A 56289-nucleotide genomic window follows, 5' to 3' on the forward strand; every position below is an offset into this window, starting at 1 on the left:
ACGACCCGCACCGAGACCGGCACCGGCAACGTGTACGTGGCCTTCCTCGCCGACAACAAGAACCTCGGCACCGACAGCCTGACCGGCCTCGATGTCGACGCCACCGGCCGGGTGCGCCTGCCCTTCGCGTCACTTACCTCGCGCTTTGCGCTCACCTACATGATCCGCGAGCAGCGCCAGCTCACGCCCACCGGCCGCAAGTATTCGGCCATCGGCGGCGGCGACGAGGCGCTCGGCGTCGTCACCTTCCGCTGGCTGGGCAGCTGGGCCAACACCTTCCAGCACGGTAACTGGGCTCACACCTTCACCACCAACTTCCGCTCGGGCTATCTCGATGCCACGAGCACGGTGGAAGAACTCGACGCCTCGGGCAACCCGACCGGCAACTACGAAGACATCCGCCTGCCGGTGAAGCGCCACTTCACGCTCGACTGGCAGACGCAGTGGAACCCACGCAAGGATTTCCTGGTCACCGTGGGCCTGTTGAACGTGTTCGACACCAAGCCGCCGCTGTCGATCTCGTCGGGTGGTGGCAACCGCGGCCAGCAGTTCGGTTATGACGACCGCTATTACTCGTCGGTCGGCCGCACCGCCTATGTGAACGCGTCGTACAAGTTCTGATGAAGGATTTTTCGAAGGGCCCTGCGGCCCGGCAGCGCCGGCTCGTCGGCATCGCGTTCGTGGCCGCGCTGCACGTGGTGCTGATCTTCGGCCTGATGACGGGGCTGTCGCGCAAGGAGATCGAGGTCGTGCGCGCGCCCATCGAGACCAAGGTGATCGAAGAGATCACCAAGCCGCCTCCGCCGCCCGAGGTGGTGCCGCCACCCCCGCCCAAGCTCGAGGCGCCACCGCCGCCGTTCATCCCGCCGCCGGAGATCCAGGTGACGGTGCCGCCGCCTCCAGCCCCCACCATCACCGCGACACCCACGCCGCCACCGCCTGCGCCGGTGGCGATTGCGCCGGTGGCACCCGCCCCCGTGGCCCCCGCGCCGCCTGCGCCGGTGGCGCCCTCGGTCGGCGTGAGCTGCCCGGGGTACAAGCAGATCCTGCTCGACGGCGGCTTTGCGCGCGAAGCGCGGCGTGCGCAGATCGACGCGGGCGAGGTCACGGTGTCGTTCACCATCGCCGCCAACGGGGAGGTGAAGAACCCGACCGTCGTCAAATCGACGCACCGCGCCTTCAACCGCCACAGCGTGGAGATGGTGTCGCAGTTCAAGTGCATCGGGCAGGGCCAGGAAGTGCCCGGCGTGCTGGTGACGCTCACCTTCAACTCACAGTGATTTTTCTTTCGCCGCAGATCGGAACCACGATGTCCATTCTTCAGAAACTCCACTCGCTCGCGGCCGGTTTGCTGCTCGCCGCAACCCTTGCCGCCGCGCCTGCGCACGCCCAGGCGCCGGCTTCTGCGCCCGTGGCGGCCTCGGTGGCGGCGCCCGCCGTCAGCAAGGAAAGCGTCGAGAACCCCTACGACCTCAAGCACATGCTGATGCAGGGCGACAAGGTCACGCTGCTGACCTTCGGCCTCCTGGTGCTGATGAGCCTGGCGAGCTGGTACATCCTCGTGACCAAGCTGATCGAGGGCGCGAAGCTCGCCTCCGAAGCGAAGCACGCCCGCGCGAACTTCTTCAAGTCGGCCACGCTCGCCGATGGCTTGAAGACGCTGAAGCCCGACGGCGTGTTCCAGTTCATCGCCGCGAGCGGCATCGAGGCGGGCCGCGACCATTCCGGCGAACTCACCGCCAACATCGACCGCAACACCTGGATCGGCATGAGCGTGCAGCGCGCCGTCGACACGGTGCACAGCCGCCTGCAAGATGGCTTGGCCGTGCTCGCCACAGTGGGCTCGACCGCGCCCTTCATCGGCCTCTTCGGCACGGTATGGGGCATCCTCAACGCGCTCACCGCCATCGGCATCGCCGGCCAGGCGTCCATTGACAAAGTGGCCGGCCCCGTGGGCGAGGCGCTCATCATGACGGCCATCGGCCTCGCGGTCGCCGTGCCGGCGGTGCTGGGCTACAACTGGCTGGTGCGCCGCAACAAGGTGGCGATGGAGTCGGTGCGCGGCTTCGGCGCCGACCTGCACGGCGTGCTGCTCGGCAGCCGCGCCGCGGCACGCTGATCGACGTCAGGAGGCCATGCGATGGCGATGAATGTCGGTGCCGGCGACGGCGACGAAGACGAGGTGCTGTCGAGCATCAACACCACGCCGCTCGTCGACGTGATGCTGGTGCTGCTCATCATCTTCCTCATCACCGTGCCGGTGGTGACGCAGAACGCCGCTGTCTCGCTGCCGAAGGAAACCAACCTCGCGCGCCAGACCAAGCCTGAGAACATCGAGATCTCGGTCACGAAGGACGGCGACGTGTACTGGAACGCCGTGCCGGTGGCCGACAACGAGGCGCTCGTGGCGCGGCTGAAGAAGGTGGCCGTGATGGTGCCGCAGCCCGAGGTGCACATCCGTGGCGACGAGAAGTCGCGCTACGAGTCGGTGGGGCGCGTGGTGTTTGCCTGCCAGCGGGCGGGCATCCAGAAGGTGAGCTTCGTCACCGAGCCGCCGCCCCGTGGCTGAAGGAGGAACGACATGGCGATGAACCTCGGCCCGGGCAGCGCCCGCGACAACGAGCCCGACGTGATGGTCGAGATGAACACCACGCCGCTGATCGACGTGATGCTGGTGCTGCTCATCATGCTGATCATCACCATCCCGATCCAGCTGCATTCGGTCAACCTCAACATGCCCACCGGCACGCCGCCGCCGAGCGCACCGCCGCAGGTCGTCACCATCGACGTCGACTTCGACGGCACGGTGTTCTGGAACGGCGAGGCGCTGCCCGACCGGACCGCGCTCGACGCGCGGCTGTCGGCCACCGCCGCGCTGCCCGACCAGCCCGAGGTGCACCTGCGGCCCAACAAGCTCGTCGAATACAAGGACGTGGCGGCGGTGCTGGCGAGCGCGCAGCGCCTGGGCGTCACCAAGCTTGGCATCGTGGGCAACGAGCAGTTCGTGAAGTGACACGCATGCAGACGATTCGACTCGCACTGGCTTCCCTCGCATTGCTGGCCAGCCTCGCCCACGCGCAGGAGGCGCTTCGCCCCGAGGTGGGCAAGCCGCTGCAGGCCGCGCAAGAGCTCATCAAGGCGCAGAAGTACAAGGAAGCGCTGGCCAAGGTGCGCGATGCCGAGGCGGTGCCCAACAAGACGGCCGGCGAGAGCTACATGGTCGAGCGCATGCGCATCGCGGCGGCCTCGGGCGCAGGCGGCGCGGAGCTGGCGGCCCGCTCGTTCGAGGCGCTGAAGGCGAGCGGCAAGCTGCCCGCGGCCGAGCAGCTGCGCATGCTCGAGTCACTGGCCGGCAGCTTCTACCGCGCGAAGGACTACGCCAAGACCATCGCCTGGGGCAAGCGCTACCTGGCCGAGGGCGGCAGCAACACGCAGATCCGCACGCTGGTGATCCAGTCACAGTACCTGGCGGGCGACTACGCCGGTGCGGCGAAGGAGCTGGTGGTCGAGGTGCAGGCCGACGACAAGGCCGGCCGCGCCACGCCGGAAGACCGCCTCACGCTGCTGCTGAACGCGGCGCAGCGCGCCAACGATGCCTCGGCGCAGATGCTGGCGATGGAGCACCTCGTCATGCACCACCCGAAGAAGCCGTACTGGAGCGACATGCTCGCGCGCCTGCAGCGCAAGCCCGGCTTCAGCGACCGGCTGGTGCTCGACACCTACCGCCTGATGCTCGCCACCGGGAGCATGCGCAACGCCAACGACTACATGGAAATGGCGCAGCTCGCGGTGCAGGCGGGCTTGCCGGGCGAAGGGCAGCAGGTGGTCGACAAGGGTTTTGCGGCGGGCGTGCTCGGCACCGGCACGCCGGCCGAGGCCGACCGGCACCGCCGCCTGAAGGAACTTGTGGCCAAGCGTGCCGCCGAAGAGAAGCAGGGCCTGGCAGCACGCGAGGCCCAGGCCGCGTCAGCACGGGGAGGCGACGAGCTCGTCAACCTCGGCTTCTCAGAGACCTTTCTCGGCGAGCCGAAGAAGGGCCTTGCGCTGATGGAGCAGGGCATCGCCAAGGGTGGCCTCAAGCGGGTCCACGACGCGAAGCTGCACCTCGGCATTGCCTACCTTGCGGCGGGCGACCCCGCCAAGGCGCAGGCGGTGCTCAAGACGGTGGCCGGTCAGGACGGCACCGCCGACCTGGCGCGGCTCTGGGGCATCGTCGCGCGCCAGAAGTAGCGCTCAGCGCGGCGCTAGGCGGATCGCGCCGTCGAGGCGGATCACCTCGCCGTTGAGCATGTCGTTGGTGATGATCTGGTGCACGAGCTTGGCGTAGTCGGCCGGGGTGCCCAGGCGGCTCGGGAAGGGCACGCCGGCAGCCAGAGAGTCCTGCACCTCCTGCGGCATCGAGAACAGCATCGGCGTGCCGAAGATGCCGGGGGCGATGGTCATGTTGCGGATGCCGTTGCGGGCGAGGTCGCGCGCGATGGGCAGCGTCATGCCGACCACGCCGCCCTTGGAGGCGGAGTACGCGGCCTGGCCGATCTGGCCGTCGTAGGCGGCGACGCTGGCGGTGGAGATCAGCACGCCCCGCTCGCCGGTCGCTTCAGGCTCGTTCTTGCACATCGCCTCGGCCGCGAGGCGGATCATGTTGAAGCTGCCGATCAGGTTGACCGTGACCACCTTGCTGAAAAGCGCGAGCGGGTGGGCGCCTTCCTTGCCCACCGTCTTCACGGCGGGGGCAATGCCGGCGCAGTTGACGAGGCCCATCAACTTGCCCATGGAGACGGCCGCGGCCACGGCGGCTTGGCCGTCGGCCTCCTGGCTCACGTCGCAGCGCACGAAGCGGCCGCCCAATTCCTTGGCGATGGCTTCTCCACGCTCTGCTTGCAGGTCGGCGATGAGCACTTGGCCGCCGTTGGCCGCGAGCATGCGCGCCGTGCCTTCGCCCAGGCCCGATGCGCCGCCAGTGACGATGAAGACTTTGCCTGCGATGTCCATGAATTGCTCCTTGTGAGTGCTGGATGAAAAAAGCCGCTCGGTGGAGCGGCTTTCGGTTGGTGGCGTGCGGTTCAGCTCAGGGCCTGCAGGGCCCGTGCGGTGATTTCGTCGACCGTGCCGGTGCCTGAAATCTTGCGGTACTTCGGGGCGCTGGCGTCGCCGTTGGCGGCCCACTTGGCGTAGTAGTCGACCAGGGGGCGGGTCTGGCTCTGGTAGACCTCGAGGCGCTTCTTGACGGTCTCTTCCTTGTCGTCTTCGCGCTGCACGAGGTCTTCACCGGTCACGTCGTCCTTGCCGGCGACCTTGGGCGGGTTGAACTTCACGTGGTAGGTGCGGCCCGAAGGCTGGTGCGTGCGGCGACCGCTCATGCGCTCGATGATGTCCGAGTCGGGCACGTCGATTTCGAGCACGAAGTCGAGCTTGACGCCAGCGGCCTTCATTGCGTCAGCCTGCGGAATGGTGCGGGGGAAACCGTCGAAGAGGAAGCCGTTCGCACAGTCGGGCTGCGTGATGCGTTCCTTCACGAGGCCGATGATGATGTCGTCGCTCACGAGGGCGCCCGAGTCCATCACCTTCTTGGCGGCCAGGCCCAGCGGCGTGCCGGCCTTGACGGCAGCACGCAGCATGTCGCCGGTAGAGATCTGCGGAATGCCGAACTTCTTGCAGATGAATGTGGCCTGCGTGCCTTTCCCGGCGCCGGGTGCGCCCAGAAGGATGAGTCTCATGGGTTGTCCTCTATCTCTATGTATGGAATCTTGTCAGTGCCTGCGGAGCGGTCAGGCCTCAGCTGCCAACGAGAATAGCATGGGGGTCATACGAGAAGCTGACGCACACGCGCCAGGTCTTCGGGGGTGTCGATGCCCGGGCCGGGGCGGGTGTCGCTCACGTGCACCGCGATGCGCTCGCCGTGCCACAGCACCCGCAATTGTTCGAGCGACTCGATGGCTTCGAGCGGCGAAGGCGGCAGCTGCGGGAAGCGGCGCAGGAAGCTCGCGCGGTAGCCGTAGATGCCGATGTGGCGCAGCGGCGCGGGCTGCGGGAGCTGGGTCACGCCTTGCGCGTGGCCATCGCGCCACCAGGGAATCGGGGCGCGTGAGAAGTAGAGCGCGCGCGCCGAGCCGTCGAGCACGACTTTCACGACGTTGGGGTTGAGCAGCTCGTCGACGTGGTCGATCGCGTGGGCGGCGGTGCTCATCACGCATTCTGGCCGTGAGGCCAGCAGCGCGGCGCAGGCGTCGATCAGCGCCGGGTCGATCATCGGCTCGTCGCCTTGCACGTTGACGACCGCGTCGTTGCCGTCGAGCCCGAGCAGGGCGCAGGCCTGGGCCAGGCGATCGCTGCCGGTGGGGTGGTCGGGGTCGGTCAGCACGCAGTCGACCGCGTGGGCGCGGCAGGCCTGCACGATCTCGTCGTCGTCGGCCGCGACGACCACACGCGCGGCGCCGGAGAGGGCGGCCCGTTGCGCCACACGCACCACCATCGGCAGGCCTGCGAGGTCGGCCAGCACCTTGCGGGGCAGGCGGGTGGACTTGAGCCGCGCCGGCACCAGCACGGTGAACTTCACGCGGCGGCCTCCGGCGCGGGCGCGGGGCTGTCGGTGGAGCGGGCCTCGGATTCGAGCATCACCGGGATGCCGTCACGCACCGGGAAGGCCAGCCGGTCGGCGCGGCAGACGAGTTCGTGCTGCGCGTGGGTCGGCGGGCGCTGGTGTTCGAGGGGGCCCTTGCAGAGCGGGCATACCAGGAGCTCGAGCAGTCGAGTGTCCATGTCGGGTCCTTCAGGTGGAGGGCGTGAGCCAGGGCAACAGTTGCGAAGCGATCGCCGCGTCGATCTCAAAGTCTAGCGTTGCGACCCACACGCGCGTGGTGCCCATGCGCTCGGGGCGCAGCTTCACCGCGTCTTTCTCGGTGACGATCACATCGGTGGCGTTGGCAGGCCAGGGCAGGGTGGTGAACGGGTGATGGTCGGGCAGGGGCAGCTCGTCGATCTGCAGGCCCTCGGCTCGCAGCATCTCGAAGAAGCGCTGGGGGCGTGCCATGCCGGCCGCTGCGACCACGCTGCGGCCCTGCAGGTCAGCGAAGGCCTTGCGGGTCGCCACGCTGCCGGCCCACCAATCGGCCAGGGTTGCGAGGCCGCGCAGGTGGCGTTGGGCCAGGTGGCCGGGCAGGGGGGTGCTGGCGCGAGGCGCGTTGTAGACCACCAGGCTGCGCGGTGGCACCTCGGCCGGCACCGGCTCGCGCAAGGGGCCGGCCGGCAGCAGCCAGCCGTTGCCGCCGCCGCGTTCGTCGAACACGATGACCTGCGCGTCGCGAGCGAGGCGCCGGTGCTGGAGGCCGTCGTCGCTGACCAGCACGGTCAGCTCGGGGTGGGTGCCCAGCAGCAACTGGCCGGCGGCCACGCGGTCTGCACCCACGGCGACGGGCGCGCTGGTGCGCAGGTGCATCAGCAGCGGCTCGTCACCCGCCGCGTCGGCCGGTGTGTCGCGGGTGACGAGCTGGGGCTCGTCGCTCGAGCGGCCGTAGCCGCGCGAGACGATCCCTGGGCGGTGCCCGTTCGCGCGGAGCATGTGGATGAGCGCCATCGTGGTGGGCGTCTTGCCCGCACCGCCGACGATCAGATTGCCCACCACGAGCACCGGCACTGGCAGGCGATGCGACCGCAACAACCCAAGCTGGTAGCCCGCCGTGCGCAGCGCCGCCACGCCGCGGTAGAGCCACGACAGCGGCCACAGCAACCATGCGATGGCCCCGCGCGTGAGCCATGCCTCTTGCAGTGGGGATGCGGCCGGCACGGTCATGTCGTGGTGCAGAGAAGGGGGCAGCGCCGCGAGGCCGCTGCCAAGCCCTCAGCGGCCCTGGTTGCCCTGGGTGGCGAAGGTGATCTTGGGCAGCCCGGCGCGGCGGGCCGCGTCCATCACCGTGATGACCGACTGGTGCGCCGCCGTGGCGTCGGCCGAGATGATGATCACGGTGTCCTTGGAGCCTTCGGAGGCCGCGGCCAGCTCACCGGTGAGCAGGTCGACGCTGCGTCCTTCGATCAGCTTGCGGTTGATCGCGTAGCGGCCGTCACCCGACACCGAGACGATGATCTCGCGAGGGTTGTCCTTGGGCCGGTCGGCGTCGGCCGTGGGCAGGGTGACGTTGAGTTCGGTGAACTTGGAGTACGTGGTCGAAAGCATCAGGAAGATGATCACGACCAGCAGCACGTCGATGAACGGGATCAGGTTGATCTCGGGGTCATCGCGCAGGTGCTTGCGGAAGTTCATCGGCATGGCCTCAGGGCGCCTTCTTCACGGGCGGCACGGAGAAGCGCATCAGGTGCGGCACCAGGCGCTCGGCGGCCTGCTCCATCTCGAGGGTGTATTCCTCGATGCGGCCGCGGAAGTAGCGGTAGGCGATGAGCGACGGGATCGCGATCATCAGCCCGAAGGCGGTGTTGTAGAGCGCGATCGAGATGCCGTGCGCCAGCATCGCCGGGTTGCTGCCGCCGGTCGGGGCCTGCGAGCCGAAGATCTCGATCATGCCGATCACGGTGCCCATCAGACCCAGCAGCGGCGCGGCCGAGGCGATGGTGCCGATGGTGTTCATGTAGCGCTCCATGCGGTGCACGGCCACGCGGCCCGCCGATTCGAACGAGGCACGCAGCACTGGCTCGGTGAGTCGGGGGTCGGCGATCACCGTGCGCAGCCCGCTCGCGAGCACGGCACCGAGGATGGAGTTGTCGGCGAGCTTGTTGACGACGTCGGCGCCGGGCAGGTGGGCGCGGGTGACGGAGACGACTTCATCGAGCAGCTTGGGTGGCGCGACCCGCGCGGTGCGCAGGCTGGAAAGCCTTTCGATGATCAGCGCCAGCGCCACGACGGAACACAGAAGCAAGGGCCAAATGGGCCAGCCAGCGGCTTGTATGATCGAAAACAATCCTGTCCTCTCCGAGTCAGCCCCCAAGCGGGAGGCGCGATTATGGCCTTCTGGCTGCACTTGTCACCCCGTCCGATCGTTGCCTGTTGTGACTGCGCCGCTGCCTTGAAATCACTTCGCGCGGTCGTCCACTGCAAGTGTGGATAACTTTGTGGGCAACCCAGGGTCGCACGCGTGCAGGCCGCGAAAAATCAGGCGCTCCGACAGTTTGCTCAAAACTTAGGCAAAGAAAATCCTTTGAAAATCAATAGCTTGCACGATTGTGAAAGCCTCGTGACAGCCGAAACGGCGCGCCATGCCTTGATTGGCGCGCTTGTGGAGTTCTCGACCCGCATCAATGCTGGGTTTGCCCGTGGTTGAGCCCATGTTCGCGCGCCCCGAGCGCATGGTGTGGAGCGTGGCCGGGCTCGTGCACGCGGTCTCGGATGCACTTGCTGCGCGCTTCGCATCGTGCACCGTGCGGGGCGAGGTGTCGGGCTTTTCGCGCGCGGGCAGCGGGCATTGCTACCTCAGCCTGAAAGACGCCGACGGCGGCGCCGGCCTGCTGCGCTGCGCGATGTTCCGGCGTGCCGCGAGCCTGCTCGACTTCGCGCCGGCCGATGGCCAACTGGTCGAGGTGCGGGGGCGGCTGGCCGTCTACGAGCCGCGCGGCGAGTTGCAGTTCGTCATCGAGGCGATGCAGCGGGCTGGTGCCGGGGCCTTGTTCGAGCAGTTCCAGAAACTGCGCGCGCGGCTGGAAGGTGAAGGGCTGTTCGACGCCGAGCGCAAACGCGAGCCGCCCCGCTTTCCGCGCCGCATCGGCGTGGTCACCTCCTTGGGCGCGGCCGCGTTGCACGATGTGCTGACGTGCTTCGCGCGGCGCGCGCCGCATGTGGAGGTGGTGGTCTATCCGAGCCTCGTGCAGGGCAACGAAGCGCCGAAGGCGTTGGTTGACGCGCTGCAGACGGCCGACCGCCGCCGCGAGGTCGATCTGCTCATCCTGTGCCGAGGCGGCGGCTCGCTGGAGGACCTGTGGGCCTTCAATGATGAGCGTGTCGTGCGTGCCATCGTGGCGTGCGGCCTGCCTGTGTTGTGCGGCGTGGGGCATGAGACCGACGTGACGCTGGCCGACCTGGCGGCGGACGTTCGCGCGCCCACGCCCACGGCCGCCGCCGAGATGGCCTCGCCCACGCAGGAAGAAGGGCTCGCCTTGCTGGCCGCGGTGGCCCGCGTGATGCAGCGTCGTGTGCACCAGGTGCTCGACACCGAGGCCCAGCGTCTGGACCGGGCCACCCTGCGCCTGCGCCGCCCGGCTGATGTGGTACGTCGGCAGGCCGAGCGCGTGGCCTTGCTGCGCCAGCGCCTTCAGGCGCGCGCCGCGCGGCATGTGCCGCAGCAACGCCAGGCCTGCAGTGAGTCGCAGCGGCGTTTGTCGCGCTCGGTGACGGTTGCGCTGGCCTCGCACCGCCAGCGTCTCGCCTCCCTGCAGGCGCGACTGGCCGCGCTCGACCCGCGGCAGGTGCTGGCCCGTGGCTATGCCTGGCTGAGCGACGAGCAGGGCCACGCCCTCACAAGCGTCGACAACCTGACCGCCGGGAAGACCGTGACGGCAGAACTCGCCGACGGCCAGGTGCGCGCTGCAGTCCTCAGCGTGCAGCGGCGCATTGTCGAATAACCCGTCTGCCTGAGGGTGCGCGCGGCTTCGCGTGGGCGTGCCTACAATGCCCGCGACTTTCTCTCGTCTGCCTCGAAAGGACTCGCTCATGGAACACACACTGCCGCCGCTGCCCTACGCTCACGATGCCCTGGTGCCGCACCTCAGCAAGGAAACGCTCGAGTACCACCACGACAAGCACCACAACGCCTACGTCGTGAACCTCAACAACCTGCAAAAGGGCACCGAGTTCGAATCGAAGAGCCTCGAAGAGATCATCAAGACCTCGTCGGGCGGCATCTACAACAACGCCGCGCAGATCTGGAACCACACCTTCTTCTGGAACTGCATGAAGCCGCAAGGCGGCGGCGAGCCCACCGGCGCACTGGCCGAGGCCATCAACAAGAAGTTCGGCAGCTACGCCGCCTTCAAGGAGGCGTTCACCAAGAGCGCCGTCGGCAACTTCGGCTCGGCCTGGACCTGGCTCGTGAAGAAGCCGGACGGCAGCGTCGACATCGTCAACATGGGCGCCGCCGGCACCCCGCTGACCACCGCCGACAAGCCGCTGCTGACGATCGACGTGTGGGAGCACGCGTACTACATCGACTACCGCAACCTGCGTCCGAAGTTCGTCGAGGTGTTCCTGAACTCGCTCGTGAACTGGGACTTCGCGGCGAAGAACTTCGCCTGATCGCGCTTCTCGCGCGGTGATAAAAAAGGCCGGTCTGTGACCGGCCTTTTTGTTGGCTGTTTCAGGAGCCGAAGGGCGCGCCCGTGAGTCTGGTGCCAGGCTTGATGCCTCGTTTGCCGAACCAGCCAGCGTTCATCTCGAGCACGTAGCGCACCGGCTCGATGGAGCAGTGCGAGTCCAGCGTCTGCGGCTTCATCTCTTCGATGTTGAGCACGGTGCCGTTGTCGGCGATGAAGGCGATCGACAGGGGCAGCAGGGTGTTCTTCATCCAGAAGCACTGCTTGGCCGGCTGCTCGAAGACGAAGAGCATGCCTTCGTTGGTGGGCATTGAGGTGCGGAACATCAGGCCGGTGGCGCGCTGCTCGGGGTTCTGGGCGACCTGGGCCACGATGTTGTGGATGCCGGCGCCGAGTTTGATGGTCGGCAGGCTTTGAGGAGCGTTCTGTGCGAGTGCAGGGGCTGCGGCGATCAGGAGCCAGCAGCTCAGCAGGAGGCGTTTCAACATGGCGAAGCTCGGCTGAGAGAGGATGCGGCGATTATCGTGAAGCCGCCATGAAAAACGCCCGGGCGGAACCGGGCGTTTTCGCAGGGACTGCCGTTGCCGGCAGTCGGCCATCGGTATTCAGCGAAACGCTGATTACTTCTTGGCTTCTTCCTTCTTGGCTTCCTTCTTTTCGGCCTTGGCTTCGGCCTTCTTCTCAGCCTTGGCTTCGGCCTTGGCGGCGGAAGCGGCGGGCTTGGCGGCGTCAGCAGCGTAGGCGCCAACGGCGAAGAGGGAAGCGATCAGAGCGGCCAGAAGCTTGTTCATTTGATTTACCTTTCGAAAGTTTTGGATCCACCGCGCGCTCATCGCGCGGCACGCTCACAACGTGGGCCCTTGTCAGTCGGTTGACAGAGTCCGTGGCATAGAATCTTTCGTTACCTATCGCAGTCCGGAGCCGACAGCATGTACAAGCACATCAAAGTCCCTCAAGGCGGGCAGAAGATCAGCGTTAACCCCGACTTCTCGCTCAACGTTCCCGACCAGCCCATCATTCCCTACATCGAGGGTGACGGCACCGGATTCGACATCACGCCTGTGATGATCAAGGTGGTCGATGCAGCCGTGGCCAAGGCCTACGCTGGCAAGAAGAAGATCCACTGGATGGAGATCTACGCCGGCGAGAAGTCGACCAAGATCTACGGCCCCGACGTGTGGCTGCCCGAAGAGACGCTCGAAGTGCTGCGGGACTATGTCGTCTCGATCAAGGGCCCGCTGACCACACCCGTGGGCGGTGGCATCCGCTCGCTGAACGTCGCACTCCGCCAGGAGCTCGACCTCTACGTCTGCCTGCGCCCGATCCAGTATTTCAAGGGTGTTCCTTCGCCGGTCAAGGAACCCGAGAAGACCAACATGGTGATCTTCCGCGAGAACTCGGAAGACATCTACGCCGGCATCGAGTACGAAGCCGAGACCGACAAGGCCAAGAAGCTGATCAAGTTCCTGCAAGACGAACTTGGCGTCAAGAAGATCCGCTTCCCGAACACCTCGGGCATCGGCATCAAGCCGGTCTCGCGCGAAGGCACCGAGCGTCTGGTGCGCAAGGCGATCCAGTACGCGATCGACAACGACAAGCCCAATGTGACGCTGGTGCACAAGGGCAACATCATGAAGTTCACCGAAGGTGGATTCCGTGATTGGGGCTACGCCCTGGCCCAGAAGGAATTCGGCGCCCAGCTGATCGACGGTGGCCCGTGGTGCAAGTTCAAGAACCCGAAGACGGGCAAGGAAATCACTGTCAAGGATTCGATCGCCGACGCTTTCCTGCAGCAGATCCTGCTGCGCCCCGCTGAGTACTCGGTGATCGCCACGCTCAACCTCAACGGCGACTACGTGTCCGACGCCTTGGCGGCGCAGGTCGGCGGCATCGGCATCGCCCCGGGCGCCAACCTGAGCGACTCGGTGGCCATGTTCGAGGCGACCCACGGCACCGCCCCGAAGTACGCCGGCAAGGACTACGTCAACCCGGGTTCCGAGATCCTCTCGGCCGAGATGATGCTGCGCCACATGGGCTGGACGGAAGCGGCCGACCTCATCATCAGCTCGATGGAGAAGTCGATCCTGTCGAAGAAGGTCACCTATGACTTCGCCCGCCTGATGGACGGTGCGACGCAGGTCTCGTGCTCCGGCTTCGGCCAGGTCATGATCGAGAACATGTGATCTCGATCGGCTCAGCAAAAAGCCCACCGCTCGGTGGGCTTTTTTGTGGCCAAAGGGGTGAGGCGTCGGCCGCGGGACGCAGCCGCCAGTCGCTACAAACTAGAGACTTGCGCTGACCCCCACGCCGGGTGCCATGGCGGCCGGCACGGGCGGCGCGTCGAGCGCCTCGTGCGGGCAGATGTTTTGGGCCAGCTGACCTTTGGGGCCTTGTACGGCGTCGTAGCTGACGCGGCCGCCCTGCTTCAAGGTGCGAAAGCCATCCATCTTGATGGCCGAAAAATGGGCAAAGACGTCTTCGCCCCCACCCTCGGGTTCAATGAAGCCAAAACCCTTTGCATCGTTGAACCACTTGACAGTTCCAAAAGCCATGGGCTCCTCCCTAGAACCGCGGCATTCTTAGTCTGGGTTTTGGGGCTGTCAAGGTGCCTTACCCCGAGCTGGCATCCATCTTGAATGGGTCGCGAGGAGGCGCCGAATGGCTTCAAAAGAGGGGCTGCTGTGATGCATTTGTACCCTTGTGCTGGGCTGGTTCGGCGCAATATCCCAGACACTGAAGCGCGAAGCATCAACTCATTAGAATGAATCCATGCCTGACGACACCCCTCCACCGCCCAAGCCTCCCAAGGCTGTGCCGCCGCCCGAGCGCGGCCAGGGCGCGGTTGTCGCCGAGCGCAAGACGGCCAAGACAGAGCCGCCCCGGATGTTCCAGGTGGTGCTCCTCAACGACGACTACACGCCGATGGAGTTTGTCGTGATGGTGCTTCAGGAATATTTCAAACGCGACCTCGAGACCGCGACGCAGATCATGCTCAAGGTGCACAAGGAAGGCCGTGGTGTCTGCGGTGTCTACACCAAGGACGTGGCGGCCACGAAAGTCGAACTGGTGTTGACCGCTGCCCGTCGTGGCGGCCACCCACTGCAATGCATTATGGAGGCCGCATGATTGCGCAAGAGCTTGAGGTCAGCCTGCACATGGCGTTCGTCGAGGCGCGCCAGCAGCGCCACGAATTCATCACCGTCGAGCATCTGCTGATGGCGCTGCTCGACAACCCGTCGGCCGCTGAAGTGCTGCGGGCCTGCTCGGCCAACATCGATGAGTTGCGCAAGAGCCTGGCGCAGTTCATCAAGGAAAACACGCCCACCGTGGGCGGCACCGAAGAGGTCGACACCCAGCCGACGCTCGGCTTCCAGCGCGTGATCCAGCGCGCGATCATGCATGTGCAGTCCACCGGCAGCGGCAAGAAGGAAGTGACCGGCGCCAACGTGCTGGTTGCGATCTTCGGCGAGAAGGATTCGCACGCGGTCTACTACCTGCACCAGCAAGGCGTGACGCGTCTCGACGTGGTGAACTTCATCGCCCACGGCATCAAGAAGACCGACCCGCCCGAGCAGCCGAAGTCCAACGAAGGTTCCAGCGGCGAAGGCGAGAAGGAAGAGGGCGAATCCAAGGGCTCGCCGCTCGACCAGTTCACGCAAAACCTCAACCAGATGGCCCGCGACGGCAAGATCGATCCGCTGATCGGCCGCGAGCACGAGGTCGAGCGCGTCATCCAGATCCTGTGCCGCCGCCGCAAGAACAACCCGCTGCTGGTGGGTGAGGCCGGCGTGGGCAAGACCGCCATCGCCGAAGGTCTCGCCTGGCGCATCACGCAGAGCGAAGTGCCCGAGATCCTGGCCGACGCGCAGGTCTATGCGCTCGACATGGGCGCCTTGCTCGCCGGCACCAAGTACCGCGGTGATTTCGAGCAACGCCTGAAGAGCGTGCTCAAGCACCTGAAGGACCAGCCGAACGCGGTGCTCTTCATCGACGAGATCCACACGCTGATCGGCGCGGGCGCCGCCTCGGGCGGCACGCTCGACGCGAGCAACCTGCTCAAGCCGGCGCTCAGCTCGGGCCAGATGAAGTGCATTGGCGCGACCACCTTCACCGAGTACCGCGGCATCTTCGAGAAGGATGCGGCGCTGTCGCGTCGCTTCCAGAAGGTCGACGTGGTCGAGCCTTCGGTCGAGCAGACGGTCGAGATCCTGAAGGGCCTGAAGTCGCGCTTCGAAGAGCACCACAGCGTGAAGTACGCGCTGGGCGCCCTGCAGGCCGCAGCTGAGTTGTCGGCCAAGTTCATCAACGACCGTCACCTGCCCGACAAGGCGATCGACGTGATCGACGAGGCCGGTGCCGCGCAACGCATCCTGCCCAAGAGCAAGCAGAAGAAGACCATCACCCGCAACGAGGTCGAAGAGATCGTCGCAAAGATCGCGCGCATCCCGCCGACCAGCGTGTCGAACGACGACCGCTCCAAGCTCAAGACGCTCGAGCGCGACCTCAACAGCGTTGTGTTCGGCCAGGAGCCGGCCATCGAAGCGTTGGCGGCTGCCATCAAGATGGCACGCTCCGGCTTGGGCAAGCCCGACAAGCCGATCGGCTCGTTCCTCTTCAGCGGCCCCACCGGCGTCGGCAAGACCGAAGTCGCGAAGCAGCTGGCGTTCATCCTCGGCATCGAGCTGATCCGCTTCGACATGAGCGAGTACATGGAGCGCCATGCGGTCAGCCGCCTGATTGGCGCGCCTCCGGGCTACGTCGGTTTCGACCAGGGCGGCCTGCTGACCGAAGCCGTCACGAAGAAGCCGCACGCCGTGCTGCTGCTTGACGAAATCGAGAAGGCGCACCCGGATGTCTTCAACGTGCTGCTGCAGGTCATGGACCACGGCTCGCTCACCGACAACAACGGGCGCAAGGCCGACTTCCGCAACGTCATCATCATCATGACGACCAACGCGGGCGCCGAGACCATGAACAAGGCGACCATCGGCTTCACCACCTCGCGCGAGCAGGGTGACGAGATGGCCGACATCAAGCGCCTGTTCACGCCGGAGTTCCGCAACCGCCTGGACGCGACCGTCAGCTTCCGTGCGCTCGATGAGGAAATCATCATGCGCGTGGTCGACAAGTTCCTGCTGCAGCTGGAAGCGCAACTGGCCGAGAAGAAGGTGGAAGTGACCTTCAGCGACGCCCTGCGCAAGCATCTGGCGAAGAAGGGCTTCGACCCGCTGATGGGCGCGCGCCCGATGCAGCGCCTGATCCAGGACACGATCCGCCGTGCTCTGGCCGACGAGCTGCTGTTCGGCCGCCTGGTCGATGGGGGCCGCCTGGCGGTCGACCTCGATGCCGAAGGCAAGGTCGTCCTCGACATCCAGCCGCCGAAGAAGAGCGACAAGCCCAAGGCCGAGCCGGCCACGGCCTGAGCCTTTGCGGCAGATTGAACGGGGCCTTCGGGCCCCGTTTTTCATGGGGCGCGGCGCTCGGCCGGGTCTTGCCGGAAAAAGCCCTTCAGCAGCTCGTAGAGGTAAGGGTCGTCGTCGCGCAACGCCGCACCGGCCACGAAAAAACCCTCACAGGCGACGGCGAAGAACTCACTGACCGACTCGGCGCCATATGGGTCAAGCACGGTGTCGGCGCCGGCATCGAGGCGGCGCACGAGACGCAAGTGGCTCGCCTCGATGACGCGCCGCCAGTGTTCTCTCGATGCGGCGTCTGGCAGTGGCGGGATTCCGGTGGCATCGCCACTGCGCAGCTCGATCACGTGGGCGAACTCGTGGATCACGACGTTGTAGACCGGCCCGTCGGTGTGGGCGGCATCGGTGACGCCACGCCAGCTGAGCATCATCGGGCCGTCGCCCAGGGCTTCGCCGACCAACGCTTCCTCGTAGTGGTGCACCACGCCGAATTCGTCGGTCACCTCGCGGGCTGCGACCACTTCGTCGGGGTGCAGCACGATGGTCACGAAGCTGTCGTACCAGTGCAGGCCCAGCTCGAGCACCGGCAGGCAGGCCTGCGCGGCGATGGTCACGGCCATGTCGTCCGTGACGTCGAGCCCACCCGCGCCGGTGAACTCTTTGTCTGCAAGGAATAGGGTGGCCATGTCGCGCAGACGCTGTGCTTCGGCGGGGGTCAGCGCCGCGAGGAAGGCGTAACGCGCCAGGGTCGATTGCCACATCGCATCGGGGATCGGCCGTGTGGCCAGGGTGCGTCGTTCGCGCCAGCGGCGCCAGGCGGCGAGCACCATCGTGGTCAGGGGGCCAACGCTTGTGCGAGCGGCAGACGCTGAAAGCCCTGGTGCGTGAGGCGCAGCACTTCTGCGCGATGGGGGCGGTGGTCGAGTTCCCAGTCGGACAGCACATGCCGCTCGCAGCCGTCACCCAGCGGCTGCGATGCAGGCCGGTGCGTGTGGCCGTGCACCATCGTCGTCGACGATGCGGCGCGCAGCCAGCTCTGCGCTTCGGGGGTGTCGACGTCAGCCCATTCTTCTGGCGAGGTTTGCGATGTCTTGCGGGCTTCGCTTTGCTGGCGCACCTGCCGTGCGTATTCGCGGCGTGCGGCCAGCGGCTGCGCGAGGAACTGCTGCTGCCACGCCGGGCTGCGCACCATCGCGCGGAACGCCTGGTACTCGGTGTCGGCGAGGCACAGCGCGTCGCCGTGGGTGAGCAGCACGCGCTGGCCGAAGGCGAGCAGCAGCGTGGGGTCGGCGAGGGCGGTGACCCCACAGTCTTTCAACAGCGCGTCACCGACGAGAAAGTCGCGGTTGCCGACCAGGAAGGCGAGGCTGCGTGTTGCCGAGGCCTCGCGCAGCACCTGCGCACAGTCGGCCTCGAAGCCCTCGAAACGGGAATCGTCACCTACCCACACCTCGAACAGGTCGCCGAGGATGAGCACCGCATCGGCCGGCGTGTCGCGCAGGTACGAGGCCCAGGCCTCGAAGGTGCGCGGGGTGTCGGCGCTCAGGTGCAGGTCGGAGATGAAGTCGATGCGCCGCCAGTGCGCATCGGCGTGAAGCTCGGGCGGCGCGTGAGCCGTGTCACGGGGCGTGTCGCTCATCGCGCCGCATGCTCCTCACGTCAGACGACGACAGCCTTGGTGATGACCACGTCTTCCAGCGGCACGTCACCGTGGCCGCCGCGGTTGCCGGTCTTCACGCCTTCGATCGCGTCGACCACGTCCTGGCCCGAGACGACCTTGCCGAACACGGCGTAGCCCCAGCCGTTGGGCGACTCCGACTTGAAGTTGAGGAAGTCGTTGTCGGTGCTGTTGATGAAGAACTGCGCCGAAGCCGAGTGCGGGGCGCTCGTGCGCGCCATCGCGATCGTGTAGTGGTCGTTCTTCAGACCGTTGTTGGCTTCGTTCTGGATGGGCGCATCGGTGGGCTTCTGCTTCATGCCGGGCTCGAAGCCGCCGCCCTGGATCATGAAACCCTTGATCACGCGGTGGAAGACCGTGCCGTCGTAGTGGCCCTTCTCGACATAGGACACGAAGTTGGCGACGGTCACCGGTGCCTTCGCTTCGTCGAGCTCGAGGCGGATGTTGCCCTTGTTGGTCTGCAGTTCGATGGTCTTGCTCATGTCATTTCTCCAGGGTGGCTTTCTTGATCACGACGGGCTCGACGGGCACGTTGGCGTGAGGGGGCTTGTTGCCGGTCTTGACCAGGCGGATCTTGTCGACCACGTCCATGCCCGAAACGACCTTGCCGAACACGGCGTAGCCGTTGCCGGGGCCGCGGGCGTTGAGGGCGTCGTTGTCGTTGACGTTGATGAAGAACTGCGAGGTGGCCGAATCGGGGATGCTGGTGCGGGCCATCGCGATCGTGCCGCGCAGGTTCTTCAGGCCGTTGTCGGCTTCGAGCGGGATGGGGGCGCGGGTCTTCTTCTCGTTCATGTCGGCCGTCATGCCGCCGCCCTGGATCATGAAGCCGTCGATCACGCGGTGGAAGACGGTGCCGTCGTAGTGGCCGGCCTTCACGTACTGCACGAAGTTGTCGACCGTCTTGGGCGCCTTGGCCGCGTCGAGTTCGACCACGATGTCGCCCATCGAGGTGGCGAGCTTGACCTTCTGGGCATGGGCGGCAAGGCTCGCGCCGAGGCCGATCACGGCAGCGGCGAGCACGGGCAACCAGCGGGTTTTCATCATCCGATCACTCCTTCGAAAAAGATCTTCCATTGTCCACCCTCCTTGCCCCAGTACTGGCGCTTCATGGGGCCGCTGACCTGGCCTTTGAGCACTTCGCCGAAGGTCACGATCAGCACCTCGCTGGTGTCTCGCCACGACAGGATGGAGAGTTCCTTCAGCTCGGACTCGCGGCCGCGCGCCGCGTTCACTTCGCGGCTCATCATTTGCGACCACTGCGCGAGGTCGGCGGTGCCGCTCGTGAACTGTGTCGAGTAGAACGACATCAGCTTGCTCAGGTCACCGCGTGAGCGTGCCTGCCGCCATTGCTCCACCAGGGCTCGCGCGGCCGTGCGCTCGCGCTCGGTGTGGCTCTGTGCCACCCACTCGATCTTCGGCGCGATGATGACCGGCGTGCGGCGTGGCGACACCTCGCGCAGCAGTCGCAGCAGGTCGTCGTTGGCGAGCACCACGCAGCCGTCGGTGCTTTGCGGCGCGCGCGCATAGTTCTCGGGTGGCACGCCGTGCAGCCAGATGCCGCCGCCGGTCTTGCCGCGGCGACGGTCGTATTCGTTGGGGTAGTTGAGCGTGAGCGCACCCGGGCCGTAGAAATCTTTCAGCTGGCGGGCTTCGAGGCGGCTGGTGATGAAGTACACGCCGAGCGGCGTGCGCTGGTCGCCTTGCTCCTTCTTGTCGACACCGAGGCGGCCGAGCGAGACGTAGTGGTCGGCGATGAGGCGCAGGCCTCGTGCATCGTTCTCGAAGAGGTAGAGCCGCGAGCGGCTGGCATCGACGGCAATCGCGTGGCGGGTGCTGGTCGGCAGGTCGATGAACTGACGCGGAATGGCCTGGCTTGGCGGGCGCTCGGTGAGGGCGGCCAGGCGCACGGCCGCTTCCTGGCGCAGCTGCGCCCAGTTGGCCGCTGCCGAGGCCGGCAGTTCGGACGGTGCAACGTCGAGCGACCCGAGCTTGCCGCGTCGCGTGAGCAGCAGGTCACCGTAGACGAGCTGGGCCAGCTGGAAATTGGGCACGTCGCGTGCGAGCGACTCGGCCTTGGCGAGCGCCTGGCGCGTGTCGCCGCCGCGGATGAGGCGGTACACCTCGATGAGCCTGGCTTCGGGTGACGCGGGGCTAGGTGCGGCGGCGTTGCTCTTCGCGGCAGGCGGGGCCGCGAGCGCCGGAAGCGAGGCGCCGAGGGCGCAGGCCGCCACGACGGTGGCGCCAAGCCAAGCCTTGTGCGCCACCCGGGTGCGCTGAGCCAGTCTCGCGGGGCTCACGAGCCGGTGCTTTCCTTCTGGATCAGCCAGCGGCCCGACACCTTTACCAGCTCGAGCGTCTTGCGGCTGGAGACCTTGAGCGTATCGGCGTTGTACTGCTGGCGAAATTGCACGATGGCCTTGTCGCCTTGCACGCGCGTTTCGATTGCGCTGAGCGCGACCGAGATGCTGCGCTTGCCTTCGATGCGCGCGCGGCGCTCGGCTTCCCATGCCTTGCGGTTCTTGCCGCCATTGAAGGCGGGCGTGTAGGCCGCGATGTAGGCCTCGACGTCCTTGCGACTCCAGGCGCTGGCCCAGGCCTGCACCGCGGCTTGCACGTCCTGATCGGCATTGCTCGCCGCGGGCGCCACGGGTGCGGCCGGCGTGGCAGTCACTGGGCGTGGTGCCGGGGGTGTAGGGCTGGCCTTCGCGACCGTCGCCGGTGCCGGGGCGGGAGCCGGAACGGGTGGGGGGGCGGGCGGTGCCGGCGGCTTGGTGGTCGCGACCGGCTTCGCGCTTGCCACGGCCAACGCAGCGCTCTTTGGCGCGAAGAGGTCGCGGATCATCGCGAGCTTCGGGCCGACCTTCGCGGTGTTGTTGCCGTCTACCTGCAGGGCCTTCGAATAGGCTTGGCTTGCGAGCTTTGCATAGACATCGCCGAGGTTCTCGTAGGCGGTCGCGTAGCTGGGGTTGGTGCGGATGGCCGACTCCAGCGCACGCCGGGCCTGGTCGTACTGGCCTTGCTTGCTGTAGAGCACGGCCAGGTTGTTGTACGGCTCGGGCAATTCAGGGAAGTCTTCTGTCAGCTTCACGAAGATCGCCGTGGCCTCGACGCTCCTGCCTTGTTCGGCGACCGCGAGACCCTTCAGGAAGCGCATGCGCGCATCGCGCGGGTGGGTCGCGAGGAACTGGTCGGCCTTCTGCACGGCTTCGGCCCACTGGCCTGCGTTGAACAGGCGATCGACGTCGGCGTACTCGTCGGCATGCGCGCCGGTAGCGAAGGTCATCGCCGCCGCAACGGCAAGGCTCAGAAGCGGAAAGGGTAGACGTGCCATCGGCGTCGTGAGGTGGGTTGGTTGCGCCGAGATGAGGCGCCTGGGGGACTTGGGCGAGCCTTCGGTGGGCACTTGCGCAAGAGGGAAATGACGGGAGACGCCCCTTGAAACGCCCTCGAAAGCCCGGCCGCTATACTCCGAAAATTGTATCGCAGGCCCACTGTCCGACAGCCGTTCAACAGCCCCAGCGCCAGTGCTTCAACCTGAAGCCGGCCGGTTGAATTTCACAGCATCGGGCACCTTCCAGCTCCCAGTCCATCCGATGACCTTGCGCATCTTCAACACCTTGACCCGCCAGACCGAGGTGTTCGCTCCCATCGAGCCCAACCATGTGCGCATGTACGTCTGCGGCATGACCATCTACGACCTGTGCCACGTGGGGCACGCGCGTTTCATGATGGCCTTCGACGTGGTGGCCCGCTGGCTGCGGGCCTCGGGTTACCGCGTCACCTACGTGCGCAACATCACCGACATCGACGACAAGATCATCAAGCGTGCGCTCGAGCGCAACATCCCCATTCGCCAGCTCACCGCCGAGATGACGCAGGCGATGCACGAAGACGTGGCCGCGCTCGGCATCGAGCCGCCGACCCACGAGCCGCGTGCCACCGACTACGTGCCGCAGATGCTCGACATGATCGGCAAGCTCGAGCGCAACGGTTTTGCCTACCGCGCCTCCAATGGCGACGTGAACTACTCGGTGCGCAAGTTCGAGGGCTACGGCAAGCTCTCTGGCAAGTCGCTCGACCAGCTGCGTGCCGGCGAGCGTGTGGCCGTGCTCGACGGCAAGGACGATCCGCTCGACTTCGTGCTGTGGAAGTCGGCCAAACCCACCGAGCCCGACGACGCCAAGTGGGCCAGCGACTACGGCCCGGGCCGCCCGGGCTGGCACATCGAATGCTCGGCCATGAGCTGCGCGCTGCTCGGCGAGCAGTTCGACATCCACGGCGGCGGCATGGACCTGCAATTCCCTCACCACGAGAACGAGATCGCGCAGAGCGAAGGCGCGACCGGCAAGCGCTTCGTCAACCTGTGGATGCACAACGGCTTCCTCAACGTCGTGAACGACGAAGGCGAGGGCGTGAAGATGTCGAAGTCACTCGGCAATTTCTTCACCATCCGCGACGTGCTCAAGCACTACGACGGCGAGACGCTGCGCTTCTTCATGCTGCGCACGCACTACCGCAGCCCGCTGAACTTCGGTGATGCGAACCTGCAGGACGCACGCAACGGACTGCGTCGCCTCTACACCGCGCTGCTCGATCTCGACGTGCCCGCCGTGCCCGTCGACTGGGCGCAGCCGCAAGCCGCTCGCTTCCGCGACGCGATGAACGAGGACTTCAGCACGCCCGAGGCGGTGGCCATCCTGTTCGAGCTGGCCGGCGATGTGAACCGCGCGAGGTCACCGGAGCAAGCAGCGCTCCTCAAAGGGCTCGCCGGTCTGCTCGGCCTCTTGCAGCAGAACCCGCGCGCCTATCTGCAGGGGGGCGCTGGCATTGACGACGCGTCGATCCAGGCCAGGATCGACGAGCGAGCGGCCGCCAAGAAAGCGCGCGACTTCGCACTCGCCGACCAGATCCGCAAGGAGCTCCTCGCACAAGGCATCGTGCTGCAGGACTCGCCGCAAGGCACCACCTGGACCAAGGCCTGATCCGGTGCGCACCGTCACCCCCGACTATTGGGACGAGGCGTGCAAGCACCTCGCCAAACGCGACCGCGTGATGCGCAAGCTCATTCCCCAGTGCGGGGAAGGGCAGTTGCAGAGCCGCGGTGACGCGTTCACGACGCTGGCGCGCTCCATCGTCGGCCAGCAGATCTCGGTCAAGGCCGCACAGGCGGTGTGGGATCGCTTCGTCGCCTTGATGGATGGTGCGCCCACACGGGTGCTGCCCGCGGCCGTGGCGCAGATCGAGGCCGCGGTGCTGCGCAGCGCCGGCCTGTCGGCGCGCAAGGTGGAATACCTGCTCGACCTGGCCCAGCATTTCGAGTCGGGCAAGGTCCATGTGCGCCAGTGGCAGCAGATGGACGACGAGGCCATCATCGAGGAGCTGGTCGCCATCCGCGGCATCGGTCGCTGGACGGCCGAGATGTTCCTGATCTTCCACCTCATGCGGCCCAACGTGCTGCCGCTCGACGACGTGGGGCTGATCAAGGGCATCAGCATCAACTACTTCAGCGGAGAGCCCGTTTCCAGGGCCGAAGCGCGTGAAGTGGGCGACGCCTGGGCCCCCTTTCGCTCGGTGGCCACGTGGTACATTTGGCGCAGCCTCGACCCTCTGCCTGTGGCTTATTGAGACCCTGTCTCTGATTGAGACTCTTCTCGCCTCACGCACAACGCGCGCCCTGCGCGTCAACACACCGGGATCCTGACGGATGAGCAAACGACACTTTCTCGAGTTCGAGCAACCCATTGCCGAGCTTGAAACCAAGATCGAAGAGCTGCGCTACGTACAAAGCGAATCGGCGGTCGACATCTCCGAAGAGATCGACCGGCTCGGCAAGAAGAGCCAGCAGCTCATCAAGGACATCTACTCCAACCTGACCCCGTGGCAGGTCACGCAGATCTCTCGTCATACGCAGCGACCGTATGCGATGGACTACATCAACGAGGTCTTCACCGACTTCCAGGAACTGCGCGGCGACCGCCACTTCGCCGACGACCAGTCCATCGTCGGCGGCCTCGCCCGCTTCAACGGACAGGCCTGCATGGTCATCGGTCACCAGAAGGGCCGTGACACGAAAGAGCGAGCGATGCGCAACTTCGGCATGTCGCGCCCCGAGGGCTACCGCAAGGCGCTGCGCCTGATGAAGCTGGCCGAGAAGTTCGGCCTGCCGGTGTTCACCTTCGTCGACACGCCGGGTGCCTACCCGGGCATCGGCGCTGAAGAGCGTGGCCAGTCCGAGGCGATTGGCCGCAACATCTTCGAGATGGCCCAGCTCGAAGTGCCGATCATCGTCACCATCATCGGCGAGGGCGGCTCCGGTGGTGCGCTGGCCATCAGCGTGGGCGACCAGGTGCTGATGCTGCAGTACGCGGTGTACTCGGTCATCTCGCCGGAAGGCTGCGCGTCGATCCTGTGGAAGACCGCCGAACGTGCGTCCGACGCGGCCGAAGCGCTCGGCATCACGGCACACCGGCTCAAGGCACTCGGGCTGGTCGACAAGATCGTCAACGAACCCGTCGGCGGCGCGCACCGCGACCCGAAGCAGATGTGCGCCTTCCTCAAGCGCGCACTCAACGACGCGCTGCGCCAGGTCGTCGACCTCAAGCCCAAGGAATTGCTGCAGCGGCGCTACGAACGTCTGCAGTCCTATGGCCGCTTCACGGACACCAGCGACCGCTGATCCGCCACGACGCATCGCGGTGGCCTACAGCGCCGGCCGCGATTCCACCGCCCTGCTTCATGCCACCGCCACCGCCGCGGTGGGGCAGGGCGTTGAAGTTCTGGCCCTCCATGTTCACCACGGGCTGAGCGCCCACGCCGACGAGTGGCTGCTGCATGCGCAGCGGCAATGCGCCCGGTGGGCGAAGCAGGGCTTGCCCTTGCGGCTGTGCGCGCATCGCCTCACGGGCCGACCCGAGACCGGCGAAAGCATCGAAGCCTGGGCCCGGCGCGAGCGCTACCGGGCGCTGCGCGAGATGGCGCTGCGCGAGGGCGCTTCGGTGGTGCTGCTCGCCCACCACCAGCGCGACCAGGCCGAGACCTTGCTGCTTCAAGCCCTGCGCGGCGCGGGTGTGGCCGGTCTGGCTGGCATGCCGCAGGCGGCCGAACGTGACGGCGTGCGTTGGGAGAGGCCCTGGCTGCAGCGCCCTCGTTCGGCGATCGAAGCCTATGTGCGGCAGCACCGCCTGCGTTTCGTCGACGACGACAGCAACGAGCACCCGCGTTTCGCACGCAACCGCCTGCGTCTCGAGGTGTGGCCGGCGCTGGCACAAGCATTTCCTCATGCCGAGGCCAGCCTGGCCGATGCAGCAGCGTGGGCGGCGCAGGCGACCGACGCCCTGGCGGAGCTAGCCGCGATCGACTTGGCCGACGTGGCCGACGCCCGCGGCCTGCAGGTCGCGGCCTGGCAGCGGCTCAGCGCGTCGAGGCGGGTCAACGCCTTGCGTGCGTGGCTGCTGCGCGAAGGCGGGGCGTTGCCAAGTTCGTCGCTGTTGCAGCGCCTGCAGGTCGAGTTGCCTGGTCCGGGCGAGGCACGCTGGGAATGGCCACCAGGTGACCTGCACCGACATCGTGGCCGCTTGACGCACAAGCCCGCAGACGCTGCGCCTGCCTCGGAGCCGGAAGCGGCCTTGCGCATCGAGGGCCCCGGTCGTTATCCGCTGCCCGGCTGGGGTGGCGAGCTGGTCGCCTCGCGCACCCGTGAAGGCGGCGTGCACACCGCATGGTTGGCGCAACTCGAACTGCGCCCGCGCAGCGGCGGCGAGCAGTTCATGGCCGGCATCGGCCGACCGGCGCGCAGCTTGAAGAAGCAATACCAGGCCGCCGAGGTGCCGGCCTGGGAACGCGACGGGCCGCTCGTCTACAGCGGTGGCCAGCTGGTCTTCGTGCCCGGCCTGGGCATTGATGCACGCGTGCAGGCGCTGCCCGGCCAGCCGCGGCTGCGCCTGCGCTGGCAGCGCGGCTAAAATGCGCGGTTTCCCTCCTTTGACCGGCTCTTTTCATGGCACTCATCGTTCACAAATACGGCGGCACTTCCATGGGCTCCACGGAGCGCATTCGCAATGTCGCCAAACGCGTGGCCAAGTGGGCGCGCGCGGGGCACCAGATGGTCGTCGTGCCCTCGGCGATGAGCGGCGAGACGAATCGCCTGCTGGGCCTGGCCAAGGAGCTGTCGCCCGAGATTGCGAGCGACGGCGTGCTGCGTGAGCTGGACATGATCGCCTCCACCGGCGAGCAGGTGTCGGTGGGCTTGCTCTCCATCGCGCTGCAGGCTGAAGGCCTGCAAGCCGTGAGCTACGCAGGCTGGCAGGTGCCCATCGCCACCGACTCGTCGTACACCAAGGCACGCATCCAGAGCATCGACGACAAGCGCGTGCGTGCGGATCTGGCCGCCGGCAAGGTGGTCGTCATCACCGGCTTCCAGGGCGTTGACGACAAGGGCAACATCACCACGCTCGGCCGTGGCGGCTCCGACACCTCGGCCGTGGCCGTGGCGGCCGCGATGAAGGCCGACGAATGCCTGATCTACACCGACGTCGATGGCGTCTACACCACCGACCCGCGCATCGTGCCCGACGCGCGCCGCCTGCACACCGTGAGCTTCGAAGAGATGCTCGAGATGGCGAGCCTCGGCTCCAAGGTGCTGCAGATCCGTTCGGTCGAATTCGCCGGCAAGTACCGCGTGCCCACACGTGTGCTCTCCAGCTTCACCCCCTGGGACATCGACCTCGCCGAAGAGGCCAAGTCCGGCACCCTGATCACTTTTGAGGAAGACGAAAAAATGGAACAAGCCGTTGTTGCAGGCATCGCGTTCAACCGTGACGAAGCCAAGATCACCGTCGCCGGCGTGCCCGACAAGCCCGGCATCGCCTTCCAGATCCTCGGGCCCGTGGCCGAAGCCAACATCGACGTCGACGTGATCATCCAGAACGTGTCGCACGACGGGAAGACCGACTTCTCGTTCACCGTGCACCGCAACGACTACGCCCGCACCATCGACCTGCTGAAGAACAAGGTGCTGCAGCAGATGGGCGCCAAGGAAGTGACCGGCGACAACAAGATCTGCAAGGTCAGCATCGTCGGCATCGGCATGCGCTCGCACGTGGGCGTGGCGGCCAAGATGTTCCGCTGCCTGTCGGAAGAGGGCATCAACATCCAGATGATCACCACCAGCGAGATCAAGACCAGCGTGGTGATCGACGAGAAGTACATGGAACTCGCCGTGCGCGCGCTCCACAAGGCTTTCGAGCTCGAACAACAACCTGCTTGAGCGTTGCGCTTTGAGGGCGATGTTCTGAACTAGAATGCCGCCCTGTGCTGGAGTCGTGACCGAGTGGCCGAAGGTGCTCCCCTGCTAAGGGAGTATGTGGGCAAAACCTGCATCGAGGGTTCGAATCCCTCCGACTCCGCCAGCCAGATAGCAAAAGCCCCGCTCGCGGGGCTTTTTTTCGTCTGGACTCCGCGCTCCATTGAACTGACGCACAGTCGGGCCCATCTGCCGGCTCTCACCGACTGCGATCCCGCGCCATGTCGCTCACCCCGATTTCGTTCATCGTCGCACTCCTGCACTTCTACATCGGCTGGCGGCTCGTGCCGCAGCTGGACGGCGTGTCAGCGTGGGGGCTGGCGGTGGTGCTCGTCGCCTCGGCCGTGCTGATGCCGCTCAGCATGACCTCCCGGCGCATGCAGAACCGCCAGGCCGCCGAGGCCTTCGCGTGGGTCGGTTTCGTCTTCATGGGGCTCTTTTCGTCGCTGCTGGTGCTGACCTTGCTGAGAGAGCTGGTGCTGCTGATCGGTTCGCTCGCCGGAGCCTCTGCTCAACTCGCGCGCTGGACAGGGCAAGGAGTGCCCGTCATCGCCGTGCTCGTCACGCTGTGGGGCTTCGTCAACGCGCGCCGCCGTGCCCGCGTGGTCCATGTCGAGGTGCCCATCGCCGGCCTGCCGCTGTCGCTGCAAGGCTTCACCATCGCGCAGATCAGCGACATCCACGTCGGCCCCACGATCAAGGCGCCGTACCTGCGCGCCATCGTCGACACGGTCAACCAGCTCGACGCCGACATGGTGGCCGTCACCGGCGACCTGGTCGATGGCAGCGTGCGCGAGCTGAGCCCCCACGTGGCGCCGCTCGCCGAACTGCGCTCGCGCCACGGCACCTTCTTCGTCACCGGCAACCACGAGTACTACTCCGGCGCCCACGCCTGGATCGCCGAGCTGAAGCGGCTCGGCATCCGTGTGCTGCTCAACGAGCACGTCGTCCTGCAACACGGTGCCGCGCCCCTGGTGCTGGCAGGCGTGGCCGACTACACGGCGCATCTCTTCGACCCCGCCCACCGCAGCGACCCGCAGCGCGCCCTGGCCGGTGCGCCGGCCGATGCCACGCGCGTGCTGCTCGCCCACCAGCCGCGCAGTGCCGAGGTGGCCGAGCGCGCCGGCTTCCAGTTGCAGCTCTCGGGGCACACGCACGGGGGCCAGTTCTTCCCGTGGAATTTCTTCGTGCCGCTGCAGCAGCCGTTCACCGCGGGCCTGCACCGCCTGCGCGGCCTGTGGGTATACGTGAGCCGGGGAACGGGTTACTGGGGCCCGCCCAAGCGGCTTGGCGCGCCGTCCGAGGTCACCCGCGTGGTGCTGGTGCCGGCACCCTGAGCCTGCTCAGAAGCCGCTCTCGCGTTGCCACAGCGCGGCGAGCCGGCGCAGGCCCTCCTGGGCGAGCGAGACCCGCTCGCCTTGCAGCAAGGCGGTGCCCGCGATCTCGAAGCGTGTCGACGCCGCCGTGCCACAGTCGCCGAGCCGCACGCGGAAGGTTGGCTGCAGCGGCACCACCCGGCCGTCGGGCTGGCGCTGCGCCGCGATGGGGCCGCCATAGACGCTCGCCAGCGCCAGCGCGCCCGGCTCGAAGTGGCCGAGCTGCACGGCATCGACCGCGACCTGCTCGCACTGCACACGGCCGTGTTCGGGCCGCTCGGCGATGAAGACGCTGTGGCTGCGTTGCGCACCGAGCCGCTGCATGGCGGTCTCGTCCACGTAGGCGTCGACCTTCACGCCTTCCGGCTCGACGACGAGGGCCAGCTTCTCGCCCGGCAGCACCCAGCCGCCGGCCATCACGTCCGGCGACACCTCGGCGACGAGGCCGTTGAAGGGCATGGTGATGTCGAGGCGTGCCAGCTCGCGCTGCAGGCCTTCGACCTCTTCGCGTGCGGCCTGCCAGCGGCTGCGCAGCGCGGGGCCGGCTTCCATCAGGCGCGCATCGAAGGGCTGTTGCGAGAGTTGCCATTGCAGCTGCTGCTCGCGGGCGCGGGCGATGTCGAGCCGCGCGCTCAGCTCGGGCGACCGCAGCCGCACGATGAGCTCCCCCTGGCGCAGCGAGCGGCCTGCGGGCGGCGGCGCGCTCGCCACCAGCGCCGCATGCGGTGCATACAGGCCCTGGGCGCGCTGCGCGCCGAGCACCGCGGGCGCGTGCACCGTGGCCTGCCAGGGCCAGACGAGCAGCAGCACCGCCCCACCGAGCAGCAGCGCGAGCCGCCGCGTGGCGCGGTTCCAGCGCAGGCTGCTGCGCCGTTCCCACCAGACCTTGAGTTCGCGCCGCACCGGCGCGGCGATGAACCAGCCCAGCTCGATGGCCATCATCAGGAGACCCAGCGCCTTGAAGAAGAGGTGGTAGACGAGAAGCGCGATGCCGAGGAAGAGCACCAGGCGGTAGAGCCAGGTGGCGAAGGCAAAGGCGATGAGGAAGCGCTGCCGCGCGGGCGGAAAGGTCTCGGGTGCCGCGTCGCCCCAGCCGAAGAGCCGCTCGCGCAGCCACCAGCGGCCGAGCGCGAACGAGCGCTCGTGCAGGTTGGGCATGTTGAGCGCGTCCGACAGCAGGAAGTAACCGTCGAAGCGCATGAAGGGGCTCGCGTTGATGGCGAGCGTGAGCAGCCAGGTGGTGGTGGCGAGCAGGAAGGCACCCGCCCGCACCGGTGCCCATTCCGGCGTTTCGGGCAGCAGCGCCCAGGCGAGCGTGGCAACGGCGGCGAGCGCGATCTCGCTCAGCATGCCGGCCGCGCCGATGGCCAGGCGCTGGCGGCGCGAGGCGAGCTTCCAGGCGTCGTTGGTGTCGGTGTAGAGCACCGGCCACAGCACCAGGAAGGCCACGCCCATCGTGGGCACGTGGCAGCCGAAGCGCTGCGCGGTGAAGGCGTGGCCCAGCTCGTGCAGCACCTTGGCGACGCTCAGCGCCACGCCGATGGCGAGCAGGCCGCTCCAGGTGGTGAAGCTCGCGAAGGTGTGGGTGAAGTCGTCCCAGCGGCGCGAGGCGAGTGCCAGGCCCAGCAGCGCCGTGGCGGCGATGGCCATCCAGAAAGCCGGCTGGTAGGCGAAGGCCACGCGCGGGGCAAGGCGCGTCAGCCAGGGCATGGGCCGCACCAGCGGCAGCCGGAAGAAGAGGTAGTTCTTGACCAACCACCGCCAAGCGCTCGTGCGGGTGGCCGCGAGGGCGCGCTGCAGGCGTTCGCTGTCGTGCGGGCCGTGGGCCAGCAGCAGGTGGTTGTGCTGCAGCATCTGCAGCAGGCCGCGCAGGTCGGCGTCGCTCACCTGCAGCGTGGTCTCGCGCTGCACCGCCGCCAGCACCTTCGCCACGCTGCCGAGCGACCAGCGCGAGAGCACCTCGAAGGCCGCCCATCGCAGCTCGTAGAAGCGGTTGGCGGCCGGGTCGTGCAGCGTCCAGGTGGGCGAGCCGTCGGGCGCGGTGGGGCCGGCGTGCAGCGCGAGGTCTTGCCGCAGCGGCGGCAGGGCGTCGGTGTTCACCATCCGAGCCACTGCCGCAGCGCGGCCAGCGGGCGGCGCAGCACAACGTAGGCGAGCGGCGCCCAGGGCCCGCGCACACGCGCCGTGCCGAGCTGGCCGATGCGCGGGGCCGGCTGGCCGGCGTCGAAGTCGGCCTTGATGCGGTAGGCGAGAAAGCCCGCCGCGGTGGGCTCGGCGCGGTAGGCCACGCTGGTCACCCGCGCATCGAACGACGACAGCGGCGAGCCCTGCGGGTAGAGCGTGAGCGCATCGCCGGGTTGCACGTCGAGGTGGTCGGCGGCGGGCAGGTCGACGGCGAGTTGCACCTGCGCCGGGTCGGCCACGAGCAGGATGCGTTCGCCGACCGCCACGGCCTTGCCCAGCCAGTCGCTGGCATCGGCAAAGACGGCGATGCCGTCGCGCTCGGCCTTGACCTGCACGCGCTGCAGCTGGTCGCTGGTGAAGTCGAGCTCGACCTGACGCTCTTGCAGCTGGCCGCGCCGCAGCGCGATCTCGGCGCGGTTCTTGTCGCTGGTGACCGCGGCCTGGGCCGACTGGCGGTATTCCTCCTGCGCGGTGTCGAAGGCCTTGCGGGCCACTTCGTAGCGGGTGCGCAGGGCGCTGGTGTCGAGGCTGAACAGCGGCTGCCCGGTTTTCACCGGCTGGTTGGGCCGCACGTCGAAGCGCTCGATCACGCCGTCGAGCGGCGCACGCACGAGGAAGGGCTCCTTGGGCACGACCTCGGCGCCGGCCAGCACCGTCACGCGCACGGGCACCAGGCACACCGCCACCGCGCCGATCAGCAGGTAGCGCCGGGCGCGGCCCGTGCGCAGCCAGCCGGCCGCGCGGTCGAGGCCTCCCTGGCGCGGGCGGAAGGCGCCGAGCGCGTGGCCATAGACGTCGGCCAGCTCGGTGAGCAGTGCGATCTCGGCGTCGCTCCAGGCCTGCTCGCGGGCCAGCACCAGGGCGCCGGCCTGCTGCAGCGGCAGCCACAATGCGTGCGCCGGCCACCACTGGCTCCACTCGGCCGCCAGCGTGTCGGGCAGGCTCGCCGCGTCGATGCGGCCGGCCGTGGCGTGCGACTTCGACAGGTGACGGCACACGCTGCCGAGCCACTGCACGTAAGGCGCGCTGGGGTCGGGCTGCGGCAAGCCCGAGACGGCGGCCACGCGCGGCAGGCCGAGGTCGGCCCACAGCGCAGCTTGGCGATAGGGCGCGAGCTGAAGGGTTTCGTTGACGATCACGAAGCCGAGCGCCGGCAGGTCGGCAGCGGCCCGCGCGCGCCGGCCGAGCTGCAGCAGCGTGAGCAGTGCGGGGGCGGCGGTGTCGGTCACTTCCGCTTCGGGTAGGAGGCCCAGCCGCTCATGCCGGGCAGCAGCGCGTCGTGCTGGCCGTCGATCACGCCCACCACCGACACCGACTGGCTCACCGGGTCGATCTGCGCGCCCAGGCGGCGCACCTTGGCCGGGAAGCTGCGCCCCAGCTCTTCGACCTCGACGGTGAAGGCCGTGCCGGGCTTGAGCCACGCGAGCCATTTCGAGGGCACGATCATCTGCACTTCGAGCTGGCCGGTCTCGAGGATGTCGAGCAGCGGCGCACCAGGCGCCACGTATTGGTGGGCCGCGGCGTGGCGGCGGGCCACACGGCCGCTGAAGGGCGCGTTGATCGTGCAGCGGCTCACCATCGTGCGCGCCGAGGCGGCCTCGGCCTGCGCCTCCTTCAGCTTGGCCTGGGCCTGGTCGACCTCGTACTTGCCGATGGAGTTGAGCTCGGTGAGCCGCTGGTTCGACTGCACCAGCGCGGTGGCGGCCTCGATGGCGGCTTCGGCCTTGCGCTGCTGCGATTGGTAGAGCGCGCAGTCGAAGCCCACCAGCAACTGGCCGGCGCGGAACGCATCGCCCTCGCGCAGCGTGAGCGTAGCGATGCGCGCGGCCAGCTCGCTGGAGATGGTGACGGCGTTGCGCGAGGTGAGCTGGGTGCGGATGCGGCCGTCCTTGTCGGTCAGCAGCGCGGCGTTGGCGGCCGGGGGTGTCTGTGCCGAGGCGGTGGTGGTGGCGGTGATGGTGCTGAACAGGCAGAGAAGGGCCACGCGGCGGATCGACTTCAAGTCCCGGCCTCCGGGTTCACCGTCTTCACCCACGACTGCTCGGAGGCGCGCACCGCCTCGCCCAGCGTCTTGAGGTCATGGCCGCTCACCGACTGGGGCAGCGGGTCGAGGCCGAGCGTGGCGATCACCTGGCCGTAGGCGCCTTGCAGCGCGCCATAGGTCTGGTACACGCGCAGCTCCGACATCATGGCCGCCGTGGCGGCGCGGATCTCGTCGAGCTTGCCCTGCGCGCTGGCGCTGGCGGCGTTGCGGGTGTGCTGCAGGATGCGCTGCTCGATGGAATTGAGGTCGGCCGTCATCTCGTATTGGCGCACGCGGGCCAGGTATTCGAGGTGGGCGATGTGGACTTGCGTGAGCACCGCCATGTTGAGCGCGAGGCGCTGCTGCTGCGCCACGTCGAGCTGGGCCTGCGCCAGGCCGCGGATCTTGCCCGCGTTGAACACGTTCAGCAGGTTCCAGTTGACGCGCAGGCCGGCGTCCCACCAGCGGTTGTTCACGAGATAGCTGTTGCTGTCGTAGTGGCCGCCGAGGTTGACCTCGATGCCGGGCATCAGGCGGGCCAGCGCCTTGCGCGTCTCCAGCAGGCCGATGCGTTCGTTGTATTGGGCTTCGAGCAGCTCGGGCCGTTGCAGCAGGGCGGCTTCTTCCATGCGTGCGGTGGTGAGGCCCACGCGCGGAATAGCCAGCTCGGCCGCGCCGGCCACGCTGAAGGCACGGCCCGGCTCGAGGTTCATCACCGAGGCGAGGCGTGGCTTGGCCTGCTGCAGCTCGTCGCGCACGGCTTCGAGCTGGCGCACGATCTCCAGCAGCTGGCGCTGGTAGCCCAGCGCCTCCAGCGGCGAGCGCAGCCTCTCGGTCTCGACCTTGCGCGAGTCTTCCAGCGCCTGGCGTGCGAGCTTGAGCACTGGCTCGACCTTGGCCTCCAGCTGCTGCGCACCCACCGCCTGCCAGTAGGCCTGGCGGGTCTGCTGCATCAGCAGGTGCAGCACCTTGCGCCGGCGCTCCTGGGCGACGAGGAAACGGTCGGCCTGCTGCTGCGCCTGGTAGTAGCTCACGCCGAAGTCGAGCACGTTCCAGGTGAGGCCCAGGTCGGCGGTGCGCCGGGTCTGGTCAGACGAGGTCGACGGCGCCAGCGATTGCGCGCCGGTGACCACGTCGCGCGACGACGAGGCGGCTTCGTTGTCGCGCGTGGTGTAGCCGGCCTGCGCCACGAGCTTGGGCAGCAGCTCGGTGCGCGAGAGGTCGAGCTGGCGCTGCGACACCGCCTCTTCCATCAGCTTCAGGCGGTGGTCGAGGTTGTATTTGATGGCGCGCGCCATCGCTTCTTCGAGGCTGATCGTCGCCTGCACCGGCTCCTGCTGGGCAAACATCGCCACGCGGTCGGCGCTGGCGCTGGCCTGTCGCTCCTGCGGGGTGATGGCCTTGGGCTGCACGGCACAGCCGGCGAAGGCGAGGGTGATGAGCGAGGCCAGCAGGGTTTTGGTCACGGTGGAAGTCTCCGGTGTGTTCATGCGTTGTTGTGGGTGAGACAGCGGGTAAGACAGCGGTCAGCCCTCGCGGGCGATGTCGAGGGCGGCGGCCGTGGCGCGGGCGTGTTGCAGCAGCGCTGCGCGCTCGGCTTCGCGTGCGGCAGGGCCGAACTGGTTGAACTGCTCGGCCAGGCTCGCGCGGCCGGTGCTCTCGGGGGCCGCGGGCAGCGCGGCCAGCAGCTGTGCGAGGTCGGCGTCGATCGGGGCCAGCTCGGCGGGCGAGGCCGGCTCCAGCCACTGCCGGTCGAGCCAGGCGCCGAGGCGCGGCCGGGTCGGGGGGGCGGCATCGCGCGCGGGTGTTCCGCGCACCTGGATGTCGAGGTGGGTCGTGGCCTGCCGGCCCTGGCTGTCGCGGGCGATGACCTCGATCGAGAGCGCCTGGTTGAGGCCCGCGGGTGGTTGGCCGGTGAAGCTGCCGTTGACGGGGTCGAACTTGAGCCATGCCGGCAGCGGCTGCCCGTTCGCCAGCCGCACTTCCACCGACACACGGATCGACGCGTCGCTTGACGAGAAGGTGCCGGCCGGCAGCACGATGTTGACCGGCTGGCCGGCTGCGACCGAGAAGTCGCCGATGTCGGGCACGGCACGCAGGCCGCTCGTGCCCGCGCCACCCGTGCCGCCCAGCTCGACGTAGCCGGTGCGAGCGGGTGCCGGTGCCGCCGGCGATGGGGTCGGTGCGAAGCTGTCGAAGCCACCCAGCGACACGGGGGCGATGAACGGCGGTGCGATCGACGGCGGGCTCGCGACCAGCGTCGGCGTTGGGATCGGGCTGATCGGATCGGTGGGCCTGAGCGTCACGAGCGGCAACGACGGCAGGGGGGCCGGTGCGGGCGCCGGGGGCTCGGCGGGTGCTGGTGCCGATGGCGTCGGCACCACGACCGCGGGTGGCCGCAGCTCGTAGGTCTCGCCGGTGAAGCCGCTTGCGATGGCGTTGCCGGCGGTGTCGGCCGTGCCGGTGCCGCTGCCGTTCAGCGCCAGCGTGATGTCGCCCTGGCCTTGCAGGCCGTTCACGAGCACGGTGTAGGTGTGGGCATCGACCGCGGTGACCGAGGCGATGCTGCCCTGGGCCGAGCCGGTGGTGGTGAGCGTGAAGTCGCCGGCATCGACGCCGGTCACGTCTTCGGTGAAGGTGACGGTGTAGGTGGCCGAGCCCGCCGCGGTGGGCGACGGGTTGGCGCGCACGATGCTCGCGACGGCCGGGGCAGTGGTGTCGACCACCACGCCGGCCGTGCTGCCAACGCCAGTGAGCGTGCCGGTGAGGTCGTTGCCCGCCGCATCGCGCAGCGTGCCGCCGTTGGCCTGCAAGGCGCCGGGCACCACGCCGCCTGGCGCGTTGTCGCCGGGCTGCACGGTGTACTGGAAGACGAGCGTGCCGCTGCCGGAGCCGCTCACGTACTGCGCGAGCCCGGTGCCGCTGCCCAGGCCGAGCGTGAGCTGCGGTGTGCCGGTGACGGTGACCGCCTCGCTGGTGCTGACGGTGAACGTCAGCACGTCGCCCGCGTTGTAGTGGCCATCGGCGGGCACGCCGACCGCGGTGACGGCGGGCGCCACCGCATCGATCTGCACGCCCGCGGTCGAGGGCAGGCCGGTGAGGGTGAGGGCGGAATCGTTGCCCGCGGTGTCGCGCAGCGTGCCGCCGTTGAGGTCGATGCTGCCGGCCACGCCGATGCCGTTGGCGTCGAGCTGGCCGCTCGCCACCGTCGCGCGGAACACGAGGCTCGCGGTGCCCGAGCCGCTGAGGTAGCTGGCGTAGACGGTGCCCCCGGTGTCGAGCGTGAGGGCGATGCGCGGCATGCCGCCGGCGGTGTCGACGAGCACTGCCTCGCTGAAGGCCACGCTGAAGTCGAGTGCCTGGCCGGCCAGGTAGCTGCCGTTGGCCGGCACGGCGACCGAGACCACGGCCGGCGCCGAGGCGTCGATGGCGTAGTTGTTGGAGCTGGTCGTGCCGGTGCCGATGTTGCCCGCGGCATCGGTGACGCCTGCGTTGGTCAGCGTGATGAGGTTGGTGGCGTCGGTGATGCCCGCGGTGGGCGTGAAGGTGGCCGTCCAGGTGATGCCGCCGTCGCTGCTGGTGACGGTGCTCAGCGTGCCATTGGTCACCGTGAGGTCGGCGTTGGTGAAGCCAGTGACGGCCTCGCTGAAGGTGATGGTGACGCCCGAAGTCTCGCCGACGGCGAGCGCGTTGTCGGCCACGACGATGCTGGCGGTGGGCCGCGTGGTGTCGATGGCGTAGTTGTTGGAGTCGGTCGTGCCGGTGCCGGTGTTGCCGGCTGCATCGGTCACGCCGGTGTTGGCCAGCGTGATGAGGTTGGTGGCGTCCGTCACGCCTGCGGTGGGCGTGAAGGTGGCCGTCCAGGTGACGCCGCCGTCGCTGCTGCTCACCGGGCTCAGCGTGCCGTTGGCCACCGTGAGGTCGGCGTTGGTGAAGCCGCTGACGGCCTCGCTGAAGGTGATGGTGACGCCCGAGGTTTCGCCCACGGCGAGCGCGGTGTCGGCCACGACGATGCTGGCGGTGGGCCGCGTGGTGTCGATGGCGTAGTTGCTGGAGTCGGTCGTGCCGGTGCCGGCATTGCCGGCGGCATCCGTCACGCCGGTGTTGGCGAGGGTGATGAGGTTGGTGGCGTCGGTGATGCCCGCGGTGGGCGTGAAGGTGGCCGTCCAGGTGAAGCCGCCGTCGCTGCTGCTCACCGGGCTCAGCGTGCCATTGGCCACCGTGAGGTCGGCGTTGGTGAAACCGGTGACGGCCTCGCTGAAGATGATGGTGACGCCCGAGGTCTCACCAGCCGCCAGCGCCGTGTCGGCCACGACGATGACGGCGGCGGGCCGCTCGGTGTCGAGGGCGTAGTTGTTGGAGCTGGTCGTGCCCGTGCCGGTGTTGCCCGCGGCATCGGTGACGCCGGCGTTGGTCAAAGTGATGAGGTTGGTGGCGTCGGTGACGCTGGCGGTGGGCGTGAGGGTCGCCGTCCAGGTGATGCCGCCGTCGCTGCTGCTCACCGGGCTCAGCGTGCCGTTGGCCACCGTGAGGTCGGCATTGGTGAAGCCGGTGACGGCCTCGCTGAAGGTGATGGTGACGAGGGAGGTTTCGCCGACGGCGAGTGCCGTGTCGGCCACGACGATGATGGCGGTGGGCCGCGTGGTGTCGATGGCGTAGTTGTTCGAGTCGGTGCTGCCGGTGCCGGCATTGCCCGCCGTGTCGCTCACGCCGGTGTTGTCGAGCGTGATGAGGTTGCTGGTGTCGGTGACGCTGGCGGTGGGCGTGAAGGTGGCCGTCCAGGTGATGCCACCGTCGGCCGACGACACCGCGCTGAGCGTGCCGTTGGCCACCGTGAGGTCGGCATTGGTGAAGCCGGTGACGGCCTCGCTGAAGGTGATGGTGACGCCCGAGGTCTCGCCCACGGCGAGCGCTGTGTCGGCCATGACGATGCTGGCGGTGGGCCGTGTGGTGTCAATGGCGTAGTTGTTGGAGTCGGTCGTGCCGGTGCCGGCGTTGCCGGCTGCGTCCGTCACCCCGGTGTTGGCGAGGGTGATGAGGTTGGTGGCGTCGGTGACGCTCGCGGTGGGGGTGAAGGTGGCCGTCCAGGTGATGCCACCGTCGGACGACGACACCGGAGTCAGCGTGCCATTGGCCACCGTGAGGTCGGCGTTGGTGAAGCCGGTGACGGCCTCGCTGAAGGTGATGGTGACGGTCGAGGTTTCGCCGATGGCCAGGGCCGTGTCGGCCACGACGATGCTGGCGGTGGGCCGCGTGGTGTCGATGGCGTAGTTGTTGGAGTCGGTGGTGCCGGTGCCGGTGTTGCCCGCGGCATCGGTGACGCCGGTGTTGGCCAGCGTGATGAGGTTGCTGGCGTCGGTGACGCTCGTGGAGGGCGTGAAGGTTGCCGTCCAGGTGATGCCGCCGTCGCTGCTGCTCACAGCGCCCAGCGCGCCATTGGCCACCGTGAGGTCGGCGTTGGTGAAGCCGGTGACGGCCTCGCTGAAGGTGATGGTGACGAGCGAGGTCTCGCCAGCCGCCAGCGCCGTGTCGGCCACCACGATGCTGGCGGTGGGCCGCGTGGTGTCGATGGCGTAGTTGTTGGAGTCGGTGCTGCCGCTGCCGGCGTTGCCCGCAGCGTCGCTCACGCCGGTGTTGTCGAGCGTGATGAGGTTGCTGGCGTCGGTGACGCTCGTGGTGGGCGTGAAGGTGGCCGTCCAGGTGATGCCGCCGTCCGACGACGACACGGAACCCAGCGTTCCGTTGGCCACCGTGAGGTCGGCGTTGGTGAAGCCGGTGACGGCCTCGTTGAAGGTGATGGTGACGAGCGAGGTCTCGCCCACGGCGAGCGCGTTGTCGGCCACGACGATGCTGGCCGTGGGCCGCACGCCGTCGATCACCAGCGCACGGTTGGCGCCCAGCGAACCCGCGGCGCCCGGCGTGGGCAGGGTGAGCGCGGCATCGATGCTCAGCGCGTCGCGGATGGTGCCGCCGTTGAGCACCAGCGCGCCGGTGGCCGTGTAGTCGAGGTCGTTGGTGGTGTCGCCGCTCTGCACCGTGTACTGGAAGGTGAGGGTGTTCGAACCCGAGCCCGACACGTAGCTGGCGATGCGGTCGGTGGCGCCGGTTTCGAGCGTGATCGAGGGCGTGCCGCCGCCGGTGTCCACCGTGACGGCGTTGTCGAAGGTCAGCGTGACGCTGATCGTGCTGCCGATGCCGTAGGTGCCGTTGGCGGTCGAGGCCGAGACCGCCGTGACCGCGGCGGGCACGGGGGCGGTCAGCGTGAAGTCGTTGCCGGTGCCGCCGAGGTAGCTGGCCGTCAGCACCGTGCTGTTGCCGCCGGCGGTGGCGGTCGCGCCCTCGGCCAGGCCGCTGAAGGTGCCGGTCACGGCGTCGGAGGCGTCGTTGGTGATGACGGTGTAGGTGTCCGAAGGGCCGGCCGTGTAGCTGTGCGTGGCCGACAGGGTGGCGCCGGTGACGTCCACCGCGCCGGTGACGGCGATGCGGTCGTAGCCCGAGCCGGCGGTGGCGCCGGCGATGTCGAGCGCCAGCGTGCTGCCCGAGGCGAGGGTGAGGTCGCCGTTGACCGTGAGCGTGCCGGCGCCCGCCACGCCCGGCGACAAGGTGCCGCCGTTTTGGACCGTGACGGCGCCGCCCAGCGTGCCCGTGCCGCCCAGCGTGGCGCCGCTCGCCACGGTGGTGGCGCCTGCGGTGCTGCCCGTCACGAGCAGGGTGCCGGCGTTGACCGTGGTGGTGCCCGACTGCGTGTTGGCGGCCGACATGGTGAGCACGCCCGCGCCCGCTTTGGTGAGGTCGTTCGACCCGCTCACGACACCGCTCAGGGTGACGGCACCGCTGTTGTTGAGGGTGGCTGCCCCGCTGAGCGCGATGGCGTTGTCGAGGGTGGTGGCGCCGGTGATGGCCAGCGTGGTGCCGGCTGCCAGGGTGAGCGCACCGCTGCCGAGGTTGCCGTCGCTGGCCACGCTCAGGGTGCCGGCGCTCACGGTGGTGGTGCCGCTGTAGGTGTTGGTGCCGCTCAGTGTGAGGGTGCTGCTGCCGGTCTTGGTGAGGTTGTTGCTGCCGCTGATGACACCCGAGAGCGTGACGGCCGCGCTGTTGTTGACCGTGGCCGCCCCGCTCAGCGCGATGGCGTTGTCGATGGTGGTGGCGCCCGTGACGGCCAGCGTGGTGCCGCTGGCCAGGGTGAGCGCACCGCTGCCGAGGTTGCTGTCGCTGGCCACACTCAGGGTGCCGGCGCTGACGGTGGTGGTGCCGCTGTAGGTGTTGGTGCCGCTCAGTGTGAGGGTGCTGCTGCCGGTCTTGGTGAGGTTGTTGCTGCCGCTGATGACGCCCGAGAGCGTGACGGCCGCGCTGTTGTTGACCGTGGCCGCCCCGCTGAGCGCGATGGCGTTGTCGATGGTGGTGGCGCCGGTCACGTCGAGCGTGGTACCGGCCGCCAGGGTGAGCGCACCGCTGCCGAGGTTGCTGTCGCTGGCCACGCTCAGCGTGCCGGCGCTCACGGTGGTGGTGCCGCTGTAGGTGTTGGTGCCGCTCAGTGTGAGGGTGCTGCTGCCGGTCTTGGTGAGGTTGTTGCTGCCGCTGATGACACCCGAGAGTGTGACGGCCGCGCTGTTGTTGACGGTGGCCGCCCCGCTGAGCGCGATGGCGTTGTCGATGGTGGTGGCGCCGGTCACGTCGAGCGTGCTGCCGCTGGCCAGGGTGATCGTGTCACTGCCGAGGTTGCTGTCGCTGGCCACGCTCAGCGTGCCGGCGCTCACGGTGGTGGTGCCGCTGTAGGTGTTGGTGCCGGCCAGCGTCAGCGTGCCGCTGCCGGTCTTCACCAGGTTGCCGGTGCCCGAGATGACACCGTTGGCCGTGGTGCTGGTGTTGTCGCCGCCAACCGTGAGCGTGTAGCTGCCGAGGATGATCGACGCGTTGGCGTTGTTGCTGAACAGGCTGCCGGCGGTCTGGTCCGACAGCAGGGTGAGCCGCGAGTTGCCGTTGATGCGCAGCTGGCTGCTGTCGGAGAGGGCCGCATCGCCGTTCAGCCGCAACCAGCCGTAGTTGATGGTGGTGGTCGTACCGGTGTAGGTGTTCGTGCCCGACAGCGTGAGCGCGTAGGTGGCTGCGCCGCTCTGGCCGATCGACAGCCCGCCCGTGCCGCTGATGCCGCCGCTGAAAGTGGTGTCGGCGGTCAGGTCCATGCCCAGCGTGTTGCTGCCCAGGGTCACCGAGCCGGCGCCCGCGAGGTTGCCGATGCCCTCGGTGCTCGAGAGCGCGAGCGTGGCACCGCTGTTCACGGTGACGGTGCCGGTCGACGAGATGGCGTCACCACCGCTCACGGTGAGCGTGCCGGCCGACACGGTGGTGCCGCCCGTGTAGCTGTTGGTGCCCGAGAGCGTGACCGTGCCGGCGCCGCTCTTGGCCAGGCTACCGGCGCCACCGAGCGTGGTCGAGATGGTGGCCGTGTCGCTGCTGCCGTTGGTGACGGTCAGCGTGTAGGTCGAGCTGATCGACAGCGTGCCGCCCGAGATCGTGGCGCCGCTGGCCGAGTCGAGGTCGAGCGTGAGGCTTTCGCCGAGGGTTGAGGCGGACGAGGCCGAGACCGTCTGACCGGCCAGCGAACTGGCCAGCACGATGGTTTGCGTGCCCGTGGCATCGGCCGCGGCAATGGCAATGGCCTCGCTGAAGCTCACGCCGTTGGTGCGGTCGATGGTGGACGTGTCGGTGGTGTTGGTGACGTAGATGGTGTCGCTGGTCACCGTCACGTCGGCCGTCACGGCGCTGGCCACGCCATCGCTGAGCGAGAAGCGCACGGTGGCGTCGCCCGCGGGGGTGTCGTTGCCGTAGGTGATGCGCTGGGCCACGTTGTTCACCAGGGCCGTGGTGGCGGCCGTGCCGCTGCTGGTGAAGCTGACGGTGAGCACGCCGCCGGTGTTGGTGTAGGTGCCGAAGGTCAGCCCGCCCGATTGCAGGTTGCCGCTGGCGCTGGTGCCGCTCACGGTGAAGAGCGCGCCCGTGGTGTTGAAGCCGAAGGTGTCGGCCGAGATGGCCGTGCCCGAGCGCTGCACCGTCAGGCTGCCACCCGACCAGTTGCCGTTGCCGCTGTTGAGCGCGCCGAAGTCGGCGTCGGCCAGCGTCGCGTTCGCGCTGGCGTCGAGCACCACGGTGCTGCCCACACCGGCCCAGGCCACGCTGTCCCCGTTGAGGTTGCCCATCGTGGGGGCGCTGTTGGGTGGGTTGGTGTCGCCGGAGAAGTTGTCGAAGAGCACGAAGCTGAAGTCGGCAGACGTCACGCGCACTTCGTCGACCCGCAGCGAGCCGAAGTTGAGGGTGGCCGTGTTGCCGCCGTTGACCGTCCCGGCCGAGCCGACCGCGAAACCCCCGAGGTAGCCGCGAACCGTGACGGAGGACCCACCGCCCGCGTTGTCGACCTGGATGGAGCCGAGCGTGAAGTCGGCCCCGTCCGTGCGCGTGATGGTGAAGCGCTCGGTGGTGCCCGTGTTGCCCGGCGCAGCCGAATTGGCGTTGAGCCACTGCTGCCCGGGGAAGCTGGTGTTGTCCCAGGCGAAGTCACCACCGTCGCCATCGGCGGTGAAGGTGTAGGTGTACGACACGCCACCCAGGGTGCTGGTGAAGCTCGTGAGGCCGCTGCCGAAGTCGGTGGTGTAGGTGTCGGTGAACGCGGCCAGCGTGCCCTGGTAGCCGGTCAGCGCCAGGCTCGTGGCTTCGATGCTGCCGTGCTGCACTTCCAGGTCCCAGTCGCCTTGCTTCAGGGCCGAGCCGGTGGTGTCGTTGGACGCGGCCACGTCGGCGCCGGTGGCGTCGGCGATGGCCCGCAGGAAATCGCGCCCGCTGTTGTCGGCCCCGGTGAGGCAGCCGTAGAGCAGGATGTCGCCCTGCGCCGAGAGCGACTGGCCGATGCGCCCGAGCAGCGTGGCTTGCGCACCCACGCCGTCGCGGTCGAGCCAGGTGCTGCCGAGCTTCACCTGGCCGACGTCGCCATGGCTCAGCACGTGGATGGCGTCCAGGCCGGTGCGGCCCGCCAGGGTGTCGGCCATCACCTGCAAGCCGTCCTGGCCGGCTCCGATGAGCACGACCTCGACGTTCGGCCCAAGCTGGGCGAGCAGCGACTGCGGGTCCTGCACCGAGGCGTCGACGAACACGATCTCGTGGCGGGCTGGCTCCACGGCCGCGGGGGCCTGCGCTTCCGCCAAGGCCGGGTCGTGGGCCTCGGCCACCGGGGCGGCCGCGGGCTCGGCGTGCGCCACGTCGAGGGCCGTGGCACCGAGGGCGGCATCGAACATGATGCGCGGCTCGAGCGGCATCATCAGCGGGCGGGGGGCCGCGGCGCCTGCAAGGGTGGTCGAAGCCTGGCGCGCAGCGCGCGCACGTTTGAACCATGAAGGCATGAGCTGAGTTCCTGCGGGCGCAGCGCCTCGGTGGAGCGCTGGTCTGTGGTGGGGGCAAGCCGCGGTGCGGTTGCACAGGGATCAAAATGATTCTTGCGCAGCGCTTTCTCGCGAGCTCGCCGGAATAGGCGGGCGACTGCGAATTACTTCGCACATTCAACCCGGCCGGCACATCGCAGCAGAATCAGCCCCTCATGTCCCTGTATTCATCGTTCTTCTCCCGGTTGGTGGGGTACCGCGCAGTGCGCCGATCATCGCGGTGCTTGCGCATCGTGGCGCGCATGCCCGTGTTGCTCGCGGTGTCTTGCGGTCTCGCATGGGGTGCGGCTTCGGCGGCCCCGGTCGAAGACAGCATGGCCCAGCGGGTGCTGGCCTGCACCGGCTGCCACGGCCCCGAGGGCCGCGCGGCGCGCGACGGCTACTACCCGCGCATCGCCGGCAAGCCCGCCGGCTACCTCTACAACCAGCTCGCCAACTTCCGCGACGGCCGGCGCCACTACCTGCCGATGACGCGGCTGATCGATCCGCTGTCCGACGCCTACCTGCGCGAGATCGCCGAGCACTTCGCCTCGCTCGACCTGCCGTACCCACCGCCGCGGCCGGCGCAGGTGTCGGCCGAGGTGCTCGCGCGCGGCGAAGCGCTTGCGTTGCGCGGCGACCCGGCGCGCCAGATTCCGGCCTGTGCGCAGTGCCACGGCGCGAGCTTCACCGGCGTCACGCCCCACCTGCCGGGCTTGCTCGGCATCCCGCGCGACTACATCGCGGGGCAGCTCGGCGCGTGGAAGTCGGGCAGCCGCCGTGCGATGGCGCCCGACTGCATGGCGCAGATCGCCCAGGCGCTCACCGCCGACGACGTGAGCGCCGTGTCGCACTGGCTCGCCGCCCAGCCTCTGCCCTCGTCCACGAAACCGGCCGCAGGCCTGCCCGCGCCGATGCCCATGGGCTGCGGCGGCACGGGCGAGGGGAGCGCAGCACGATGACGCGCGCACTCATCATCGTCGTGGCGCTTCTCTTGCTCGTGGCCGGCGCGCTCGTCGGCCTCAACCTGCGCGGCGAAGACCCGCTCGACGACGCGGCCGTGTTGGCCACGCCCGAACTGATCCAGCGTGGCGAATACCTCGCCCGCGCCGGCAACTGCGCGGGTTGCCACACCGAGCGCGGCGGCGAGCCTTATGCCGGAGGCCGCGGCATCGACACGCCTTTCGGCACCCTCTACAGCCCCAACCTCACGCCCGACCCCGCCACCGGCCTCGGCCAATGGAGTGCGGGGCATTTCTGGCGTGCCATGCACAACGGCCGTTCGCGCGACGGCCGCCTGCTGTCGCCCGCCTTCCCGTACACCAACTACACGCTGGTGACGCGTGCCGATTCCGACGCGATCTACGCCTACCTGCGCAGCCTGCCCGCCGTGGCGAAGCCCAAACGCCCGCATGCGATGCGCTTCCCCTACGGCACGCAGGCGGCGCTTGGCGTGTGGCGCGCGCTCTACTTCAAGCCCGAGACGCACGAGCCCGACGCGACGCAGACCCCCGCGTGGAACCGTGGCGCCTACCTCGTGCGCGGCCTCGGCCATTGCAACGCCTGCCATGGCCACCGCAATGCTCTCGGCGCCACCGGCGGCACGCTCGACCTGAGCGGCGGCCTGATCCCGGTGCAGAACTGGTACGCCCCGTCGCTGAGCGACCCGCACGAAGCCGGCGTGCGCGACTGGCCCGCGCAAGAGACCGCCACCCTGCTCAAGACCGGCGTGAGCCCGCGTGCGTCGGTGCTCGGCCCGATGGCCGAGGTGGTGATCGGCAGCACGCAGCACCTGCGCGACGACGACCTGCTCGCGATGGCCGACTATCTGCGCAGCCTGCCGCCCACGAACACTCGCGTGACGAGCCCGCAAGGCCCCGAGCCCGACCTCGCGCGCGGCGAGAAGCTGTACGGCGAGCACTGCGCCGCCTGCCACGGCGCGGCAGGCGAGGGCGTGAAGGGCCTCTACCCGGCACTGGCCGGCAACCGCGCCGTGACCATGAAGACGCCGGCCAACCTGGTGCGGGTGCTGATGGAAGGCGGCTTCGCGCCGTCGACCGCGGGCAACCCGCGCCCCTTCGGCATGCCGCCCTTTGCTGGCACGCTGAGCGACGACGACATGGCCGCGCTGCTCTCGCATGTGCGCAGTGCCTGGGGCAACCAGGCCGCGCCGGTGTCGCCCTTCGAGGTCTCGCGTTACAGGGAGCGCTGAACGGAACGCTGAGCCGCCGCGTACTCGCGCCCGATCCGCTCGATCAGGTCTGCCGTCGTCGGCACGCCGTCGACGCCCGACACCGAGTGCCCCGCGCTCCACACGTCGGCCCAGCGCCTCGGGCCTTCATGCGGGCCGACACCGCCGCCATAACGCTCGCGGGCCTCGGCCGGCGTGAGGTCTTCGGGCAGGCTGGCCGGGTCGAGCCCCGAGGCCACGATCGACGGGCGCAGGAAATTGGCCTGCAGGCCGGTGAACGCCTTCGTGAGGTGCACGTCGTCGAGCCGGCTCGTCACCAGCATCTGCTTGTAGCCCTCGGCGGCCATGCTCTCGCGCGTGGCGATGAAGCGCGTGCCCATGTAGCCGAGGTCGCAGCCGAGCGCGATGGCGGCGTGCAGCGACACCCCGTCCGACAAGCCCCCCGCCAGCACCACCGGCCCGTCGAAGAAGCTGCGCACCGCACGCACGAAGGCGAAGGGGTTGGCCCACCCCGTCTGCCCGCCGGCGCCGGCCGTCAGCAGCACCAGCCCATCCACACCCGCTTCGATGGCGCGCTCGGCGTGGTGCAGCGAGGCCACGTCGGCGAGCACCAGGCAGCCCCCGTCGCGCAGCTGCGGCACCACGGCCGCGGGCGAGCCCACGCTCGTGATGACGACTTCGGTGCGGTGGCGCAGGAGGCAGTCGATGTCTTGCCGCAGCTGCGCGGGGTCGCGCCGCATGATGAGGTTGGGGCACCACGGGGCGCTCGTTCTGCCGGCGTCGGCGGCGTCTCGCGCTTCGCGGGCGAGGCGTGTGAGCCAGGCGTCGAGCTCGTCGACCGAGCGGCAGTTCGGCGTGGGGAAGGAGCCGACCACGCCGCTCGCGCACGCCGCCGACACGAGCTCGATGCCGCTCACCCGCAGCATCGGCGCGGCGATGAGCGGCAGCGAGAGGCGGTGGGCGAAGGGCAGGCGCGACGCGGGGGCGGTCACGGTCAATTGAGCGTGGCCCCCGAGACCTTCACCACCTCTGCCCACTTGTTGATCTCATCGCCGATGAAGGCCTTGAACTTCTTTTCGTCGTAGTCGACGAGTGGCTGGCTGCCGATCTCTTCGAAGGGCGCCACCACCGCCTTGTCGGTGAGTGCGGTGTGCATCGCGGCCGAGAGTTTCTTCACCACCGCGGGGGGTGTGCCGGCCGGCACCACGATGCCCGACCAGCTGCTCGACTCCAGCCCCGGGAAGCCCGCTTCTGCGATGGTGGGCACATCGGGCAGCGCGGGCAGCCGCTTGCTGCCCATCACCGCGAGCGCACGCAGTTTGCCGGCCTTGATGTGCGGCAGCAGCGTGACCGTGTAGTCGTACATCAGGTCGAGCCGGCCGCCGAGCAGGTCTTGCAGCGCGGGCGTGCTGCCCTTGTAGGGCACGTGCGTCATCTTGCTGCCGGTCTTGGCCTGCACCATCTCGCTCGTGAGGTGCGTGCCGGTGCCCGGCCCGGCCGATCCGTAGTTGAGCACCCCGGGGTTGGCCTTCGCGAAGGCGATCAGCTCCTGCATGCTCTTGTAGGGCCGCGAGGCTTCGACCACCAGCACGGTGGGCGACATGAACATGCCGTGTACCGGCACGAAGTCGCGCAGCGGCTGGTACTTGAGGTTCTTGTAGAGCGCGAGGTTCGCAGCCATCGTGCCCGAGGTGGCGTAGAGCACGGTGTAGCCATCGGCCGGTGCACCGGCCACCTGCTCGGTGGCGAGCGAGCCGCCCACGCCGGGCCGGTTCTCCACCACGAAGGCCTGGCCCAGCACCTCGCCCATCTTCTTGGAGATCGCACGCGAGGTGGTGTCGGTCACACCGCCCGGGGTGAACGGCACGACCCAGGTGATCGGCTTGGCGGGGTAGGTCTGTGCACGCGCGGGCAGTTCGGTGAGCAGCAGTGCCGCCACCGCGATGAGCAGCACACGCAAGTTCGGGATACGCAAGGTCGTCATCGCATTTCCTTTCGTCGTCTCGGGCCGTTCTACGCAGCGCACCGCACCGCTGGTGAGAAAAGATACTTGCAGACTAACAAGTGAATTCGCTACCGTGCATGCACGTTTGCCCCACGTGCCGTTCTGCTCGTCGAACGACACCATCTGGTGAACCCACACCACGACATGCAGGACGATGAGCATCGATCTGAACGCCGATCAAGTCACGCTGCGCGACAGCATCCGGCGCTTCATGAAGGCCGAGGTCGTGCCCTTGATCACGAAGCACGAGGCCGAGCGCAGTTTTCCCTTCGAGTTGTTGCCGCGGCTGGCCGAGTTCGGCTATCTCGGTGGCACGCTGTCGGAAGACGACGGCGGCATGGGGATCGACTACCCCACCTGGGCCATGATGATGGAAGAGGCCGGCTACCACTGGCTCTCGTTGCGCACCATCTGCAACATCACCAACGGCTCGATCAACCGCATCGCCACGCATGGCACGCCCGAGCAGAAAGAGCGCTTCCTCAAGCCCGCACTGCGTGGGGAGCTGAAGGTCTGCACCGGCCTCACCGAGCCCGACACCGGCTCCAACATCGCCGGCATCCAGACCCGCGCCGAGTTGAAGGGCGACCACTGGGTCATCAACGGCCGCAAGATGTGGATCACCAACGGCGCCTTCGCCGACGTGGCGATGATCGTCGCGCGCACCTACAGCCCCACCTGCGATGGGGCCTTGTCGGCCTTCATCGTCGAGCGCGCGAAGAGCCCGTATGACGTGCGCCGGCTCGACACCATGGTGCTGCGCTGCACCGGCACCGCCGAGCTCGGTTTCAACGACGTGAAGATCCCGAAGGAGAACCTCGTCGGCCAGGAAGGCCAGGCGCTGAAGGGCACGCTCAAGGGCCTGGACGCCGCGCGCCTCAACATCGCGATGGGCGCCGTGGGCGCCGCGCAGGCCGCGCTCGACCTGTCGATCGACTACGTGAAGCAGCGCAAGCAGTTCGGCCGCCTGATCGGCAGCTACCAGCTGGTGCAGAAGCACATCGTCGACATGACGGTGCGTGTGGAAGCCGCGCGCGCGCTCGGCTACCGCGCTGCGCACGCATTGCAGCGCGGGCAGGATGTGCGCCAGGCCTGCTCGATCGCCAAGCTCTACGCCACCGAGTCGGCGCACGAGGTGGCGAGCATGGCGCTGCAGGTGCACGGTGGCAGTGGCTACTCGACCGACCTGCCCATCGAGCGCATCTTCCGCGACACCCGCGGCGGGATGATCCCCGAGGGCACCACCGAGATCCAGACGCTCATCATCGGCCGCGAGATCCTGGGCATCAACGCCATCTCCTGATCCAGTTTTCAGCAGTTCCCATGCACGACACGCTCCCTGATCTTTCTCTTCTGTGCTCTCCGCGCTCCGTTGCCCTCGTGGGCGCTTCCGACGACCCCGGCAGCATCGGCGGCCGCGCGCTCATCAACCTGCTCAAGCACTCCGACTTCAAGGGCGAGGTGATGCTCGTCAACCCGAAGCGGGAGACGGTCGCCGGCATGCGCTGCTGGCCCGACATCGCCTCGCTGCCCAGCACGCCCGACCTGGTGCTGATCTCGGTGCCCGCCGTGCATGTGAACCCGGCGCTGCGCCAAGCCGCCGCGCGCGGCGTGCCCTTCGCCATCGTCTACACCTCGGGCTTCGGCGAAGCCGGCCCGGCCGGCAAGGCGCTCGAAGACGAGATGCGCGGCATCGTCGCGACGAGCAAGCTGCGCGTCTACGGCCCCAACTGCCCGGGCCTGTGCAACATCAACGAGCGCCTCGGTTTCACCTTCTCGCCCTCGTTCCAGCACGACCTGCGCCGCGGCCCCATCGGCCTGGCCACGCAGGGCGGCGGCCTCGGCCGCAACGTGCTGCAGGCGATGGACCGCGGCCTGGGCATTGGCCTCTGGTGCTCGTCGGGCAACGAGGTCGACCTGCAGGTGAGCGACTTCATCGCGCACATGGCCGATGCCGAGGGCATCGAGGTCATCGTGACGCTGATCGAAGGCATCAAGGACGGCCGCAAGTTCGTGCGTGCCGTGCAGCGCGCCGCGGCCAACGGCAAGCCGGTGATCGCGCTCAAGGTCGGCCGCTCGGCCTACGGGCAAAAGGCCGCGATGTCGCACACCGGCTCGCTCACCGGCTCGGCCGAGGTCAACAGCGCGCTCTTCCGGCAGCTCGGTGTGATCGAGGTCGACGACATCGACGAACTCGCCGACACCGCCGCGCTCATCGCGCGCACCCAACCCCCCAAGACCGCGCGCGACATCGCCATCTACTGCTCATCGGGCGGCGCCTCCGCCCTCACGGCCGACATGGTGGGCCAAGCCAACCTGAAGCTCGCTCAGTTCGCGCCATCGACCACCCAGGTGCTCGCCGACAGCCTGCCGTCATACGCCGCCATCGGCAACCCGGTCGACACCACCACGGCGGTCATCACCGACCCGCAGCTCATCGACAAGACGCTGCTCGCCGTGTGCGAAGACCCGGGCGTGTCGCTGGTGCTCTTCCCGGTGACCATCGACTATGGCGACGTGACCATCAAGGTCGCCGAGAGCGCGGTGCGGGTGCAGCGGCAGACGGCGGTGCCCATCGTGCCGGTGTGGATGAGCAGCCGTCGCGGCGACGCGGTCGAGGTGTATGCCGAGGCCGGCATGGTGCCGGTGGGTTCGGTCGGCAAGGCGGTGAAAGCGGTGAAGCGCTGGCTCGAGTGGGCCGAGTGGGCGGCAAAGCAGACACCGGGCGCCGCGCCGTTCGAGCCCTTGCTGCTGCGCATGCCGGACGTGCCACCGCAGGGCGAATCCCGCACGCTCAACGAGCACGATGCCAAGGCCTTGCTGCGCGCGGCGGGCATCGCCATGCCGGCGTCGGGTGTGGCCCGCAGTGCCGACGAGGCGGTGCAACTTGCCCAACGCATCGGCTACCCGGTCGTCGCCAAGGTCCTGAGCGCGGCCATCGTGCACAAGACCGAGGTGGGCGGCGTGATGCTTGGCATCGCCGACGACGACGCCTTGCGCGAAGCCTGGCAGCGCATCCACGGCAACGCGGCCCAGCACCGCCCCGACGCGAAGATCGACGGCCTGCTCATCGAAGCGATGGCCCCGGCGGGTGGCGTGGAAACGCTCGTCGGCGTGAGCCGCGACCCGGTGCTCGGCACGGTGCTGACCTTCGGCCTCGGCGGCGTGCACGTGGAGCTGTTCCGTGACGTCGCGCGCCGGGTGCTGCCGCTGTCGCGCCGCGAAGCCGAGGCGATGGTGCGCGAGATCCGCGCCTTCCCCTTGCTCGACGGCCTGCGCGGCCGGCCCAAGGCCGACGTGCCGGCCTTGATCGACCTGTTGCTCAAGGTGTCCGACTTCGTTGCCGCTCACGCCGCGCAGATCGACGAGATGGACCTGAATCCGGTGTGGGTGGGCCCGCTGGGGCAGGGCGCGCGGGCGCTCGATGCGGTGATCGTCGGCCGCCTCGAGGCGCCACGATGAGCGCCGCGTGGTTGCCCCGGGCCACGCAGGGTGGCCCGCTCGCAGGCGTGCGCGTGCTCGACTTCAGCGAGCTGCTGCCCGGCCCGTTTCTCACGCAGAGCATGGTGGAACTCGGTGCCGACGTCTTGAAGGCCGAGCGCCCGCCGCACGGCGATGCGGCGCGGCGCATGGCCCCCGCGCTCTTCGACGCGGTGAACCGCGGCAAGCGCTGCTTCACCGCCGATTTGAAAGACGACACCCAGCGCGCCGCGGTGCTGGCCCTGGCCGACGAGGCCGACGTGCTGGTCGAGGCCTACCGCCCCGGCGTGCTCGACCGGCTCGGCCTCGGCTACGACACGCTTGCCGCGCGCAACCCGAGGCTCGTCTATGTCTCGCTCACCGGCTACGGTGCCAGCGGCCCCCGCGCGCAGTGGCCGGGCCATGACATCAACTACCTGGCCGCCAGTGGCTCGCTGGCCCTGACCAGCGGCAGCGGCACGCCCGCCTTCGCGGTGCCGGTGGCTGATCTCGGCGGCGCGGTCTATGCGCTGGCGGCCGTCAACGCGGCGCTCTTCCAGCGCGAGCGCAGCGGGCGCGGTCAGCGGCTCGACGTCTCGCTCGCCGACTGCATGCTGCACTGGATGAACACGCGGCTCGTGGCCTTCCGCCACAACGGCGCCACCGATCTCGCGGCGCAGCGCCGCACGGTGAGCGCGCGGCCGGGCTACGGCGTGTTCACCTGTGCCGAGGGCGAGCCGCTGAGCGTGGCCGCGCTGGAAGACCATTTCTGGAAGGCGCTCGTGCAGGCGTTGGGGCTCGAGGCCTGGGAGGGCGACGCGTTTGCGACCTACGCGAAGCGCATGCCGCATGCGCAGGAGATCAACCGCGACATCGGCCTTGCTCTGGGCGGCATGCCTCGGGCGCAGGCCGTGTCATTGCTGGCCGAGGCCGACGTGCCGGTCTTCGAAGTGCTGAGCCCGAGCGAGCTGCCCGACGGCGAGCAGTTCAGCGCCCGCGGCCTCTACACGCCCACCGACAGTGGCGCGCTGTGCCGCTTCCCGGTGCGCATGGAGGGCGTGGGCGACCCACCCACGCACACGCAGACCGCCTGATCGGCGTGGCCGAGATAATCGCCCGCCATGTCGCACCCCCCAGACTCCGCTGCGTTCGAGCAGGCCAAGGCCGCGTTCTTCGAGGGCCTCGCCCACCTGCAGGCGGGCCGCCTGGCCGAGGCCGAGCGTGCGTTCGAGACCTCGCTGCGCCACGTGCCGGGCCGGGTGTCGACGCTCGTGAACCTCGCCGCGACGCGCGTGGCGCTCGACCGGCCCGCCGAGGCCATCGCCACCGCCGACGAGGTGCTGGCCCTCGAGCCCGACAATGCCGACGCGCTGCTGCACCGCCGCTCGGCGCTCGGCAAGCTGGTGGAAGAGGCCGACCTGCTGCGTGACAGCGGCCAGCTCGAAGCCGCACGCCTGCGCTACCGCGAGGCGCTCGCGCTCGGCGCCGACCCGCAGCTCATGGCCTACTGCCTCGCAAGCCTCGGCGATGCCACCGCACCGCCCAGCTCGCCCGTGGCCTACGTGCAGGCCTTGTTCGACGACTACGCGGCCGACTTCGACCATCACCTTGTCGACGTGCTGCGCTACCGCGTGCCCGAAGGGCTGGCCGCGCCGCTCGCGCAGCTGCACCCCGCGCCCTTTCGCTCGGCACTCGATCTCGGCTGCGGCACCGGCCTCTGTGGCCCGCTGGTGCGCCCGCTGGTGCAGCGCCTGAGCGGCATCGACCTCTCGCCGCGCATCCTTGAGCAGGCGCGGGCACGCGGTGTGTACGACGCGCTGCACCTGGGCGAGATCGTCGAGCACCTGGCCCGCACTGACGAGCAGCACGACCTCGTGCTCGCGGCCGACGTGTTCATCTACCTCGGCGACCTGGCGCCGGTGTTCGCTGCGCTCGAGCGGGTGATGCCGGCGGGCGGCGTGTTCTGCTTCTCCGCCGAAACCTCGGGCGCGCCCGAAGAGGTGGGCTTCAGCCTGCAGCCCAGCCTGCGCTACGCCCACCACGAAGGCCACCTGCTCGGGCTCGCCGAGCGCCACGGCTTCGCGCCGCTGCGCGTCTCGCGCGAGACGGTGCGCGAAGAGCAGCGCGAGCCCATCGAAGGCCTGCTGGTGCACCTGCAGCGCCGCGGCTGAACTCCGCACGCCGGCCGACGCCGCGTTCCGGTGTCGTCCTACAGCGCGTGCGTGGCACGCGCGCGACCATCGCCCATCACCTCCATCGAAGTGCGAAGGTCGCCATGTCATCGCTGTCACCTTGTTCGATCCGCTCGACCCGCCTTTGGGCACCTGTCGCGTTGGTGGCGCTGGCCGGCTGCGCCAGCCAGCCCCAGCCGCCGAGCGCCATCGTCATGCTGAACCCCACCGCCGGCCAGAAGGCCAACGGCGTAGTGCGCATGGCGCAGGAGGGCGATCGCGTGGTGGTGCGGGCTCGTGTCTCGGGGCTGGCCCCCAACCGCGAGCACGGCTTCCACGTGCACGAGAAGGGCGACTGCTCGGCCCCCGATGCGAGCAGCGCCGGCGAGCACCTCAACCCGCAAGGCAAGCCGCACGGCGCGCCGCATGCCGATCACCATGCCGGCGACCTGCCGTCGCTGAAGGCCGATGCAGCCGGCGTGGCGGCCACGAGCTTCGAGGTGAAGGGCACGCTGCTCGGGGCGGGCGCGGCTGACCTGATGGGCAAAGCGCTCGTCGTGCACGCCGACCCCGACGACTACATGACCCAGCCTTCGGGCAACAGCGGCAAGCGCATCGCCTGCGGCGTGATCGCCTCGCCGGTGAAGCCGGGCGGCATCGGCGGCAACGCCGAAGGCAGCAAGACCATCCCGAAGCAGATGTGATCCACACACCACCGCAGAGGAGCACGCCATGCCCGAGAACCGTTGGAGCGACAAGCGCGAGCGCCAATACCAGCACATCAAGGACGGCCTCAAATCGAGCGGCAAGAGTGAGAAGCTGGCCGAAGAGATCGCGGCCCGCACCGTCAACAAGGAGCGCGCCCGCCACGGCGAAGCAAAAGAGGTGAGCCGCAGCTCGATCGACGACGTGTCGTCGGGCCACCGCGGCGGCAAACGCTCGCACAGCGGTGCCGGCGGGCGCACCTACGACCAGCTCTACAACGAGGCCAAGCGCCGCGGCATCAAGGGCCGGTCGAGCATGACCAAGGCGCAGCTTGAAAAGGCCGTGGGCCGCTGAACCGGCGCCGGCCGCACTTTGCGGCCGTGTGCAAAGTTTGCGGCAGCTCAGGGCGCCGTCGGAAAGTTCAGTGGTGCGAGTGCGTGCCGGCGGCCGTCTCGGGCCGGGCGGGGCGCTGGGCCATCGCGGCACATTCGCGTGCGCAGGCGCGGCAGGCGTCGGCGCAGGCCTGGCAGTGGTCCATCGCGTGCTGGTCGCATTCCTTCGCGCATTCGAGGCAGACCATCGCGCAGAAGGCGCAGGCGGCGCTGTCGAGTGCACTGCCGCGTGCCATGTAGCCGGCCGCGAGGCGGCACGCCTGTGCGCAGTCGATGTCGAGCGCGACGCAGCGCGCCATCAGCTTGGGTTGTGGCTCCTGCAGGCAGGCAATGGCGCAGCGGTCACAGGCGTCTGCGCAGGCGTTGCAGGCCTCGATGCAGCTCTGGTGGGAAGTGGCCATGTCGGGACTCCTTCAAACGTGGGGGGAGTCCTCGGCGGGCAAGGTGCATTCCCCGTGAGTGCGGGTGGAAGACGGGCCTCGGGTCAGGAAGACTGCGTAGGCGAATTCGCACATGCGAATGGTGTGGGCCACCGATGGGCGAGAAGCGCGGTCTCGCTCACCATTCGCTGCAACACCGACCGCAGTCTCTCTCTCGAAAGGAACGACACATGAACAAGATGATGGTTGCCCCCCAGGTGGTTGCCCCGTCGTTGGCCTTGCTGGGTGTGGAGCCGTTTCGAGCGGTGATCGAATACGCCGGCATGCACATGATGGACCGCGAAGCCCTGCCCGAGGGCGACGGCCACCCGGTCATCATCTTCCCCGGCCTGGCGGCCGACAAACGCTCGCTGGTGCCGCTGCGCAACTGCTGTGAAGCGCTGGGTTATGCGGTCTACGACTGGGAGCAGGGCTTCAACACCGGCCCCAAGGGCGACATCGACGAATGGCTGCACAACCTCGCCACGCACGTGCGCGGCGTGGCCACGATGCACAACCGCAAGGTGAGCCTCATCGGCTGGAGCCTGGGCGGCATCTATGCCCGCGAGATCGCCAAGCTGCAGTCGCCGCTGGTGCGGCAAGTGATCACGCTGGGCACGCCCTTCCTGTCGCGCGGCAGCGAGACGAACGTGGGCTGGCTCTATCGCCTGGTGAACGGCAGTGCGCCGCTGGTGGACGACAAGCTCGCGGCGCGCCTGCGCGAGACGCCGCCGGTGCCCACGACCTCCATCTACTCGCGCACCGATGGCGTGGTGGCCTGGGAGACCTGCCTGCTCGACGGCGACTGCGACGAGGGTGAGAACGTGGAGGTGGAGGGCAGCCACATGGGCCTGCCCTGGAACCCGCAGGTGCTGCGGATCGTGGCCGGCCGGCTCGCGCGCAGCGAGGTCGGTGTGTCCGATTGAGGTAAGCGACCCTCACCTCCCGTTCGGGCTGAGCTTGTCGAAGCCAGCGTGTGGCACCGGCCCTTCGACAAGCTCAGGGCGAACGGAAACGCGGACCGACGTTACAACGACATCACCCCCGCGGCAGGCTCACGTCGAAGCGCGTGGGCAGCCCCGGCGCCGACGACACCTGGATCGTCCCCCCGTGCGCCTGCACGACCTGCTGCACGATGTAGAGCCCCAGGCCCAGCCCTTCGGTGCGGGCACTCTGCCGCTGCCCGCGCCGGAAGGGGTCGAAGATCGACGGCAGCAGCTCCGCGGGGATGTGCCCCTCGTTGAGCACCGACATCACCACCCGGTCGGCATGGCGGCCGTCGAGCTTCACGGTCACCGTGTCGCCGGTG

53 protein-coding genes and 1 tRNA gene (2 of these 54 cut by a window edge) are annotated in these 56289 nt (G+C 68.5%); 28 read left to right on the forward strand and 26 right to left on the reverse strand.

The window, feature by feature from the left end; all coding sequences use genetic code 11:
• The 6 genes in view from KF892_02515 to KF892_02540 are tightly spaced (at most 29 nt apart) and all read left to right on the forward strand, a layout consistent with a single transcriptional unit that may run on beyond the window.
• On the forward strand, nt 1–621 hold the end of the coding sequence (locus KF892_02515; protein ID MBX3623859.1) for a TonB-dependent receptor. 2178 nt of this gene lie to the left of the window's left edge; 621 of the gene's 2799 nt are visible here — the last part of the coding sequence; its start codon lies off the left edge, out of view; the stop codon is at nt 619–621.
• Nucleotides 621–1280, forward strand: coding sequence for a TonB family protein (locus KF892_02520; GenBank protein ID MBX3623860.1), 660 nt, complete (start codon nt 621–623; stop codon nt 1278–1280). The genes KF892_02515 and KF892_02520 overlap by 1 nt, the downstream gene beginning before the upstream one ends.
• 29 nt (nt 1281–1309) lie before the next feature.
• Entirely contained in the window at nt 1310–2119 is an 810-nt protein-coding gene (locus KF892_02525; protein ID MBX3623861.1) for a MotA/TolQ/ExbB proton channel family protein, read from the forward strand.
• 21 nt (nt 2120–2140) lie between these two features.
• Nucleotides 2141–2569 carry a biopolymer transporter ExbD gene (locus KF892_02530; GenBank protein MBX3623862.1) on the forward strand — a complete coding sequence of 143 codons (429 nt, stop codon included), beginning with the start codon at nt 2141–2143 and terminating at the stop codon, nt 2567–2569.
• Nucleotides 2570–2587: 18 nt separating this feature from the next.
• Nucleotides 2588–3013 carry a biopolymer transporter ExbD gene (locus tag KF892_02535; protein ID MBX3623863.1) on the forward strand — a complete coding sequence of 142 codons (426 nt, stop codon included), beginning with the start codon at nt 2588–2590 and terminating at the stop codon, nt 3011–3013.
• A 5-nt stretch (nt 3014–3018) separates the two neighbouring features.
• The gene (locus tag KF892_02540; GenBank protein ID MBX3623864.1) at nt 3019–4230 is read left to right on the forward strand and encodes a hypothetical protein; all 1212 of its coding nucleotides are present in this window, start codon (nt 3019–3021) and stop codon (nt 4228–4230) included.
• 3 nt (nt 4231–4233) lie between these two features.
• On the opposite strand, the gene KF892_02545 is transcribed toward KF892_02540, so the two are convergent.
• The 7 genes from KF892_02545 to KF892_02575 all read right to left on the reverse strand — a co-directional run bounded on the left by KF892_02545 (nt 4234) and on the right by KF892_02575 (nt 8909).
• A complete protein-coding gene (locus KF892_02545; protein ID MBX3623865.1) occupies nt 4234–4992 on the reverse strand; it encodes a 3-hydroxyacyl-CoA dehydrogenase in 759 nt (252 codons plus the stop codon).
• A gap of 71 nt (nt 4993–5063) precedes the next feature.
• A complete protein-coding gene (gene adk, locus KF892_02550) occupies nt 5064–5717 on the reverse strand; it encodes an adenylate kinase (protein ID MBX3623866.1) in 654 nt (217 codons plus the stop codon).
• An 86-nt stretch (nt 5718–5803) separates the two neighbouring features.
• Complete coding sequence (kdsB, locus tag KF892_02555) at nt 5804–6556, reverse strand: 3-deoxy-manno-octulosonate cytidylyltransferase (protein ID MBX3623867.1); 753 nt, start codon at nt 6554–6556, stop codon at nt 5804–5806.
• On the reverse strand, nt 6553–6759 hold the full coding sequence (locus KF892_02560) for a Trm112 family protein (GenBank protein ID MBX3623868.1): 207 nt from the start codon (nt 6757–6759) through the stop codon (nt 6553–6555). The genes kdsB and KF892_02560 overlap by 4 nt, the downstream gene beginning before the upstream one ends.
• A 10-nt stretch (nt 6760–6769) precedes the next feature.
• Entirely contained in the window at nt 6770–7789 is a 1020-nt protein-coding gene (locus KF892_02565; protein MBX3623869.1) for a tetraacyldisaccharide 4'-kinase, read from the reverse strand.
• Between the two features lie 48 nt (nt 7790–7837).
• Nucleotides 7838–8257 carry a biopolymer transporter ExbD gene (locus KF892_02570; GenBank protein MBX3623870.1) on the reverse strand — a complete coding sequence of 140 codons (420 nt, stop codon included), beginning with the start codon at nt 8255–8257 and terminating at the stop codon, nt 7838–7840.
• 10 nt (nt 8258–8267) lie between these two features.
• On the reverse strand, nt 8268–8909 hold the full coding sequence (locus KF892_02575) for a MotA/TolQ/ExbB proton channel family protein (protein MBX3623871.1): 642 nt from the start codon (nt 8907–8909) through the stop codon (nt 8268–8270).
• Between the two features lie 174 nt (nt 8910–9083).
• Between KF892_02575 and KF892_02580 the strand changes: the two genes are divergently transcribed.
• The 3 genes from KF892_02580 to KF892_02590 all read left to right on the forward strand — a co-directional run bounded on the left by KF892_02580 (nt 9084) and on the right by KF892_02590 (nt 11233).
• The gene (locus KF892_02580; GenBank protein ID MBX3623872.1) at nt 9084–9269 is read left to right on the forward strand and encodes a hypothetical protein; all 186 of its coding nucleotides are present in this window, start codon (nt 9084–9086) and stop codon (nt 9267–9269) included.
• Between the two features lie 4 nt (nt 9270–9273).
• The gene (xseA, locus tag KF892_02585) at nt 9274–10563 is read left to right on the forward strand and encodes an exodeoxyribonuclease VII large subunit (GenBank protein MBX3623873.1); all 1290 of its coding nucleotides are present in this window, start codon (nt 9274–9276) and stop codon (nt 10561–10563) included.
• Between the two features lie 88 nt (nt 10564–10651).
• The gene (locus KF892_02590) at nt 10652–11233 is read left to right on the forward strand and encodes a superoxide dismutase [Fe] (protein MBX3623874.1); all 582 of its coding nucleotides are present in this window, start codon (nt 10652–10654) and stop codon (nt 11231–11233) included.
• Nucleotides 11234–11294: 61 nt separating this feature from the next.
• Here KF892_02590 and KF892_02595 read toward each other — a convergent pair whose 3' ends face one another.
• On the reverse strand, nt 11295–11738 hold the full coding sequence (locus KF892_02595; protein ID MBX3623875.1) for a DUF192 domain-containing protein: 444 nt from the start codon (nt 11736–11738) through the stop codon (nt 11295–11297).
• Nucleotides 11739–11870: 132 nt separating this feature from the next.
• Nucleotides 11871–12041 carry a hypothetical protein gene (locus KF892_02600; protein ID MBX3623876.1) on the reverse strand — a complete coding sequence of 57 codons (171 nt, stop codon included), beginning with the start codon at nt 12039–12041 and terminating at the stop codon, nt 11871–11873.
• A 138-nt stretch (nt 12042–12179) separates the two neighbouring features.
• Between KF892_02600 and icd the strand changes: the two genes are divergently transcribed.
• Complete coding sequence (gene icd, locus KF892_02605) at nt 12180–13433, forward strand: NADP-dependent isocitrate dehydrogenase (protein ID MBX3623877.1); 1254 nt, start codon at nt 12180–12182, stop codon at nt 13431–13433.
• Between the two features lie 99 nt (nt 13434–13532).
• On the opposite strand, the gene KF892_02610 is transcribed toward icd, so the two are convergent.
• The gene (locus tag KF892_02610; GenBank protein ID MBX3623878.1) at nt 13533–13802 is read right to left on the reverse strand and encodes a cold shock domain-containing protein; all 270 of its coding nucleotides are present in this window, start codon (nt 13800–13802) and stop codon (nt 13533–13535) included.
• A 217-nt stretch (nt 13803–14019) separates the two neighbouring features.
• On the opposite strand from KF892_02610, the gene clpS reads away from it, so the two are divergent.
• Nucleotides 14020–14376, forward strand: coding sequence for an ATP-dependent Clp protease adapter ClpS (gene clpS, locus KF892_02615; GenBank protein ID MBX3623879.1), 357 nt, complete (start codon nt 14020–14022; stop codon nt 14374–14376).
• Nucleotides 14373–16673, forward strand: coding sequence for an ATP-dependent Clp protease ATP-binding subunit ClpA (gene clpA, locus KF892_02620; GenBank protein MBX3623880.1), 2301 nt, complete (start codon nt 14373–14375; stop codon nt 16671–16673). Before clpS ends, clpA begins: the two co-directional genes overlap by 4 nt.
• A gap of 41 nt (nt 16674–16714) precedes the next feature.
• Here the strand turns inward: clpA and KF892_02625 are convergent, their stop codons facing one another.
• From KF892_02625 to KF892_02650, 6 genes are read right to left on the reverse strand one after another with little or no spacing between them, the layout of a single operon-like run.
• The gene (locus KF892_02625; protein MBX3623881.1) at nt 16715–17494 is read right to left on the reverse strand and encodes a zinc-dependent peptidase; all 780 of its coding nucleotides are present in this window, start codon (nt 17492–17494) and stop codon (nt 16715–16717) included.
• A gap of 5 nt (nt 17495–17499) precedes the next feature.
• Nucleotides 17500–18303, reverse strand: coding sequence for a UDP-2,3-diacylglucosamine diphosphatase (locus KF892_02630; GenBank protein ID MBX3623882.1), 804 nt, complete (start codon nt 18301–18303; stop codon nt 17500–17502).
• 20 nt (nt 18304–18323) lie between these two features.
• Nucleotides 18324–18824, reverse strand: a complete 501-nt coding sequence (locus KF892_02635; GenBank protein ID MBX3623883.1) for a peptidyl-prolyl cis-trans isomerase — start codon at nt 18822–18824, stop codon at nt 18324–18326.
• 1 nt (nt 18825) lies between these two features.
• Complete coding sequence (locus tag KF892_02640; protein MBX3623884.1) at nt 18826–19389, reverse strand: peptidyl-prolyl cis-trans isomerase; 564 nt, start codon at nt 19387–19389, stop codon at nt 18826–18828.
• Nucleotides 19386–20609 carry a L,D-transpeptidase gene (locus tag KF892_02645; protein MBX3623885.1) on the reverse strand — a complete coding sequence of 408 codons (1224 nt, stop codon included), beginning with the start codon at nt 20607–20609 and terminating at the stop codon, nt 19386–19388. The genes KF892_02640 and KF892_02645 overlap by 4 nt, the downstream gene beginning before the upstream one ends.
• A gap of 29 nt (nt 20610–20638) precedes the next feature.
• Nucleotides 20639–21676, reverse strand: coding sequence for a tetratricopeptide repeat protein (locus KF892_02650; protein ID MBX3623886.1), 1038 nt, complete (start codon nt 21674–21676; stop codon nt 20639–20641).
• Between the two features lie 262 nt (nt 21677–21938).
• Between KF892_02650 and cysS the strand changes: the two genes are divergently transcribed.
• The 7 genes from cysS to KF892_02685 all read left to right on the forward strand — a co-directional run bounded on the left by cysS (nt 21939) and on the right by KF892_02685 (nt 28983).
• Nucleotides 21939–23327 (forward strand): cysteine--tRNA ligase, encoded by a 1389-nt coding sequence (cysS, locus tag KF892_02655; GenBank protein MBX3623887.1) that lies wholly within the window; start codon nt 21939–21941, stop codon nt 23325–23327.
• 70 nt (nt 23328–23397) lie between these two features.
• Nucleotides 23398–23970 (forward strand): DNA-3-methyladenine glycosylase 2 family protein, encoded by a 573-nt coding sequence (locus tag KF892_02660; GenBank protein MBX3623888.1) that lies wholly within the window; start codon nt 23398–23400, stop codon nt 23968–23970.
• A gap of 79 nt (nt 23971–24049) precedes the next feature.
• Nucleotides 24050–25021 carry an acetyl-CoA carboxylase carboxyltransferase subunit alpha gene (locus tag KF892_02665; protein ID MBX3623889.1) on the forward strand — a complete coding sequence of 324 codons (972 nt, stop codon included), beginning with the start codon at nt 24050–24052 and terminating at the stop codon, nt 25019–25021.
• Nucleotides 24990–26306, forward strand: a complete 1317-nt coding sequence (gene tilS, locus KF892_02670) for a tRNA lysidine(34) synthetase TilS (protein ID MBX3623890.1) — start codon at nt 24990–24992, stop codon at nt 26304–26306. Before KF892_02665 ends, tilS begins: the two co-directional genes overlap by 32 nt.
• A gap of 35 nt (nt 26307–26341) precedes the next feature.
• Nucleotides 26342–27610, forward strand: a complete 1269-nt coding sequence (locus tag KF892_02675; protein ID MBX3623891.1) for an aspartate kinase — start codon at nt 26342–26344, stop codon at nt 27608–27610.
• A 49-nt stretch (nt 27611–27659) separates the two neighbouring features.
• Nucleotides 27660–27752, forward strand: a tRNA-Ser gene (locus KF892_02680).
• Between the two features lie 115 nt (nt 27753–27867).
• On the forward strand, nt 27868–28983 hold the full coding sequence (locus KF892_02685; GenBank protein ID MBX3623892.1) for a metallophosphoesterase: 1116 nt from the start codon (nt 27868–27870) through the stop codon (nt 28981–28983).
• A 6-nt stretch (nt 28984–28989) separates the two neighbouring features.
• On the opposite strand, the gene KF892_02690 is transcribed toward KF892_02685, so the two are convergent.
• Genes KF892_02690 through KF892_02710 form a run of 5 tightly spaced genes read right to left on the reverse strand, consistent with a single transcriptional unit; the run spans nt 28990 to nt 43620 of the window.
• Nucleotides 28990–31125 (reverse strand): peptidase M50, encoded by a 2136-nt coding sequence (locus KF892_02690; GenBank protein ID MBX3623893.1) that lies wholly within the window; start codon nt 31123–31125, stop codon nt 28990–28992.
• Entirely contained in the window at nt 31119–32435 is a 1317-nt protein-coding gene (locus KF892_02695) for an efflux RND transporter periplasmic adaptor subunit (protein ID MBX3623894.1), read from the reverse strand. The genes KF892_02690 and KF892_02695 overlap by 7 nt, the downstream gene beginning before the upstream one ends.
• On the reverse strand, nt 32432–33199 hold the full coding sequence (locus KF892_02700) for an efflux RND transporter periplasmic adaptor subunit (GenBank protein ID MBX3623895.1): 768 nt from the start codon (nt 33197–33199) through the stop codon (nt 32432–32434). The genes KF892_02695 and KF892_02700 overlap by 4 nt, the downstream gene beginning before the upstream one ends.
• Before the next feature lie 5 nt (nt 33200–33204).
• On the reverse strand, nt 33205–34719 hold the full coding sequence (locus tag KF892_02705) for a TolC family protein (GenBank protein ID MBX3623896.1): 1515 nt from the start codon (nt 34717–34719) through the stop codon (nt 33205–33207).
• A gap of 36 nt (nt 34720–34755) precedes the next feature.
• A complete protein-coding gene (locus KF892_02710) occupies nt 34756–43620 on the reverse strand; it encodes a DUF4347 domain-containing protein (protein ID MBX3623897.1) in 8865 nt (2954 codons plus the stop codon).
• Nucleotides 43621–43901: 281 nt separating this feature from the next.
• Here KF892_02710 and KF892_02715 point away from each other — a divergent pair, with 281 nt between their 5' ends.
• Together KF892_02715 and KF892_02720 are read left to right on the forward strand one after the other, a co-directional pair.
• On the forward strand, nt 43902–44600 hold the full coding sequence (locus KF892_02715) for a c-type cytochrome (GenBank protein MBX3623898.1): 699 nt from the start codon (nt 43902–43904) through the stop codon (nt 44598–44600).
• Nucleotides 44597–45850: a cytochrome c gene (locus tag KF892_02720; protein ID MBX3623899.1), complete on the forward strand. Its 1254-nt coding sequence runs from the start codon at nt 44597–44599 to the stop codon at nt 45848–45850. The genes KF892_02715 and KF892_02720 overlap by 4 nt, the downstream gene beginning before the upstream one ends.
• Here KF892_02720 and KF892_02725 read toward each other — a convergent pair.
• Both KF892_02725 and KF892_02730 read right to left on the reverse strand, forming a co-directional pair.
• Nucleotides 45835–46755, reverse strand: coding sequence for a nitronate monooxygenase (locus tag KF892_02725; protein MBX3623900.1), 921 nt, complete (start codon nt 46753–46755; stop codon nt 45835–45837). The two genes, KF892_02720 and KF892_02725, sit on opposite strands and share 16 nt — an antisense overlap.
• A 68-nt stretch (nt 46756–46823) precedes the next feature.
• Nucleotides 46824–47813, reverse strand: coding sequence for a tripartite tricarboxylate transporter substrate binding protein (locus tag KF892_02730; GenBank protein MBX3623901.1), 990 nt, complete (start codon nt 47811–47813; stop codon nt 46824–46826).
• A 175-nt stretch (nt 47814–47988) separates the two neighbouring features.
• Here KF892_02730 and KF892_02735 point away from each other — a divergent pair, with 175 nt between their 5' ends.
• Genes KF892_02735 through KF892_02750 form a run of 4 tightly spaced genes read left to right on the forward strand, consistent with a single transcriptional unit; the run spans nt 47989 to nt 53464 of the window.
• Nucleotides 47989–49137, forward strand: coding sequence for an acyl-CoA/acyl-ACP dehydrogenase (locus tag KF892_02735; GenBank protein MBX3623902.1), 1149 nt, complete (start codon nt 47989–47991; stop codon nt 49135–49137).
• A gap of 20 nt (nt 49138–49157) precedes the next feature.
• Entirely contained in the window at nt 49158–51296 is a 2139-nt protein-coding gene (locus KF892_02740; protein MBX3623903.1) for an acetate--CoA ligase family protein, read from the forward strand.
• Nucleotides 51293–52387, forward strand: coding sequence for a CoA transferase (locus KF892_02745; protein MBX3623904.1), 1095 nt, complete (start codon nt 51293–51295; stop codon nt 52385–52387). Before KF892_02740 ends, KF892_02745 begins: the two co-directional genes overlap by 4 nt.
• A 27-nt stretch (nt 52388–52414) precedes the next feature.
• Entirely contained in the window at nt 52415–53464 is a 1050-nt protein-coding gene (locus KF892_02750) for a methyltransferase domain-containing protein (GenBank protein MBX3623905.1), read from the forward strand.
• 76 nt (nt 53465–53540) lie between these two features.
• Here the strand turns inward: KF892_02750 and KF892_02755 are convergent, their stop codons facing one another.
• Nucleotides 53541–53681, reverse strand: a complete 141-nt coding sequence (locus tag KF892_02755; protein MBX3623906.1) for a hypothetical protein — start codon at nt 53679–53681, stop codon at nt 53541–53543.
• On the opposite strand from KF892_02755, the gene KF892_02760 reads away from it, so the two are divergent.
• Together KF892_02760 and KF892_02765 are read left to right on the forward strand one after the other, a co-directional pair.
• The gene (locus KF892_02760; protein ID MBX3623907.1) at nt 53680–54168 is read left to right on the forward strand and encodes a superoxide dismutase family protein; all 489 of its coding nucleotides are present in this window, start codon (nt 53680–53682) and stop codon (nt 54166–54168) included. The two genes, KF892_02755 and KF892_02760, sit on opposite strands and share 2 nt — an antisense overlap.
• A 28-nt stretch (nt 54169–54196) precedes the next feature.
• Nucleotides 54197–54523 carry a plasmid stabilization protein gene (locus KF892_02765; GenBank protein ID MBX3623908.1) on the forward strand — a complete coding sequence of 109 codons (327 nt, stop codon included), beginning with the start codon at nt 54197–54199 and terminating at the stop codon, nt 54521–54523.
• A 67-nt stretch (nt 54524–54590) separates the two neighbouring features.
• Here KF892_02765 and KF892_02770 read toward each other — a convergent pair whose 3' ends face one another.
• Entirely contained in the window at nt 54591–54962 is a 372-nt protein-coding gene (locus tag KF892_02770; GenBank protein ID MBX3623909.1) for a four-helix bundle copper-binding protein, read from the reverse strand.
• 209 nt (nt 54963–55171) lie between these two features.
• Here KF892_02770 and KF892_02775 point away from each other — a divergent pair, with 209 nt between their 5' ends.
• Complete coding sequence (locus tag KF892_02775) at nt 55172–55906, forward strand: alpha/beta hydrolase (GenBank protein MBX3623910.1); 735 nt, start codon at nt 55172–55174, stop codon at nt 55904–55906.
• Between the two features lie 112 nt (nt 55907–56018).
• On the opposite strand, the gene KF892_02780 is transcribed toward KF892_02775, so the two are convergent.
• Nucleotides 56019–56289, reverse strand: the 3' portion of a protein-coding gene (locus tag KF892_02780) for a hybrid sensor histidine kinase/response regulator (protein MBX3623911.1). It continues 845 nt past the right edge of the window; only the last 271 of its 1116 coding nucleotides appear in the window; its start codon lies off the right edge, out of view; the stop codon is at nt 56019–56021.

The organism is Rhizobacter sp., assembly GCA_019635355.1.
Classification (GTDB): domain Bacteria; phylum Pseudomonadota; class Gammaproteobacteria; order Burkholderiales; family Burkholderiaceae_C; genus Rhizobacter.

Coding starts and splice junctions, on each gene's coding strand:
- KF892_02520 (MBX3623860.1), top strand. CDS start 621: ATGAAGGATTTTTCGAAGGGCCCTGCGGCCCGGCAGCGCCGGCTCGTC.
- KF892_02525 (MBX3623861.1), top strand. CDS start 1,310: ATGTCCATTCTTCAGAAACTCCACTCGCTCGCGGCCGGTTTGCTGCTC.
- KF892_02530 (MBX3623862.1), top strand. CDS start 2,141: ATGGCGATGAATGTCGGTGCCGGCGACGGCGACGAAGACGAGGTGCTG.
- KF892_02535 (MBX3623863.1), top strand. CDS start 2,588: ATGAACCTCGGCCCGGGCAGCGCCCGCGACAACGAGCCCGACGTGATG.
- KF892_02540 (MBX3623864.1), top strand. CDS start 3,019: ATGCAGACGATTCGACTCGCACTGGCTTCCCTCGCATTGCTGGCCAGC.
- KF892_02545 (MBX3623865.1), bottom strand. CDS start 4,992: ATGGACATCGCAGGCAAAGTCTTCATCGTCACTGGCGGCGCATCGGGC.
- adk (MBX3623866.1), bottom strand. CDS start 5,717: ATGAGACTCATCCTTCTGGGCGCACCCGGCGCCGGGAAAGGCACGCAG.
- KF892_02560 (MBX3623868.1), bottom strand. CDS start 6,759: ATGGACACTCGACTGCTCGAGCTCCTGGTATGCCCGCTCTGCAAGGGC.
- KF892_02565 (MBX3623869.1), bottom strand. CDS start 7,789: ATGACCGTGCCGGCCGCATCCCCACTGCAAGAGGCATGGCTCACGCGC.
- KF892_02570 (MBX3623870.1), bottom strand. CDS start 8,257: ATGAACTTCCGCAAGCACCTGCGCGATGACCCCGAGATCAACCTGATC.
- xseA (MBX3623873.1), top strand. CDS start 9,274: ATGTTCGCGCGCCCCGAGCGCATGGTGTGGAGCGTGGCCGGGCTCGTG.
- KF892_02590 (MBX3623874.1), top strand. CDS start 10,652: ATGGAACACACACTGCCGCCGCTGCCCTACGCTCACGATGCCCTGGTG.
- KF892_02595 (MBX3623875.1), bottom strand. CDS start 11,738: ATGTTGAAACGCCTCCTGCTGAGCTGCTGGCTCCTGATCGCCGCAGCC.
- KF892_02600 (MBX3623876.1), bottom strand. CDS start 12,041: ATGAACAAGCTTCTGGCCGCTCTGATCGCTTCCCTCTTCGCCGTTGGC.
- icd (MBX3623877.1), top strand. CDS start 12,180: ATGTACAAGCACATCAAAGTCCCTCAAGGCGGGCAGAAGATCAGCGTT.
- KF892_02610 (MBX3623878.1), bottom strand. CDS start 13,802: ATGGCTTTTGGAACTGTCAAGTGGTTCAACGATGCAAAGGGTTTTGGC.
- clpS (MBX3623879.1), top strand. CDS start 14,020: ATGCCTGACGACACCCCTCCACCGCCCAAGCCTCCCAAGGCTGTGCCG.
- clpA (MBX3623880.1), top strand. CDS start 14,373: ATGATTGCGCAAGAGCTTGAGGTCAGCCTGCACATGGCGTTCGTCGAG.
- KF892_02625 (MBX3623881.1), bottom strand. CDS start 17,494: ATGGTGCTCGCCGCCTGGCGCCGCTGGCGCGAACGACGCACCCTGGCC.
- KF892_02630 (MBX3623882.1), bottom strand. CDS start 18,303: ATGAGCGACACGCCCCGTGACACGGCTCACGCGCCGCCCGAGCTTCAC.
- KF892_02635 (MBX3623883.1), bottom strand. CDS start 18,824: ATGAGCAAGACCATCGAACTGCAGACCAACAAGGGCAACATCCGCCTC.
- KF892_02640 (MBX3623884.1), bottom strand. CDS start 19,389: ATGATGAAAACCCGCTGGTTGCCCGTGCTCGCCGCTGCCGTGATCGGC.
- KF892_02650 (MBX3623886.1), bottom strand. CDS start 21,676: ATGGCACGTCTACCCTTTCCGCTTCTGAGCCTTGCCGTTGCGGCGGCG.
- cysS (MBX3623887.1), top strand. CDS start 21,939: ATGACCTTGCGCATCTTCAACACCTTGACCCGCCAGACCGAGGTGTTC.
- KF892_02660 (MBX3623888.1), top strand. CDS start 23,398: ATGCGCAAGCTCATTCCCCAGTGCGGGGAAGGGCAGTTGCAGAGCCGC.
- KF892_02665 (MBX3623889.1), top strand. CDS start 24,050: ATGAGCAAACGACACTTTCTCGAGTTCGAGCAACCCATTGCCGAGCTT.
- tilS (MBX3623890.1), top strand. CDS start 24,990: ATGGCCGCTTCACGGACACCAGCGACCGCTGATCCGCCACGACGCATC.
- KF892_02675 (MBX3623891.1), top strand. CDS start 26,342: ATGGCACTCATCGTTCACAAATACGGCGGCACTTCCATGGGCTCCACG.
- KF892_02685 (MBX3623892.1), top strand. CDS start 27,868: ATGTCGCTCACCCCGATTTCGTTCATCGTCGCACTCCTGCACTTCTAC.
- KF892_02690 (MBX3623893.1), bottom strand. CDS start 31,125: ATGGTGAACACCGACGCCCTGCCGCCGCTGCGGCAAGACCTCGCGCTG.
- KF892_02705 (MBX3623896.1), bottom strand. CDS start 34,719: ATGAACACACCGGAGACTTCCACCGTGACCAAAACCCTGCTGGCCTCG.
- KF892_02710 (MBX3623897.1), bottom strand. CDS start 43,620: ATGCCTTCATGGTTCAAACGTGCGCGCGCTGCGCGCCAGGCTTCGACC.
- KF892_02715 (MBX3623898.1), top strand. CDS start 43,902: ATGCCCGTGTTGCTCGCGGTGTCTTGCGGTCTCGCATGGGGTGCGGCT.
- KF892_02720 (MBX3623899.1), top strand. CDS start 44,597: ATGACGCGCGCACTCATCATCGTCGTGGCGCTTCTCTTGCTCGTGGCC.
- KF892_02725 (MBX3623900.1), bottom strand. CDS start 46,755: ATGCTGCGGGTGAGCGGCATCGAGCTCGTGTCGGCGGCGTGCGCGAGC.
- KF892_02730 (MBX3623901.1), bottom strand. CDS start 47,813: ATGACGACCTTGCGTATCCCGAACTTGCGTGTGCTGCTCATCGCGGTG.
- KF892_02735 (MBX3623902.1), top strand. CDS start 47,989: ATGAGCATCGATCTGAACGCCGATCAAGTCACGCTGCGCGACAGCATC.
- KF892_02740 (MBX3623903.1), top strand. CDS start 49,158: ATGCACGACACGCTCCCTGATCTTTCTCTTCTGTGCTCTCCGCGCTCC.
- KF892_02745 (MBX3623904.1), top strand. CDS start 51,293: ATGAGCGCCGCGTGGTTGCCCCGGGCCACGCAGGGTGGCCCGCTCGCA.
- KF892_02750 (MBX3623905.1), top strand. CDS start 52,415: ATGTCGCACCCCCCAGACTCCGCTGCGTTCGAGCAGGCCAAGGCCGCG.
- KF892_02760 (MBX3623907.1), top strand. CDS start 53,680: ATGCTGAACCCCACCGCCGGCCAGAAGGCCAACGGCGTAGTGCGCATG.
- KF892_02755 (MBX3623906.1), bottom strand. CDS start 53,681: ATGACGATGGCGCTCGGCGGCTGGGGCTGGCTGGCGCAGCCGGCCAGC.
- KF892_02765 (MBX3623908.1), top strand. CDS start 54,197: ATGCCCGAGAACCGTTGGAGCGACAAGCGCGAGCGCCAATACCAGCAC.
- KF892_02770 (MBX3623909.1), bottom strand. CDS start 54,962: ATGGCCACTTCCCACCAGAGCTGCATCGAGGCCTGCAACGCCTGCGCA.
- KF892_02775 (MBX3623910.1), top strand. CDS start 55,172: ATGAACAAGATGATGGTTGCCCCCCAGGTGGTTGCCCCGTCGTTGGCC.